Source organism: Pseudarthrobacter sulfonivorans (assembly GCF_031454915.1).
In the GTDB taxonomy this organism is placed as follows: domain Bacteria; phylum Actinomycetota; class Actinomycetes; order Actinomycetales; family Micrococcaceae; genus Arthrobacter; species Arthrobacter sulfonivorans_C.
The window spans coordinates 1-44555 of sequence record NZ_JAVDRS010000016.1; the positions used below are offsets into that span (position 1 = coordinate 1).

48 protein-coding genes and 2 pseudogenes are annotated in these 44555 nt (G+C 61.1%); 28 read left to right on the forward strand and 22 right to left on the reverse strand.

Features of this window, described 5'->3' with window-relative positions; all coding sequences use genetic code 11:
• Positions 1-1050 precede the first annotated feature (1050 nt).
• The 5 genes from J2808_RS21715 to J2808_RS21735 form a co-directional block, all read right to left on the reverse strand.
• Positions 1051-1842 carry an SDR family NAD(P)-dependent oxidoreductase gene (locus J2808_RS21715; RefSeq protein WP_309820854.1) on the reverse strand — a complete coding sequence of 264 codons (792 nt, stop codon included), beginning with the start codon at positions 1840-1842 and terminating at the stop codon, positions 1051-1053.
• A 170-nt stretch (positions 1843-2012) separates the two neighbouring features.
• Positions 2013-2834, reverse strand: coding sequence for a sugar phosphate isomerase/epimerase family protein (locus tag J2808_RS21720; protein ID WP_309820855.1), 822 nt, complete (start codon positions 2832-2834; stop codon positions 2013-2015).
• 182 nt (positions 2835-3016) lie between these two features.
• A complete protein-coding gene (locus J2808_RS21725) occupies positions 3017-4429 on the reverse strand; it encodes an MFS transporter (protein WP_309820857.1) in 1413 nt (470 codons plus the stop codon).
• Positions 4430-4804: 375 nt separating this feature from the next.
• Positions 4805-5350: a P-loop nucleotide/nucleoside kinase family protein gene (locus J2808_RS21730; protein ID WP_309820858.1), complete on the reverse strand. Its 546-nt coding sequence runs from the start codon at positions 5348-5350 to the stop codon at positions 4805-4807.
• Positions 5347-5994 (reverse strand): bifunctional 4-hydroxy-2-oxoglutarate aldolase/2-dehydro-3-deoxy-phosphogluconate aldolase, encoded by a 648-nt coding sequence (locus tag J2808_RS21735; RefSeq protein WP_309820860.1) that lies wholly within the window; start codon positions 5992-5994, stop codon positions 5347-5349. Before J2808_RS21735 ends, J2808_RS21730 begins: the two co-directional genes overlap by 4 nt.
• Positions 5995-6141: 147 nt before the next feature.
• On the opposite strand from J2808_RS21735, the gene J2808_RS21740 reads away from it, so the two are divergent.
• The 9 genes from J2808_RS21740 (at position 6142) to J2808_RS21780 (ending at position 14698) form a co-directional block, all read left to right on the forward strand.
• Positions 6142-7128: a Gfo/Idh/MocA family protein gene (locus tag J2808_RS21740; protein WP_309820862.1), complete on the forward strand. Its 987-nt coding sequence runs from the start codon at positions 6142-6144 to the stop codon at positions 7126-7128.
• Positions 7121-8116: a LacI family DNA-binding transcriptional regulator gene (locus J2808_RS21745; RefSeq protein WP_309820864.1), complete on the forward strand. Its 996-nt coding sequence runs from the start codon at positions 7121-7123 to the stop codon at positions 8114-8116. Before J2808_RS21740 ends, J2808_RS21745 begins: the two co-directional genes overlap by 8 nt.
• Positions 8113-8679, forward strand: a complete 567-nt coding sequence (locus J2808_RS21750; RefSeq protein WP_309820866.1) for a VOC family protein — start codon at positions 8113-8115, stop codon at positions 8677-8679. Before J2808_RS21745 ends, J2808_RS21750 begins: the two co-directional genes overlap by 4 nt.
• Before the next feature lie 3 nt (positions 8680-8682).
• On the forward strand, positions 8683-9582 hold the full coding sequence (locus J2808_RS21755; protein ID WP_309820867.1) for a sugar phosphate isomerase/epimerase family protein: 900 nt from the start codon (positions 8683-8685) through the stop codon (positions 9580-9582).
• A complete protein-coding gene (locus tag J2808_RS21760) occupies positions 9582-10574 on the forward strand; it encodes a Gfo/Idh/MocA family protein (protein ID WP_309820870.1) in 993 nt (330 codons plus the stop codon). The genes J2808_RS21755 and J2808_RS21760 overlap by 1 nt, the downstream gene beginning before the upstream one ends.
• Positions 10575-10809: 235 nt before the next feature.
• Positions 10810-12054, forward strand: a complete 1245-nt coding sequence (locus J2808_RS21765; RefSeq protein ID WP_309820872.1) for an MFS transporter — start codon at positions 10810-10812, stop codon at positions 12052-12054.
• Between the two features lie 98 nt (positions 12055-12152).
• A complete protein-coding gene (locus J2808_RS21770) occupies positions 12153-13139 on the forward strand; it encodes a Gfo/Idh/MocA family protein (protein ID WP_309820874.1) in 987 nt (328 codons plus the stop codon).
• A gap of 34 nt (positions 13140-13173) precedes the next feature.
• Positions 13174-14016: an SDR family NAD(P)-dependent oxidoreductase gene (locus J2808_RS21775; protein WP_309820876.1), complete on the forward strand. Its 843-nt coding sequence runs from the start codon at positions 13174-13176 to the stop codon at positions 14014-14016.
• Between the two features lie 217 nt (positions 14017-14233).
• Positions 14234-14698, forward strand: coding sequence for a VOC family protein (locus J2808_RS21780; RefSeq protein WP_307051466.1), 465 nt, complete (start codon positions 14234-14236; stop codon positions 14696-14698).
• 168 nt (positions 14699-14866) lie between these two features.
• Here the strand turns inward: J2808_RS21780 and J2808_RS21785 are convergent, their stop codons facing one another.
• The 3 genes from J2808_RS21785 to J2808_RS21795 are packed head-to-tail and all read right to left on the reverse strand — an operon-like array spanning position 14867 to position 17808.
• Positions 14867-15727 (reverse strand): carbohydrate ABC transporter permease, encoded by an 861-nt coding sequence (locus J2808_RS21785; RefSeq protein ID WP_309820879.1) that lies wholly within the window; start codon positions 15725-15727, stop codon positions 14867-14869.
• A complete protein-coding gene (locus J2808_RS21790; RefSeq protein WP_307051468.1) occupies positions 15724-16656 on the reverse strand; it encodes a carbohydrate ABC transporter permease in 933 nt (310 codons plus the stop codon). The genes J2808_RS21785 and J2808_RS21790 overlap by 4 nt, the downstream gene beginning before the upstream one ends.
• A 54-nt stretch (positions 16657-16710) precedes the next feature.
• A complete protein-coding gene (locus J2808_RS21795; RefSeq protein ID WP_309820882.1) occupies positions 16711-17808 on the reverse strand; it encodes an ABC transporter substrate-binding protein in 1098 nt (365 codons plus the stop codon).
• A gap of 474 nt (positions 17809-18282) precedes the next feature.
• On the opposite strand from J2808_RS21795, the gene J2808_RS21800 reads away from it, so the two are divergent.
• Together J2808_RS21800 and J2808_RS21805 are read left to right on the forward strand one after the other, a co-directional pair.
• Positions 18283-18558, forward strand: coding sequence for an IS1096 element passenger TnpR family protein (locus tag J2808_RS21800; protein ID WP_397428107.1), 276 nt, complete (start codon positions 18283-18285; stop codon positions 18556-18558).
• A gap of 442 nt (positions 18559-19000) precedes the next feature.
• Positions 19001-19642, forward strand: coding sequence for a plasmid pRiA4b ORF-3 family protein (locus J2808_RS21805; RefSeq protein WP_309820885.1), 642 nt, complete (start codon positions 19001-19003; stop codon positions 19640-19642).
• 219 nt (positions 19643-19861) lie between these two features.
• Here J2808_RS21805 and J2808_RS21810 read toward each other — a convergent pair whose 3' ends face one another.
• A complete protein-coding gene (locus J2808_RS21810; RefSeq protein ID WP_309820887.1) occupies positions 19862-20890 on the reverse strand; it encodes a DUF4192 domain-containing protein in 1029 nt (342 codons plus the stop codon).
• Positions 20891-21670: 780 nt separating this feature from the next.
• Here J2808_RS21810 and J2808_RS21815 point away from each other — a divergent pair.
• The 4 genes and pseudogenes from J2808_RS21815 to J2808_RS21830 all read left to right on the forward strand — a co-directional run bounded on the left by J2808_RS21815 (position 21671) and on the right by J2808_RS21830 (position 25268).
• Positions 21671-22465 carry an SDR family NAD(P)-dependent oxidoreductase gene (locus J2808_RS21815; protein WP_309820889.1) on the forward strand — a complete coding sequence of 265 codons (795 nt, stop codon included), beginning with the start codon at positions 21671-21673 and terminating at the stop codon, positions 22463-22465.
• A gap of 566 nt (positions 22466-23031) precedes the next feature.
• Positions 23032-23175: pseudogene (locus J2808_RS21820) on the forward strand (IS110 family transposase); the annotation flags it as partial.
• A gap of 12 nt (positions 23176-23187) precedes the next feature.
• Positions 23188-23781, forward strand: coding sequence for a hypothetical protein (locus J2808_RS21825; protein ID WP_309820890.1), 594 nt, complete (start codon positions 23188-23190; stop codon positions 23779-23781).
• A gap of 476 nt (positions 23782-24257) precedes the next feature.
• A complete protein-coding gene (locus tag J2808_RS21830) occupies positions 24258-25268 on the forward strand; it encodes an integrase catalytic domain-containing protein (RefSeq protein ID WP_309820892.1) in 1011 nt (336 codons plus the stop codon).
• Positions 25269-25833: 565 nt separating this feature from the next.
• Here the strand turns inward: J2808_RS21830 and J2808_RS21835 are convergent.
• Both J2808_RS21835 and J2808_RS21840 read right to left on the reverse strand, forming a co-directional pair.
• Positions 25834-26007 (reverse strand): hypothetical protein, encoded by a 174-nt coding sequence (locus J2808_RS21835; RefSeq protein ID WP_309820894.1) that lies wholly within the window; start codon positions 26005-26007, stop codon positions 25834-25836.
• 139 nt (positions 26008-26146) lie between these two features.
• Positions 26147-26785 (reverse strand): SOS response-associated peptidase, encoded by a 639-nt coding sequence (locus J2808_RS21840; RefSeq protein WP_309820935.1) that lies wholly within the window; start codon positions 26783-26785, stop codon positions 26147-26149.
• A gap of 121 nt (positions 26786-26906) precedes the next feature.
• Here J2808_RS21840 and J2808_RS21845 point away from each other — a divergent pair, with 121 nt between their 5' ends.
• From J2808_RS21845 to J2808_RS21865, 5 genes and pseudogenes are all read left to right on the forward strand, one after another.
• A complete protein-coding gene (locus J2808_RS21845) occupies positions 26907-27116 on the forward strand; it encodes a transposase (RefSeq protein ID WP_397428106.1) in 210 nt (69 codons plus the stop codon).
• A pseudogene (locus J2808_RS21850) lies at positions 27092-27378 on the forward strand (winged helix-turn-helix domain-containing protein); the annotation flags it as partial. The gene J2808_RS21845 and the pseudogene J2808_RS21850, both read left to right, overlap by 25 nt.
• A 341-nt stretch (positions 27379-27719) precedes the next feature.
• Positions 27720-28814 (forward strand): EAL domain-containing protein, encoded by a 1095-nt coding sequence (locus tag J2808_RS21855; RefSeq protein WP_309820896.1) that lies wholly within the window; start codon positions 27720-27722, stop codon positions 28812-28814.
• Between the two features lie 384 nt (positions 28815-29198).
• The gene (locus tag J2808_RS21860) at positions 29199-29384 is read left to right on the forward strand and encodes a hypothetical protein (protein WP_309820939.1); all 186 of its coding nucleotides are present in this window, start codon (positions 29199-29201) and stop codon (positions 29382-29384) included.
• Positions 29385-29605: 221 nt separating this feature from the next.
• Positions 29606-29860: a hypothetical protein gene (locus J2808_RS21865; RefSeq protein WP_309820898.1), complete on the forward strand. Its 255-nt coding sequence runs from the start codon at positions 29606-29608 to the stop codon at positions 29858-29860.
• A gap of 99 nt (positions 29861-29959) precedes the next feature.
• Here J2808_RS21865 and J2808_RS21870 read toward each other — a convergent pair whose 3' ends face one another.
• The 5 genes from J2808_RS21870 to J2808_RS21890 form a co-directional block, all read right to left on the reverse strand.
• Positions 29960-30328, reverse strand: a complete 369-nt coding sequence (locus J2808_RS21870; RefSeq protein ID WP_309820900.1) for a DUF7793 family protein — start codon at positions 30326-30328, stop codon at positions 29960-29962.
• Between the two features lie 248 nt (positions 30329-30576).
• The gene (locus J2808_RS21875; RefSeq protein WP_309820902.1) at positions 30577-30804 is read right to left on the reverse strand and encodes a DUF2188 domain-containing protein; all 228 of its coding nucleotides are present in this window, start codon (positions 30802-30804) and stop codon (positions 30577-30579) included.
• 400 nt (positions 30805-31204) lie between these two features.
• Entirely contained in the window at positions 31205-31783 is a 579-nt protein-coding gene (locus J2808_RS21880; RefSeq protein WP_309820904.1) for a recombinase family protein, read from the reverse strand.
• Between the two features lie 372 nt (positions 31784-32155).
• On the reverse strand, positions 32156-32662 hold the full coding sequence (locus J2808_RS21885; protein ID WP_309820906.1) for a hypothetical protein: 507 nt from the start codon (positions 32660-32662) through the stop codon (positions 32156-32158).
• A gap of 146 nt (positions 32663-32808) precedes the next feature.
• Positions 32809-33348: a flavodoxin family protein gene (locus J2808_RS21890; protein WP_309820908.1), complete on the reverse strand. Its 540-nt coding sequence runs from the start codon at positions 33346-33348 to the stop codon at positions 32809-32811.
• A gap of 252 nt (positions 33349-33600) precedes the next feature.
• On the opposite strand from J2808_RS21890, the gene J2808_RS21895 reads away from it, so the two are divergent.
• A complete protein-coding gene (locus J2808_RS21895; RefSeq protein WP_309820911.1) occupies positions 33601-34440 on the forward strand; it encodes a hypothetical protein in 840 nt (279 codons plus the stop codon).
• Here J2808_RS21895 and J2808_RS21900 read toward each other — a convergent pair.
• Positions 34402-35121 carry an SRPBCC family protein gene (locus tag J2808_RS21900; RefSeq protein WP_309820913.1) on the reverse strand — a complete coding sequence of 240 codons (720 nt, stop codon included), beginning with the start codon at positions 35119-35121 and terminating at the stop codon, positions 34402-34404. The two genes, J2808_RS21895 and J2808_RS21900, sit on opposite strands and share 39 nt — an antisense overlap.
• A 635-nt stretch (positions 35122-35756) precedes the next feature.
• On the opposite strand from J2808_RS21900, the gene J2808_RS21905 reads away from it, so the two are divergent.
• A complete protein-coding gene (locus J2808_RS21905; RefSeq protein WP_309820914.1) occupies positions 35757-36110 on the forward strand; it encodes a hypothetical protein in 354 nt (117 codons plus the stop codon).
• A gap of 921 nt (positions 36111-37031) precedes the next feature.
• On the opposite strand, the gene J2808_RS21910 is transcribed toward J2808_RS21905, so the two are convergent.
• Positions 37032-37334 (reverse strand): DUF4193 domain-containing protein, encoded by a 303-nt coding sequence (locus tag J2808_RS21910; protein ID WP_309820937.1) that lies wholly within the window; start codon positions 37332-37334, stop codon positions 37032-37034.
• A 295-nt stretch (positions 37335-37629) separates the two neighbouring features.
• Between J2808_RS21910 and J2808_RS21915 the strand changes: the two genes are divergently transcribed.
• Positions 37630-37803, forward strand: a complete 174-nt coding sequence (locus J2808_RS21915) for a hypothetical protein (protein ID WP_309820916.1) — start codon at positions 37630-37632, stop codon at positions 37801-37803.
• A 178-nt stretch (positions 37804-37981) separates the two neighbouring features.
• On the opposite strand, the gene J2808_RS21920 is transcribed toward J2808_RS21915, so the two are convergent.
• Positions 37982-38380, reverse strand: a complete 399-nt coding sequence (locus J2808_RS21920; RefSeq protein WP_309820918.1) for a cysteine hydrolase family protein — start codon at positions 38378-38380, stop codon at positions 37982-37984.
• A 23-nt stretch (positions 38381-38403) separates the two neighbouring features.
• Positions 38404-38634, reverse strand: coding sequence for a hypothetical protein (locus J2808_RS21925; protein WP_309820921.1), 231 nt, complete (start codon positions 38632-38634; stop codon positions 38404-38406).
• Positions 38635-38729: 95 nt separating this feature from the next.
• Between J2808_RS21925 and J2808_RS21930 the strand changes: the two genes are divergently transcribed.
• The 5 genes from J2808_RS21930 (at position 38730) to J2808_RS21950 (ending at position 42776) form a co-directional block, all read left to right on the forward strand.
• Positions 38730-39656 (forward strand): NADP-dependent oxidoreductase, encoded by a 927-nt coding sequence (locus J2808_RS21930; RefSeq protein ID WP_309820923.1) that lies wholly within the window; start codon positions 38730-38732, stop codon positions 39654-39656.
• 88 nt (positions 39657-39744) lie between these two features.
• A complete protein-coding gene (locus J2808_RS21935) occupies positions 39745-40143 on the forward strand; it encodes a nuclear transport factor 2 family protein (protein ID WP_309820925.1) in 399 nt (132 codons plus the stop codon).
• A gap of 480 nt (positions 40144-40623) precedes the next feature.
• A complete protein-coding gene (locus J2808_RS21940; protein ID WP_309820926.1) occupies positions 40624-40899 on the forward strand; it encodes a hypothetical protein in 276 nt (91 codons plus the stop codon).
• Positions 40900-41019: 120 nt separating this feature from the next.
• Positions 41020-41382, forward strand: a complete 363-nt coding sequence (locus J2808_RS21945) for a YciI family protein (RefSeq protein WP_309820928.1) — start codon at positions 41020-41022, stop codon at positions 41380-41382.
• Positions 41383-42020: 638 nt separating this feature from the next.
• Positions 42021-42776: a GAF and ANTAR domain-containing protein gene (locus J2808_RS21950; protein ID WP_309820929.1), complete on the forward strand. Its 756-nt coding sequence runs from the start codon at positions 42021-42023 to the stop codon at positions 42774-42776.
• A 338-nt stretch (positions 42777-43114) separates the two neighbouring features.
• Here the strand turns inward: J2808_RS21950 and J2808_RS21955 are convergent, their stop codons facing one another.
• Entirely contained in the window at positions 43115-43501 is a 387-nt protein-coding gene (locus J2808_RS21955) for a VOC family protein (protein WP_309820931.1), read from the reverse strand.
• 174 nt (positions 43502-43675) lie between these two features.
• On the reverse strand, positions 43676-44107 hold the full coding sequence (locus J2808_RS21960; RefSeq protein ID WP_309820933.1) for a DUF309 domain-containing protein: 432 nt from the start codon (positions 44105-44107) through the stop codon (positions 43676-43678).
• Between the last annotated feature and the right edge of the window lie 448 nt (positions 44108-44555).

Below are 44555 nucleotides of genomic sequence, written 5' to 3' on the forward strand. Positions count from 1 at the left end.
GTGGGCAGATCTCATGGCCACCGGCGGGCAGTTCTACTGGCCGTCAGCGGGCAATTTCGTGGCCGCCTATGGGCAGTTTTTCATGGCCGCTAACATGCCGTGGCGCCGGAGAGGGCAATAGCACAGGATGAAACGCCTGCAAGCCGGTGGCCCAGAGCGAGGTGTGTGGGACTGGAGACCACCTACTCCGCCAGTGTTGTCGCAGCTCAGGCGCATTCAGGCCAGGGTGTGTGCACAAACTTCCGCGGAAGTCTGGACACGTGGACTTCAATGGAGGTCCCGGGATGGACTGCAGCAGTAGTCCTTCCACGGGGTAATCCGGTCCCAGCCTATGCAGCATCGGATTCACCGGACCGGGGGAGCACCATCGTCAAGACCAGCAGGGCAGTCTGCCGGACTGGATCGTGATCATTTTGGAACGCCAAGCACCTAACGAGGCTGTGGCGGGGCAAGTTGCAAGCCGGGAGGGGGACAGCACAGCCGTATGCATAGGAAAGTCGGCGCAAAGAACGGGATTCCACACGGTCCCAGGCAGCCTGGTAGCACTCGATGTTGCTGGAGCATACGTCGGCCTACCGGCAAAGACCGGCCGCTGGCGACTGTCTGTCACGTGGGATCTAAGCCTCTTCGCCAAGGGAGTGTAGAAATACCTTCTGGAGCCTATTCTGACGGTGTTGAGCGAAAGCCTGACGTCAGGTTGGGGCGTACGCGAATCGGACGTGCACCGCTCCCATCTCCGCGACGGCTCTTCTAACGCATGGACCCCCCGGAGCTCAGAGGTGCGTGCGCGGGGCGACGGCCGTGGTGTTCGCGAGAGTGTGCGGCCAGTCGGCCGGTTCGGGCGAGACTGCTGCAGCGTTGAGCCGAGCACGAACGCAGGACGGCCTAGCGGGACCGATCCAGCACGCATCTGTGCCCTGAGTCGCCATGGGGGGGGGCAGGGCACGTGCCTGGGGTTGGCTCGCCTGTAGTGGTTGGTGCTGCGGTGCGGGCTGCCGCTGTTCCCTGGGGATAGCTAGGTCACTTCCCGGGTACCGCTACGGACCGGGGTCAAGATTTGGAGCTGGGTCGACCAGGGATATGGCTAAGAATTGACTTGGTGAAGCCGCCATCGACGCAGATGTCTTGCCCGGTGACGTAGCCCGCCAGGGGGCTTACGAGGAACTCGATCACGTTCGCAATGTCCACGGGCTCTCCAATTCTTGCCAAGGGGATGATGTTTTCCCTTGCCTTTTTGATTTGGGGATCGGCGTACATTTTTTCGGTCATCCGTGTGTGGGTCATTCCTGGGGAGACGACGTTGACGCGAATTCCTTCGGGTGCCCATTCCAGCGCGAGTGTTTGGGCCAGCATCGTCAGCGCAGCTTTGCTGGGGCTGTAGGCACCCGATCCAGCGTGTGGTACCTGACCAGACATGGAAGAGGTGAAGCAGGCGGAACCGCGGCTCTGCCTCAAATGTGGGTGGCTTGCTTTCGCGAGAAGCCACGCGCCGCGGAGGTTGACGGAGAACATGTCGTCCCAGTCCTCCAGGGACACGTCGCAGATGGCGCCAGGGTTTGCGATCCCCGCGTTTGCTACGAGTGCGTCCAACCCGCCAAATTCGGCTACCGCGGCTTCTACCAATTTACCTGGCACCTCTGGGTCACCAAGGTTGCCCGCCAATGCGATAGCGGTACCGCCCATTGACTGGATTGAACGAACGACTTGCTCCTGGTTGCCGTTCGAATCGTGTCCCGCCACTGCGATCATCGGGTGTACGCCACGAGCCAGAGCCGCCTCTGCGATTCTCTGGCAGGTCGCTGCTCCTATGCCGCTACTTCCGCCACTAACCAAAGCTCTCATAGCACATACTCCTTTATCAGTCGTTCACATACGAAAAATTGCTGATGCAAAGATTCATTAGAATCAGAACATGCCAAGTTCATTGGCATTGATGATCGATTCGCAGTGTGAACTATTTACAATTTTTTCTGTAGGCCTTCGGCTACCACGCCGTGATCCCAAGCATCGGGCTAATTTGCCAGTTCCCAGCCCTGATCATTGAGGTCCTGCATTGCCTTCTTGAATTCTTGGACGGGGTTCTCTTCGCGAATGATCTCAAGAACAACGTTCTTGACTCCGCACGTTTCCTTGACGGCCTTGCCCAGTCCGCTCCAGTCGATTACTCCGGTGCCGATCGGATCGTGGCCCCAGGTGTCAGTGCCCGTATCAGAAATGTGTACCAATCCAATGCATTCGTGATGGGAGAGCAGACTTTCTACGGGATCCTCACCTATGTAGGCAGCGTTGGCGACGTCGTACACGATCTTGACTGAGTCGTCGTTGATCGTGCTTACGACCCCTGCCAAGTCCTGGATGGTGGGCGTGAAGCAATAGGGGGTGTTTTCGAAGAGCAGTCGCGTGCCGGCCTGTTTAGCAAGCGGGATGAGATTCTCCAGGCTCTCGTACATCCACCCATAAACGTTTTCAAGTGACGGTGAAATCATGGGACGCCTTGTGCCCGGGGATATGACAACCTCGGAGACCTCCCAGGCTTCAGCCAGGTCAATCACGGACTTGATGTGCTCGACACTCTTACGGCGCATATTTGCGCCGGGACTTGATAGATTGATGTCATATCCGCCAGCATTCAGTGACCTGATTTTCGCACCGTACCCATTGAGCTGTGCATAAATTGCCGAGCGCTCCGGACCGGATAGTTCATCAGGCCAGCAGTGCGGGGAGCTGATCGGAACCTCAAAAGTCTCATACCCATGGTCGACCAATTCAGCAATCGCATCAATTGCCGTGGATGACCATAGGTAAGAAAACGTATTAATGATCATTTGGTTCATGTGGAAATATCCTCTCAGTTCTGTGGCTATGGAGAAAACTTGCTTGGTTCACAAGGCACGGGACTCTCGATCCTGCGTCGGGGATCGCGTCCGCGGTGCCAGACTGCTCGACGAGACCCGGGGCAGAGCCACGCCCCTTCTTGCCCGGTCGAGCCGTCACGGCTTCGTAGGTACAACTGTGCCTACCGGGAACGCGTCGCTTCGTCGGCGGCCTGCGGAGTGCCCAGGAGCAGGCGTTCGCCTTCGAGTACTTCTGGATCGACGGGAGCTACGGTGGCGCGGGCGGCCCGGCTGCCGGTCTCCGGGAGGGTGAAGTAGACGATGAGGCTGAGGGCGACAATGGCGATCATGTAGACCGCAACGAGCATTGGCTGTCCGGCGCCGACGAACGCAGCGGCGATCAGCGGTGCGGTGCCACCGAAGACTGCAATTACGATTTGGTGTGCAAAGCCGATGCCCGATACCCGTACCGAAGCTGGGAACAGTTCGGCCTGGATGGTCGGATATACCGACTGCCAGATACCGAGAACCACCCATCCGGACGCCGATACCAGAACGTACACGCCGAAGCCGGGCTGGTTCAGCAGCAGGAGCATGGGGTAGAAGAGCACGATCATGCCTATGGCGCCGATGATGGGGAAGATTTTGCGTCGGCCGAGGCGGTCGGAAAGGTATCCGCAGGCCGGCACGATGATCACGAGCAAGGCCAGCCCGATGACGCTTCCGGCCAGGGTGGAGGCCAGGTCCCGGCCGGTGGTCAGCTTTGCGTAGGTGGGGAGGAAGGTGGCCCAGGTGTAGTAGGCCACGGCCGGGGCAGAGAGCGCTGCTGCCTGCAGCAGCGCCTTGGGGTGTTCGCGGAGCAGGTCCATCAGGCGGGCTGCGGCGGATTTCTGGTCGACCAGGGACTCTGCTTCAAACTCAGGGGTTTCTTGTGCACGGGCCCTCAGGACGAGACCGACGATGCCGAGGATGCCGCCCACGACGAACGGGATGCGCCAGCCCCAGGCGGCAAGGTCGGCGGGCGAAAAGGATGCTGTCACCATTGCCGCGGAACCGGTAGCTGCGAGGGTCGCGAGGCCGCTCGCCATGTTGGTGAACGAACCGAACAGGCCCCTTCGGTTCGCGGGAGCGTGTTCAACCATGAATGCGATGGCGCTCTGTCCCTCGCTACCGGCGGAGATGCCTTGGATGATCCGCGCAACCAGGAAGAGAACAGGCGCTGCGTAGCCGATGGTCGCAAATGAAGGTGTGAGGCCGATGATGAGCGAGCCGAGCGCCATCCCGGAGATGGACAGCGTCAGGATGAGCCTTCGGCCGAAACGGTCGGCAAGTGGAGAGATGATGATTCCGCTGAGCGGGCGTACAACAAAGCCGACGGCGTAGGTGAGCAGTGCTGCGATTAGGGAGGTGAATGGGTCATCGCTCGGAAATATCTGGGATGAGAACACTGCTGCCAGGAGCCCGTAGATGTACCAGTCGTACCACTCCACGAAGTGGCCGATGGTGCCTGCCACTATGTTGCGGTAACCACGATCGGGCGTCTTGGGACGATCGGACGGGCCCAGGCTGCCGAGGGCGTCTTGTGAGGTCTTCATTGAACTCTCCATAGTTTCACGTTTGTTGTGGAGGGGTATTGAGTAGTGCCCGACACCTCAGTGTGCGGGTCTCGCCCGGCTGTTAAGTCGGTTTGCGGGACAACTGCCTGCCATGACGAACAGCCGACGCATCGCTTAGGGCGCTGAAGATGAAGGAGCTTATCCAGTCTCGCGAGCTCCTAATGAGATCGGTTGCTGAGATCGGTTGCAAGCTACGATACGGAGGAGATGTGATCCTTGTCAACGTCTGATGCGGTCGCGACGCAATTTCAAAGATGGGCCTTGGCTTGGGGCGGCCATGCAGGCTATCGAGCCTCCACTTACACAGGTGCCCGGTGTGCGCGAGTGGAGCCATGCGCCCGACACCGGCTCATTTCAATCGGCTTGACGGGGCGCCTCATTGTTGACGTCTTGGTAATCCACTCCGGACCAGGAGCACTCCAGGCTGCCATGTACGGACCAGTAGTCATCCCAGTGGGCAAGTTTCCATCGATCTCGTTCCAGTCCGCGCTGGGTGAGTCGCATGCGTAGAACGTCTTGAGGTACCCGGACCCGTATTACGGTGATCGCGGGTGACGGCCATTGGAATTCTTCTGCCACACGACTCAGATAGTCTGGGTCTCCGAAATAGGCTCCAAAGGGAGCATCAAGGACCACTGATCGGCCGAGGCGCAGGTTTATCCCCGCCACATCCATGAGAGTCTCGTACTCGAGGGGCAGCAGATTGTCGCGATAGTAGTCGTTGGACTCGCGGTCGGTGGGATCATGGCCGGTAGCGGTCAGTGCGAATTCGACGAAGCGGCCGCTGACCCGGTCCTTGTCTAGGTACGCAGCCCTGTGCTCTTGGGCTGTTTGCTGGGCAATCGTTGTTTTCCCTGAGCCGGCAGGACCGATGACAATGAAGACTTTGGGGGCCTTCATTGGCGGGCCTTTGCTACAGCTGACAGGAACTCCTTGGCGGCCTCGGTGACGCGGGAGAAGTCGCCGTCGGGTTGCCATGCTTTCGTCACGTAGCTGCCGACGCCGACGCCTGCAACGCCCGCCGCGAACCATTCGCCCACGTTCTCTACGGTTACGCCGCCAGCTGGCATGATCGGCAGATGTGCGAGCGGGGCGAGGACTGATTTGGCATAGGGGATGCCGCCGGCTTCGGTGGGGAAGAGCTTGATGATGTCGGCCCCTGCCTCGGCGGAGATAACAAGCTCAGTGGGTGTGTAGGCGCCGCTGATGGTTGGTATCTGGTACCGGTTCGCGGTACGGATCATCGCGGGGTTCAGCTGAGGACTGACCAGGAACTGAGCGCCGGCCCGAATGCATTCATACGCTGAGTGCTCGTCCAGCACTGTTCCGGCACCGATTGCCACGCCGGTGGAGCCGTGTTTGGCGGCGAGCCGACGAATCACGTCGACAGCGCCTGGAATTGAAAGCGTGATCTCGAGTGCCCGGAAACCTCCTGCGATGGCAGCTTCCGCAACACGCTCGGCAACCTCCGCGTTCTCCAACCGCACGATGAGGACGGCCCCTGACTCGTGGATGGTTTGCAGGGTGCGGAGTTTCTTGTACATGCTGGCCTCTCTCTGGCCGGGTTTCTCTTACTTCTTGAGCGACCCGACCCCTTGTTGGTGTTTAGTTCCGTTGACAAACTCTCCCACCATCCATAGTGTTATTGCAACCGATCTCAGCAACCGATCTCATACAAGGAGGTATTGCGGTTGACTTACGTACGCACAATCATTCTTGGTGCTTCCCATTGGCATGTTCCGCTCTGTGCGCCGGCCATTGCCGAAGAGCACGAGGTGATCGGAGTCAGTGACGACGACGTATCCCGCGTGCAGGTGCAGGACCTGGCCGAAGGGTGGGGGGCGCCGGTTGAAGCCGACTGGCGGAAGCTGGTTGATCTCCCCGATGTCGGACTCGCATATGTCTTCGGTCCCCATGAGGGTATGGCCGAAAAGTGTCTCGCCCTGATCGAGTGTGGTATTCCGTTCGTCGTGGAAAAGCCATTGGGCACTTCCCTTGACGAGCTTTCTGCCGTGCGTCAGGCCGCCGAGGCTGCTGGCGTGCCTGTCACTGTCCCTCTGGTCCAGCGCGGCGGACCCACAGATCAGTGGCTTGCCAAGGCAGGGCGGCCCGCTTACCAGCGAACCTCATTTATTGCTGGTCCACCATCCCGGTATCTCGATAATGCCAATCCCTGGATGCTCGATCCGGTCAAGGCGGGCGGGGGGTGTCTGGCGAACCTGGGTCCGCATTTTGTCGATCTGTTCCTCCAGGGTAGCGATGAGTCAGCAGCCCTTGTGGACTCCCGGCTCTCATCGGTTCTTCACAATCAGGCTGTTGAGGATCATGCAAGCCTCATCATCACGACGCCGGAGGGGCGCGAGGCCATTGTGGAGGTTGGCTATGCATTCCCTGGCTCGCCGCTTAAGCGCTACTGCAGCTTCACCTCGGTCGGTGAGGCAGGATTCGCCTCCGTTGATTCGGACGGTACAGCTACGTTCACGGCACTGGATGGCACCACGGAGGTCGACAAGATCAATGTGGATAGCGACCCTCTTTACGATCCGTTCGTGCGGAGCGTCGCCCGGACGCTGGATGATGGATTCCGGGGCCTGCCGACGCTGGCCCAGCTCGAAGACGTTATGCGCCCGATTTGGCGGGCCTATGACGACCAGCACGGAGGAAGAGAACATGCCTGATCTGAGTATCGACGTCGTCGCGAAGGCTGCCGGCGTCCACCGGTCCACCGTTTCCCGGGCATTCTCCCGGCCGGAAGCCGTGAAAAGGGAAACGCGTGAACACATCCTCAAAGTTGCCGAAGGCCTCGGCTACACGATGAGTCCACTCGCCCAGGCTCTTCGGACCAAGACCAGCACATTCATCCCGCTGATCGTTCCTGACATCACCAACCCGTTCTTTGCCGAACTTGCCAAGACGATGACCCAGGCTGCGGATGAGCGCGGTTACCAGCTACTGCTCTGCGTCACCAACGGGGACCCGGCCAAAACCGACGGATACTTCACCGCCATGCAGGCCATGTATGCCCCCTTCGGCATCGTCGCGCCGTCCACAAAGGTCGATACCGAAGCTATGAAACGCTTCGACTTCGGCCACAAGGTCGTGGTGATCGACCGGGTTGAAGGGGACGATGCCGTCCCAACGGTCACCGTCGACAGCCGCCGCGGAATCATGATCGCCCTGGAGCACCTGCACTCTCTGGGGCACACCTCGATCGGCTACGTATCCGGTATCGCCGGAACGCACACCGCCCAGGACCGGATGGACGCCTATCTGGAGCTGTCCGCCGACAGCGGCAGTGCACCTGTCGTGCTGGACAGCGGGTCGGATCTGGATGCGGGCACGCGCGGGGCAGAACATTACCTCGAGATGGACAATCCTCCAACGGCAATCATCGCGGCCAATGACATGGTGGCCTTTGCGGTCATCTCGGCACTCGGCCAACGTGGCGTACGGGTACCGGAGGACGTGTCGGTCATCGGCTTCGACGGTCTCGCTCTCGGCGCCCGGTTCAACCCTCCTCTGACCACGGTTCGCCAGCCGATCGCCGACATGGGACACATCGCCATCGAACTGGCTGAGAAGCAGAACATTGACGGCTCCGTGGACCACATCGTCCTCGAACCTCAGCTTCTGGTCCGCGGCTCCACCTCTGGGCCACGAAAATGACCAGGGGACAGGAGTCGACGCTTCGGCGTCTGCCCGGGCTCCAGCACACAGACCACGTCGGCCTGACAGTTCCAAACCTTGAGGAAGGCATCCGCTTCTTCGTCGAAGTCCTTGGGGCTGAGGAGCTCTACCGCTCCGAACGCGGGCCCGACGAAGAATTCATGCCCACAAACTTCGGAGTCCCGGCAGATGCCAAGCTCACGCTCGCAATGTTGCGCCTGCCACCAAACCTCAACATCGAGCTTTTCGAATGGAGCAGCGCTGAGCGGCGTGATACCCCGCCGCGGCACTGCGACGCCGGCGGCCACCACCTGTGCTTCGTCGTGGACGACGTCGACGAAGCGATCGGAGTGCTGCAGTCAACACCTGGAGTACGCGTGCTCGGTGAGCGCAAAGAAGTCGCCGGCGACAGCCCCCGAGTAGCCGGCAATCGCTGGACATATTTCGTCACCCCTTGGGGATTGCTGATGGAAATCGTGGATCGATCCCGCGTCGCAAGCCCGCCCCGGCTGGTCGGTCCCACGGACTGGGCAGCACCTCCAAACACTTCAGAAAGGACATAAACAATGCGGCTAGCCGGTCACACTCTAGGCACCCCGGACCACACGGTTCCCCAAGCACTTGATCTATTCCGAGCCGCAGGGCTCGATGCCGCCGAAGTCATCTACCAGAATGACTACAAATCAGGATTGCCGCTAGGTGACCGGCGTGCCGCGACGGAGGCTCTGAAAGCGGCCGAAAGCGCGGGGGTACCCATCGTGGGTCTGACGCCTTACACAACAGCCATCAACTCACTGGACGATGCGGAATGGCGCACAGCAGTCGATGAATTCCGTGGCGCCATAGAGACTGCGCACCTGCTCGGCGCTGACCGGGTCCGTGTCTATGCTGGTTCGTGGCACCCCGGGGACAACGACCACGCGGCGCGTTGGGTAAAACTGCGCGAAGCTTTGGAGGCCCTCGCGCCCGAAGCAGACCAGGCCGGGGTTCGCCTTTGCGTGGAAAACCACTTCGGCACCATGACCCAGACCGCGGCGGACACAGCTGCCCTTGTCCGGGAAATTGCCCATCCGGCCGTCCGCGTTCTCTATGACCAGGCGAACCTGACATTCACCCACGACGAAACGTACGAACAGGCCCTCGCTGTTCAAGGTGACCTGATCGGTCACGTTCACGTGAAGGACCTCGTTTTCACCGATCCCAACGCGGCCTTCCGAGCCACGGAAACAGCCCGGGTCAACGCTTCCGAGCGGGCCGTCCGGTCGCGGGTCGTCGGAAGCGGCGTCGTTCCATGGACTCAAATCCTCGCCGGGTTGCTGCAGCATGGCTACGACGACGTGCTGAGCATCGAACTCGAGTACCGCTGGCACCCGCAAGACCTCCCCGCGCCCGAGGACGGATTCCGCGAATCCGCCGCCGTCCTGCGCTCAATGCTTTCCGGTCTCGCTGAAGTGAGGAACGCCTGATGACCACCACCCGTCTGCGCGTCGGAGTTGTCGGCGCGGGAAATATCGCCACCATTGCCCAATTGCCCACCCTCGTCCAACGCGATGATGTCGAGTTGGCCGCGTTGGTGTCCCGGCGTGAGGACCCGGGCAACCTGGTCCGGCGCTGGGGCTTTAACGCCGCCTACAAAACAGTGGAAGACATGCTGGCCTCCCAGGAGCTGGATGCAGTTTTCGTCCTCACGCCACGCTCCGAGCACGCCCACGCAGTCCAACTGTGCCTGGACCGCGACGTCGACGTGTTTTGCGAAAAGCCCCTGGCTCCGGCAACCGAGGAGGCAGGACGTCTGGCGGACCTCGCCGATGAGAGGGGCCGCATCCTGATGGTGGACTTCAACCGCCGCTACGCACCTGTCTACAGGGCAGGACGCGAGGCGTTCGGTGAGAAGGGCGCTACGTTCTGCGTCGCCCAAAAGAACCGCCCCGGATCGGAATACCGCGCGACATTCGAGAACGCCATTCACATGGTCGATCTCCTCCGCTGGTACTGCGGCGGCGAACCCGTGGACGTGGCCGCGCATGCAGCCGGCGATGACCCGTGGGAAGAAGACGGCGTCGCAGCCATTATCCGCTTCAGTACCGGCAACACCGGAGTGCTGATGGCAGCCCGTACGGCAGGAGCATGGAACGAAAAACTGGACGCCTACGGCGACGGAAAGACCGTCGAAGTCAGGGCACCCGAAACAGTATCGACTACTGTCAACCGAGTCACCACATCGCGGGAACTTAGCGCCGAGGCCTATGGCTGGGCCACTGCGACAGAAACTCTGGGCTTTGCGGCCGCCGTTCATCATTTCCTGGACCGGGTTGCGGACAGGGCGCAGCCACTTACCTCAGGCCGGGAAGCTGTCCATACCCAACGCTTGCTTGACCGGATTCTCGCTGCCTCCGGTTTGCCAACAGAAGAGCAAGCCGGCCGGGAATGGGCCAGCCACGCAGTAAACGAAAGCTAACAACCAAACGAGCTCGCCCATTCTCCACTGCGCTGCCAGTCCTTGATGCGGGCACCGTGGAACCTGGCTTGAACAAACCTGCTGAAAATACGGAGGTGAAAATATAGCATTCTTTCGCCTGCGTCAGGGCAGCCCACACATCGGGGGAGCGGGGCGACAACCGCTAAGCGGCCGGCTCGCGGCGCTTACCGGCATCCTGCTGGTCGCATTCAGCGCCAGAGAAGCCGTTTCGGCGGTGTCCCCGCTCCTTGGTCCAATAAGCGAGGACCTTCCCCTCGACGCGGTGACGACAGGGATCCTTGGGATGCTGCCGACCGCCGGCTTCGCAGTGATGGGCTTCCTGGCTCCGCCGCTCCTCCGGCGTATCCAGCTGGAACACCTGCTACTGGTCTCGATCCTGCTGACAACACTGGGTCAGGTCGGCCGCGCACTGGGATGGAACATCCCGGCGTTTTTGGTGTTCACCTGGGTCGCCATGCTCGGGATCGGGCTGGTCAATGTCGTGATTCCGCCGTTGCTGGTGAAGTACTTTCCCGACAAAATCGGGATGCTCGCAGCGCTCCACGTAACTCTCCTGGGCGTCAGCACGGCTGTGGCCGCCCAAGCTGCCATACCCTTGGCACATCTTTATGGCTGGCGGTTCTCCATCGGCATCTGGGCGGCCTTCAGCGCGGTCGCTGCGATACCGTGGCTGATTGTTCTCACGGGCAAGCGGGCTGTGACCCGATCCAGGACATCACCAGCCAGCGATGGGCCGTCTGCCCCTACGAGTGCGATCAAACCCTGGAGATCATCGATTGGCTGGGGTGTAGCACTAGTCTTCGCAGGGTGCTCAAGCAATACTTTCGCTGCGCTCACGTGGCTTCCCGCTGTTCTTATCGACAGAGGAATGAGTCAGGAAACCGCTGGATCCATGCTGGCGCTCTATTCAATCCTCGCCCTGCCAGTCGCCTTGGTTGTGCCTCTGGTAGTGGTGAGAACGCCTCGTCCGCTACCCGTCGCAATCGTCTTTGTCGTCGCCTTCGCCATCGGCTACGGGGGCATAATCTTTGCTCCACCAGCCTCTGCAGTGGTTTGGGTCGCCATTGCCGGACTTGGCCAGGGCGTGTACTCCTTCGCGTTCACGTTGATCAATAAGCGAACACGAACGCAATCCGGCTCAGGGATCCTCTCCGGGTTCGCCCAAGGAGTCGGCTACGCCCTGGCAAGCGTTGGCCCGTTCCTTTTTGGTCTGTTGCATCATCCGGGGGACGGCTGGCTGCCCTCGTTCGGCATGCTCGGAGCCTGGCTCCTGGTGCTGTGGGCAGGAGCCATGATGGTCAACAAGCCACGCTTTCTCGAGGATGCCTTCCACGTGGTACGGCCAGGCACTAAAGAAACTGCTGCAGAGCCCGACTGCAGCAGATCACAAGGCCGAAATATTTTTCGCCGAAAGCGGGGAACGCCGGGCCCCGAATACACGAACCGAATAGACCCCTGACAGACCCTTCCTGCAACCGACCTTTATTGCAAGCGATCTCGAAGGAGAGATGTGATGATCAACTGGTTCCTTCCTTGCCGGATCTTTGGCGGCGCTACATGATGACCGCGGCGGGACATGCTCGCGTCGCTGTCGTAGGAGCGGGCGGCTGGGCCGGATCAAGGCACGCACGGGCATTTGCCGCGGCAGGTGCCAAGGTCACCGTCCTTGTGGAGAAGGACGGGCGCGGGGTCGCCCTCGCGCAGGAGCTCGGGGCACAGTTGATGCCCACTACGGCGGAACTCCACCCCGAACATTTGGACCTTGTGGTCGTAGCATTACCCACCACGGTGCAACCGGTCATATGCGCAGATCTGCTGAACCGGGGATTCCGGGTGCTGACTGAAAAGCCGGTGGCCGCAGATGCCGAAGGTGCTGCCGTCCTGGCTGCCGCTTCCGGGGTGAACGAGAGACTCATGGTCGGGTATACGCTCCACCAGCATCCCGCCGCCGCACAGGTCACTCAATGGATCAGGGACAAGAACGTGATCGCCGTTTCTGTCCGTTCGGTCGCCCATAAACAGAACGTCAATTCATGGCGCGCTGATCCCAAGGAGGGCGGCGTCGCTGTCGTGAATGGCATTCACGCCATCGAATTAGTCTCATCATGGTTTGACGGCGACCCGAAAGTACTTGCCACCAGCGCCAGCAGCAGCCTGTATGGGTCGCCGGTACCGGAGCACGTCGTGTCCGCCCTCGAGTTTCCTGAGGGCGTCGTATTCACCTTGCAGAGCTACTGGTCTCCCTGGCAGGAACCTCAAGGTCTCAATCAGGGCGACTGGAGCCTCACCATCGATGTCCTGGCCAGTGAAGGCCGGATGCTCTGGACCAACGACTCCCTTCACGTGTGGGAGCGGCACGGCGGCCATTACGAAAGGACCTTCGAGCCCTCCGACCTCTTCCTGCGGCAAGCAGACACGGCGCTGAAGTTCTGCGCCGGTGAAACCCCTCCAGTCACGTTCGCCCAGGCACTTCGCGCCACGCAAATCGCCGATGCAGTCCTGGCAGCGGCAACATCCAGCGCTGAAACCACGGTCGCGCCGTAGCATCACCAAAACCTGAACAACAGTCCACCGTCCATTGAACAACCTTAACGAAGGAATTAAACATGAAACCCGCAACCCACGTTTCGACCGCAGGAGAACCGCACGGCGGCCAGAGCGGAGAGAACCGATGAGCCTCAAAGACCAGGTGGTTCTGGTAACCGGATCAAGCGGAGGAATAGGCGATGCTGCCGTCAGCGCATTCACAGCTGCCGGCGCCACCGTCATCGGCGCTGATCGTTCCGCTAAAGCCGACCAAACCTTGGACGCGTTCTACCCCCTGGACATCACCTCGGAACAACAGTGCGCAACGACTGTGCAGGACATCGCGGCCCAGTATGGCCGCATCGATGTCCTCGTCCATGCAGCAGGAGTGCTCGGTACAACCCCCGACATCATGGAGACAACCACAGAAGAATTCGATTCCATTCTGAGGATCAATGCCTCTGCAACGTTCTCGATGGTACGAGAGACTGCAAAATCAATGCTCGGGTCCGGCACGGCCGGCTCAATCGTGGTCTTATCCTCTGTTGCGGCCAAGGAAGCACGCCTCAACTACCTGCCCTACAACGCGAGCAAACTCGCAGTCCTACACATCATGTGGTCATTCGCAGAACTGCTTGGACCTCAAGGCATCTCCGTCAATGCCATCGCCCCGGGTCCAGTGAACACACCTATGTGGGCACAGTTTGCCAAAGATTCAGGCCCGGATGCGGTTGCCAACCGCGCGAAGAGGGCAGCGCAACTGCCGATGCGCCGGTTTGCCGAACCCGACGAAGTCGCCCGCGCCATCCTTTTCCTGACAGATCCCGACAACCGCTACATCACCGGAGTGTCTCTGGATGTGGCCGGCGGAGCACACCTGGGAATAGGAACGTGAACCCCCTGTGCCGTGCCTCGCAATCGTAGAGGCCCCGTGCCACACCTTTTTGGAGAGTGGCACCGCGCATGCCCATATGCCAGACAAACCAGCACGGACCCCTCAAGGCTGCGTCTGAGCAACCCCGGCGGAGTTTAGGTCCAAAACTACGAGGAGAAGACCTTATGTCCGTTCTTTTGGTCCAGTTCAAGCCTTCGGGAATGTTTAGGCGGGAGAAATGAAAACTGCAATTCGACATCATCACACTGCCCTGCACGTTACGGACATGGAGCGCAGCGCGCGGTTCTACGTGGAAGGGCTTGGCCTTACCCGCGTACAAGCGTGGACGTCGGGCCCCTACGTCGGCGAACTTTACGGCCGTCCCAACGTCAAGGTTAAAGCCCTAATGCTCTCAACGGGTGACGGGACCTTCAACCTGGAGCTGGTCCAGGTTGAGGATCCGCCACCGGCCGTAAATCCATCAGAGGCGCAGCCGGGGACTGCACATCTTGCCTTCACCAATATTGACCTGCGCAAGGTTTACGCCAGAATGACAGCGCTCGGCTACAGGGCTTTGTCCGAACCGGTCGCACCCACGTCGGGCCCGGTTTCAGGAGGCCTGCTGATCTACCTGCTCGATCCAGACGGAAACCGTGTGGAGCTAATTCAGCCACCCGGCTGGCAGCCAGGCGACCGCTCTTGAGCTTTCCGCGTCCGGAAGAGATGACAAGTGACGCGGGCTGAGTGGCCTGTCAGGGTTTAGAGATTGCAGATGCGGTGAGCTGGTCTAAACAGGCACGCCACATGACCGCTTGGAAGCGGTCATGTGGCGTGCTTTCTAGTTGGGCTCGGGGTAGAACTCTTGCTTCGGTTATCCCTTGACACCGCCGGACGTCATCCCGGCAACAAACCAGCGCTGGAACGCAAGGAAGATTGAGAGAACGGGGATGAAGGCAACGACGATGAATGCAGCGAAGAGTCCCCAGAAGCTACCGAAGCCAGTGGTTATATAACGCACGATGCCGTTCTGGACGGTCTTCATATCTTCCGTGGTGGCCAGTACGGTTCCTACAAGGAAGTCGTTCCAAACGAATACGAAGATGAAAATTGCTACAGCAGCGATACCGGGGCGGATGAGCGGCAGAATGATGCGCCACAGGATCTGCACCCGCGAGCAGCCATCGATGGCGGCCGCTTCCTCAATCTCAACAGGAATGTTCTCGATGAAGTTGCGCAGAAAAAGGATGGTCTGTCCACAAATAATGGCCGTGTAGACAACAATCAGCAGCGGGTAGGTGTTGATCAAGGCCGTTCTGACGAACATGGAGTACAGGGCGATGAAGACCACGATCGCGGGAACCATCGAAAGCACCAGGATCCCTGTCATCAGAGTTTCCATGCGCCGGCTTCGGTACCTGGTGGCAACATATGCCGCAGGAATGGAAATCGCCAACGCGAGGACGATAGAGCCCACAGCGTAAATCAGGGAGTTTATGAAGAACCGGCTGTTCGTTGAGGTCAGCAGGCCAAGATAGCCCTCGAATGAAAGCGGGTCCGGGATCCACCGTGGCGGGAACTCAAGGGTATCCGAGGCGGTTTTCAGCGAGGTGGAGAAGATCCATGCGACAGGCGGTAGAACGACTGCGGCTGAGAGGATGACATATGCCCAGGCCGGAACCGCCCGAAGGACTGAGCCGAGCCGGCCTTGGCGACGCGAGGTGGTGGTGCTCACAGGCTTTCCTTCCGTCGGAAGCGAATCGCGACAAGGGTGAGGACAATGTTTACGGCAAAAAGGAGGATAGCCGTCGCTGATGCCCCGGAAAGATCGAACTTGTCGAACATCTGGTTATATACCCGCATTGACAGCGTCTCGGTCGATCCGATGGGACCGCCTCGTGTGGTCACCAGGATGATGGTGACCATCTGTACATAGAGCATGAGTAGAACGATCACCACGGAGACGATCGTGTTGCGCAGGTGAGGCAATGTGACATTGAGAAATGCGTGCCGAATGCCACCGCCGTCCACTTTGAGGCTTTCATACAATTCCACTGGAATGGTCTGAAGGGCGCCGAGAAAGAGAAGCATGGCCTGCGGGTAGGACCACCACGCCGTCATCAGAGTCACGGCAACGAGCGCACTGTTCGGAGACGAGAAGACATCAGTAGGCCCGAACCCAAGGGCCTGGGTGATAGCTGAGGCCGGCCCGTAATTGGGGTTGAGAAACCAAAGCCAGATTGTTCCTGCTGTGGCCTGGGACAAAAGCCACGGCAACAAAAAGAGGCTCCGGATGGAGCGCTTGAACCGATGCAGGTTGTTCAGCACAATCGCAGACAAGAGTCCCGCGGGCAAGGCGATGACCAGCGCCCCGATCGAAAACACAAGCGTTGTCCAGATGCGGGCGGGCAGCTCCGAGTCCGCGAACAGCTCCGCAAAAGAGTTCAGACCAGAAAATTTGCCAATCTGGTAATACGAAGTCTCGTGGAGCGCTGTCCAGGCCGTGTAGATGAGCGGTCCAACGAAGACAAAGAGAAACACGGCAGTGACGGGGACGACGTACAACCAGACCATGCGGTCTTTACGAGCCCGGCGGAAAGCCTGGACTCCTGTCGGCGGAGTCGCCGTCTGAGATGAAGTGCGGGTGCGACTGTTTGTTGACATTATCTCTCCCTTCCGGAGGGAACCTGATGTTCAGGCTCCCCCGGACGTTGGGGACTATTTCTTGTTGGCCGCATCCTGGGCGGAACGGATAAATTCGCTGCCCGACAGATTGTTGAGGGTTAGTCGCTGCCCGGCCTGGGAGAGCCCGGTGGCCAGCGAGGTCCAGTTATCGGCGTATGTGCGGGGTTCGCTGTTGCTCTTGACGTAGGCGGCGATGTCGTTCACCGTCTTCGCTTCGGGCGTGGAGAAGAATGGCTGCTCATACGTGGCCGCACGCGTGGGCACCTCACCGCCGGTGGCCATCTTCGCGCCGGCTTCGGGACCGGTCATGTACTCGATGAACTTCCAGGCCGCCTCTGTATTCTTGCTTCCTGAGCCTATTCCCAGAGTCCACCCAATGGTGGTGCCGGTGGTGTCCCCAGTAGATGCCTTTGGCAAGGAGGTCCACTTGACGTCCGGATTCTGCGAGGCGAACGAGACGATTCGTTCGGTGCCCAAGACCGACATTGCGACAGTGCCGCTGGCCATGCCGTCCGCTACGGTGCCGTACGTGTCGGAAACGACATTGCTACCCAGTGCCTTCGCATCCCGGAGCTCGGCGAGGAAGTTGCCAAACTCCTCGGCCTTTTCGGTGGCGAAATCCGCCTGTCCGTCCTCAGTCCATATGTCCTGATCAACTTGCGACATGAAGCAATTGAAGAAAGTGCTGATGATGGCTGAGTTGTCAGTGTCCGAGAACCCGGTTCCGAACCCGGTGAATCCAGCTGCCGCAGCTTTCTGCGCAACGTCAACGACTTCCTCGTAAGTAGTTGGAGCGGTCGCACCGATCTGAGACAGAATTTTTTCGTTGTAGTACAGCGCACAGGTGCGGTATTCATAGGGCACCGCGACCTGCTTGCCGTCAGGACCCGCAAAAGTGTCGGTAGGACGGAGCCAGTCGGTGACCCCCGACGCAGCATCAGGCAACGGCGAGTAAACGCCGGCAGAGGCCATCTGGGGGACGAGAGGGGTGAACATCTTAAACACATCCGGCGCCTGCCCGGCCGCTGCTGACTGCGGCAGCCTATTCAACATGTCGCCCAGCGAAACCACCGAGAGGTTGATCTTGATGTCAGGGTTTGCCGCCTCGAAGTTGGCGATGTTTTCCTTCAACGCCTTTGATCGCGGATTGTCCTGGCTGGGATCAAGGAAGTCCCAATAACTGAGCGTCACCGGCCCCTCGGGGTCCGATGTTGAGGGGGAGCAGCCACTGAGGGCAAGGCTGGCTACGACGGCTGAGACGAGTGCCAGGCCCCATCGCTTTTTGATCATGAGTTTCTCCTGTGGACTGGATTGCTAATGCGGGAGCATGCCGTATTCAAAACGACGCCTGCTGAACGTGGCGCTACCGAAAGTCCAGAAGTGAGCGACTTGATCATCGAGTCTCTCCTTTGAGATCGGTTGCATTCGCTAGAGCAGTGAGATCGGTTGCTGAGATCGGTTGCAATAAACATAGGGCTACACAAAGGGTCTGTCAAGGATTCCTTTTGCTCGAATCTTGCAGGTCCCGATGTGTGCTCCGATGCGGTCGGGCTCTGCATCAGTTTCTTGATTCGTTAGCGCATTGGCTGCGGCACCTTCCCTGAAATTTGGCGCGGGCTCGAGGTGCGAAACACCATGACTTTGAATCAGTTTCGGCAGGTCCTGCAGGTAGTTTGTGGCTGCGAGGACATACACCTGCACAGGTTTGCCTTGGAGGATCCCTTCGCGCCCCTGAGGCCGGTCGACGGCGAACTTCCGGAAGTCGTGCAAGTGGATTTCCCGGCAGGAGTGAAGAACGGCGGACAAGCCCGGGAACTGGATCATCTGCTCACGCTTGGTATAGGCAAGGCGCTTTATGAATACGACTTCAACGACAGCTGACTTCACCGGCTGGAGCTGGTTTCCAACCGGCCCGCTGACGGAGACAGCCCGCCGCCCAGTTGATTGACGGCGCCAGGCGGGGCCCGCTGGAAAACTCCGGAGGATTGCCCGGATACGAGGAGATGCTGGAAGTCCTGGAACGACTCGGATCATCCCGGCCGCGCCGAACGTGCCGCATGGCTGGCCGACATAACCAACTCCGATGCGCCGTTTGACCCCGTCTTCCTGGACATCGCCGCCGTGAACCGGTCCTGGCGGAACGGTCCTGACTTACGGAATCCGGGAGGAAACGCCACGGGGCGATGGATCAGCCCCTTTTGAAGCCGCTCCCCGACCATTTTGAAACGCCGATAACGGATCTTCCGTCAAGCCATCGTCCGTGGCGGGGGAGTGGTCGCGCCGTCTTCCGAGTAGGGCGGCCGGGGCTGAAAGAATGGGCTTCATGGAAAAGGTTGCAACCGGGGGCGCAGACGGAGCGGACTCTACCCTGGTGGTCCGCGTGGAGCTCGTCGACAGCGAGCCTGCGATTTGGCGTCAGTTTGAGCTCCGGGGCTCCATGGCCCTTAGTCAGGTGCACCAGGTCCTGCAGGCAGCCTTTGGCTGGGACGACGCGCACCTGCACAGGTTCACGGCAGATGATCCCTTCGCGCCGCTGCGGCCGGTTGCCGGCGAGATTCCGGAGTTCGTGCAGTGGCTTCCGGGCCAAGAGTGTGAAGAACCGGGGGAAAGGCCCGAGGAAGACTGCACCCTGGATCAGCTGTTCGCGGTGGGTTCGGGCGCAGTCTTCTATGAATACGACTTTGGCGACAGCTGGCTACACCGGCTCGAGCTGATGTCCCGCCGGCCAGCAAACGCAGGCACTGCGCCGGCCCGACTGATCGATGGCGCCCGGCGCGGCCCGCTGGAAGACTCCGGAGGATTTCCCGGATATGAGGAGATCATGGACGCCTTGGCCGATCCGTCTCATCCGGACTACGCCGAGCACTCCGCCTGGGTGGCCGAAATAACCGGATCGGATGAGCCTTTTGACCCTGCTTTTCTCGACATCCCCGCCGTGAACTTGGCGCTGGCTGACCGGCTCTGAGTCCCGGAGTTTTGGGAGAAAATTCCCCAGATATGGCGGCAGGAACAGCCCCTCTTGCGGGCACTCCCCCAGCAATTCTCATGTGCCGATAATGGAGATTCCGTCAACCTGTCACGTCTGGAATGGCCCTTGCTTGCTCGCCAAGGCTGCCCAACTAGGTGTCTGTGACGGAGGTGCCTTTTACGGATTCGATCTCGAGTAAGTCGCTTTTCCTAGTGGCTACTCGAAGAGGAGTGTCTTGTAGGCGGTGTTTTTGTTCATGTTCCAGCCGGCGACGATGCCTGAGCCGATCATTTGGTCGCTGAGGCGGGCGAGGCGGTAGGCGGGGTCGGTGTCGAGGGCGAGTTGGAGGAATTGGTGTGCTTTGGTGCCTTTGCCTTCCCACCAGTTGATGTAGCCGATGGCGGTGAGGACGGGTGCTGAATGCTCCGCGCTGGTGCGGGTGTAGGCGTGGAGGAGAAGTTGTTGTGCCCACTCGATGCGTGACCACATCGGCGCCTCTTCGGTTTGGGCGAACAGGACCTGTTGCATGGGTTCGTCGAGCCCCGGTATGTCTGCGAGGAGCCGGTCACGGATCTCCGGGAACTGCAGGTTTGCGACGAGGGTGTGGCAGTCGTCATCGCTGGGGAGGTTCTTGGAGTTGAGCATGTCTGCCCAGAGTCTCCGGCCCTGCTGGAGCGAGGCGTCGGCGGGCTGGGTCCTGATGGTGTCCATGTGGTGTTCGACGGCGGTGGCTTTCGCTGTTTCCTGGCTGGTTGTTGGGAGGGCGATGTGGTTTGTGGGTTCGATGAAGCTGCCGCGGTAGATGAATTCGGCGTTGATTGCACTGGTCTGGGTGGAACTGACGGGCAGGGCGAGGCTGGTGCCGGGTTCGTCGTCGTAGGGTGAGAAGGTTTCGGGGCCGACAAAGAGTCCGTCCCTGATGGTGATGCCGTGTTCTGCGAGGACCCCGGTGAGCGCGGCGATGGTGCCGGCATACGGTTTGGCCTGTCCGTGTTGAGCGGTTTCGTTGGTGTAAACGGCGAAGAGGATGGATGTGGCGGTCGTGTCGCTGGTCAGGTAGTGGGCAACGGTGCGTGCGTAGGGGAGATCCTGACCGGGTTGGCGGGGAAGGTCAATGCGCAGCGTCGCGCCGATGCCGTTGTTGTTCAGGGTGATGCAGACCAGGCTTTCCGTCGGCCAGAAGCCCAGGGTGTGTCCGATGAAGCTGAGCACATCTGATGGTGTTTTGATCGTGAGCTTTTCCATGATCCCTTCGGTTCCCTTCACCCTTGCGTTGCTGTTTTCTGCGGTTGTTGGTTGTGGGTGCCGTTCTGGTAGGGGACCACCCGCTGGGCTGAGGGGCCGGAGTGCAACTTGGGGGACCGGCGCCGGGGGCGAAAACTTCATGTACAGCGCGCTCAACTCTGCTCTGGAGAAGTTTTCGATCCCGGTGCCGGCGCGGTAGCGCCCTGGTTGCGCGGAGGATCCGCCCAGCGATCATGGGGCATATCAGAATGACAAGCAGCGATAATGCTTTTGCCTGTTCATTGAAGTCAAGGAATCTAGCGGCATGACTTCCTGACGGATTCCAGAGGTAGAAAACTCCTACGTTCTAACCGCAGGGGCCCTCTGACGGCCCCAAAAGCCGTTCTGATGATGGTCAACGCGCGGGCTTAGACCTCCGGTCAATGAATTCGTTCTTCTCGGATTCCTACTCGGGCCTAAGGTTGCCGTTTACTTTCAGTCGTTGCAGGCTGTGAGCGTAGACCTAATTGGAAGAACCCGTCCCTAGCTGGAAGAAGCGACACGCTCACTTGGAAGTCTTCCAACTGGGTGCAAGACCTGGTGCTCACGGCCACCGAACCGTCCGGTTCCGCCCTCGACAACTGATGGATTGCTGTGCGGCTACGACAGCAAGTCAACCGGTACCGGCACGGGACAGCAAGTGGATCTGGTTGGTCGTCCGAGTCTTTTGAATACTTCTCAGTGGAGGGACGTCACACTGACGGTCCCGGACTACATCCCGAATCTTTCCGAGAGGCGAGCATGACACTTGCATATTCCCCTGAAACGATGAACATCCCGCCACTCGGGCCTTATAAGGATCCCCAGAAAGTGGTTGTGATCGGCGGCGCGACCGGTATGGGCGCCGCAACGGTCAAGAAGCTTCTGGAGAGCGGACGCCGTGTTGCGGCGATTGACGTGAACAAGGCTGTCCTCGACTCAGCCGCAGAGTTCAGCACGCTTGGTGATGTCACTGACGCTGCCGACATCCAGCGCGCCATCAACGAAGCTGCCGAAGCCCTCGGTGGCATCGAAGCCATCGTGTGCTGCGTTGGCATCAACGGTATCGGCACGATCGAGGATACCGAGCCGGAAGAGTGGAACCGTCAGTTTGCGGTCAATGCCTTCGGTCCTTACGCCTGTGCTCGCGCTGCGCTCCCGCACCTGCGGCAGGCCGGCGGCGGCGCCATCGTGGTCCTCACCTCGCAGGTGGGCATAGTGGCCCAGAAGCAGAACGCGGCCTATTGTGCTGCCAAGGCTGCAGCTATCCACTTGGTGCGCTGCATGGCTGTTGATTTCGCTCCTGAAAACATCCGCGTTAACAGCGTTGCCCCCGGGATTACCGGCCCAACCGGCATGTTCGACAGCTGGCTTTCGCTCTTCCCCTACGAGGAATCGCGGGCCGCTGAAGCTCAGCACCAGATCGATACCAACCTGCAGAAGCGCATCGTCCACCCCGACGAGATCGCAGCCGCAGCGGTCTTTGCTGTCTCCAACGCAGCTCCTGGCCTTATCGGTCAGAACTTCGTCGTCGACGGAGGCTACAGCCTGATTTGATGCGCTGGGCATCGCTTCACGGGGCGGATTGGTATGGGCAGTGCTAATTCGCCCCGCCGAAGCGCGCGAAAGGCGTCGATAATGTGATTGGGGCCGTTGTAGGGTATCGAAAACCCAGGGTGCCGGGTAATGCGAGAAGCTAAAGGCCGGACCTTGCGTCACGGCTCAGAAGGGATGGCCACGCGAGCACCCGCGATGGCTCGACCGCTATGAGAAAAGCGACCCGATTACAGTGCCAAGGACACGACGGAGCCGCCACCCGCGTGGGCCCGTAATCAGCAAAAAGCGGAGGAAGAATGCGTGAACTCTGGCGGGCATCGATGCGGGAAAGGCATCACCACTGCGTGCTCGTTAACCCCGAAGGAAAACCGACTGCTGTCCCGCAGGGTAGCCAACGACGAAGCCGCGCTCACGGGGCTTCTCACCGCAGTATTGGCCCTTGCTGCTGGTCTTGGAGTCCTCGGGGTCACCAATTTGAACCGCAGCGGCGTGGCGCTCCTGATCGGCCTGCCAGCGGCCTGACCCGACTCTGATCCACATTCCACGAAGATCCGTCACACGCGTCCCACACTTATCGCGGTGACGGCAAAACAGACGCCAAGGACTCGGCAATGATCGCAGCTCAAGCCCTGGTGCGGCGCGACCGCCAACCAATCGCCAGCGGAGAACACATCAGCACCGACGTGCGACTGCTCACCCGCGCAGCGTGAGAGGGTTTCCGTATGGGAATTGTTGACCGCCCGGACGCCATGTCGCTGGCACACCAAGGATTAGTGGGTGCCGCCTGGCGGACCCTAGACGCCGCCCGAAGCATGCACCTACTGTCCTGTGCCGTAGCTGCCACGGAAGCGCTGCATTGGATTTGCGCTTTGGACGAGCAACTTCAGCAGGAAAGCTCCGGCTATAGGAACCGTCGTGACCGTGACGCAGACGGTATCGTGCTGCTGGGCCTGCGGCATGTTCGGGACCGCGCCATGCATCAGGTCGTTATTTGCACAGCGCAGGACGCGAGGTCGTTTTTCAATCCCGCCCCCGGCGGACTAGTTCATATCGCGTCGTCCTATCCGATCTGGACCCCTGCCGAAATGCTCCCGCGAGCCGAGGAACGACACCGGAACGAGGAGCGCGAAAAGGCATACGCGAATCACGTTTCCGAACGAAAGGCTTGGAAGCCCATTTTCAAGGCACTCGACTTCCTGACACGAGAACTGAAAGACAAGGTCACGCTGGTTTCAATCGAGCAGCCGAGCTGGTTCCAGGAGTTATCTGACGAAGAACGCCTGGCGATCCACCAAACCCCTATGCTCAGCATGTAGGCCGCAAGCAACCACACCAATGGTCTGGATCCCTGAGCGGATCCGGGCGAAGCGGGAACGGCGTCGTAACATCTTGGTTGGAGCCAGCCGTCGTGTCCGCCTTTAAACTGCCCTAAGCAGTTTGCGGCAGTCGCCCCCGGACGCAGCCATGATGCCGAGTTAAGGGTGCCGGCCCCGGCCACTCCTGATTGCGGGTGAACGCAGTATGGCCAGGCGTTGTTTCCCTCAAATGCCCCTTGGCTCTCTTCCCTTTAGCAGGCATAGGCGCGGCCCGCGGGCTGGATGGGGAGTGGCAGGCGCTGGTGTGCACCTACGGGGTCTTCAGTGGCCTGGTACAGGCCCATGATTTAATGATGCACAGCGGTCAGGGAAGCGGCTGACTGCTCCTGGACGAGGTCGTAGACCTGACCGGCTGGCACCGGGACCATGCCCGGGCGGTGCTGCGGCATGCCCTTGATCCTCCTAGGCCCAAGGGGGTGAGGCCGGGCCGGGCACCGGTTTACGGGCCGGACCTGCAGCCCGCCCTGGTGCTCTGCTGGGCGGTCCTGCGCGCCCCAGCCGGCAAGCTGCTGGCAGCGGTGATGCCCGAACTCGTCCCGATGCTGCGCAATGAGAAGGCCCTGGACATCACCGACGCCCAGGTAGAACAACTGGAGCGAATGAGCGCCGCGACGATCGATAGGCGCCTCGCCGGGGAACGGGCCAAGCTGCTGCCGCGTGGACGGTCCCACACCAAACCCGGATCGCTGCTCAAGTCCCAGATTCCGATCCGCACCTGGGCGCAGTGGGATGACGCCGTGCCCGGCTTTGTCGAGATCGACCTGGTCGGTCACGAGGGGTCGAACAGTTCCGGGCAGTTCTGCTTCACGCTCACGGTCACGGACATCGCAACCGGATGGACGGTGAACAGGTCGGTGCCCAACAAGGCACAAAAGCATGTCTTCGCCGCCCTGCAGCAGGTCATCTCCGTCTTCCCGTTCCCGGTAGTCGGCATTGATTCGGACAACGGAGGAGAGTTCATCAATAACGAGCTTTTCGACTTCTGCCAGGAACACCGGATCACCTTCACCCGCTCACGCCCGTATAACAAGAACGACGGGGCCCACGTCGAACAGAAAAACTGGTCCAGGGTCCGCGAACTGGTCGGCTACCTGCGCTACCTCCTTCCGCAACGAAAGCTCGTCTCCAAGACCCGCCACGGAGCCAAGGTGACAAAGACCCATGATGCGCCGGCCACTCCGTACCACCGCACCGCCGCCGACTCTCGTACTGACCGAAAGGCGGCCAACCGCATGAACACCGAATACCGGAAAGTGAAGCCGGCGGCACTGTCCCGGCAGATCCTATCCCTCACCGGCCGGCTCGAAACCCTCGCCACCGCCAAACAGCCTGCACCGGCCAAACCACCCGTGAACGAGGACTGGAACCGCCGACCCAACCGGAGGTTTTCCAATGACGCAACGTATGCCCCTTCCCGGAGGTATTGACATGAGGCAACAGGGTCCCGGGGAATGTATCGATGAGGACGCTTTCAAGCACGATCCAACCATGAAAGGAAGGGCGCGGCCCGAACGCGGGTTGTACCTTCCTGCCTGTCGGACATATAGGGCAGACAGGAATGAAAGGGACGAAAACTGCTGATGTGTTCGAGCTCAAGGAGCTGGAGTCTCTGATGTATGGGTCCACCCGCTGGAAAGAGGATCGATGCAGCTTCGAGATTGTCCGGACGCACTAAGGCAGGGCTAGCGGCCGCGAAGCCTAGGGGACGACTCGGCGGGCGTCCGCCGGGATGACGGCGGCGAAACTTGAGACAGCCCCAAGGACCTTCGTCGTCAGCAAAGAAGCTGGAGGAGATCGCGGAGAGCCTCAGCGTGACCATGTCCGCTCTGGCTCTGGGCCCGCGAACGGGCAAGCAGGGCGGAAGCGTCAGGCCGTCGTTCAGGATGTTGCGTAAGTCAGTTCCGTAGGGGTCAATGGGACGCCGAAGGCAGCAGCCTCCACCAAGGCGCGGTACTAGGTCACAGACCCATGATGTATCGGCCGGAACGAGCCCTAGCTGCCTGTTTCTTCGGGATCCCTGCGTGCCCGTTTCTCCTCCGGGGTGGCATCTTCGGCATCGGGCACCAGGTCCGGGTCGACAACGGGGGAGAAGGCATCAGCGGGAACTTCGTTCCCCTGCGGGCGGTCCTCGGGGTCAGGGGAGCCGTTGTTTGGAATCTCACTCATTTGCACACCGTAGGCCCGCAGGTCCATCCTGTCCATGGATCTGAGCGTACGACGTTCTGCCACGGCACCTGCCAGGCAGCTTCGACGAGGATGAACATCGGAGCCAACGCCGAAGCGGTGGTCGTCTCGACGAGATGGTTCAGGATGCCGGTTCGACGAGTTCCGGGCCGTTGTTTCGGACGCTGTTTACCCGGTCGCTGACGATCCGCGGGGTCAGAACCGGCTCCGGGATTCCGTCCAGCAGCTGCTGAACGCTGTCCTTGTCGGTCGTTCCGGGGTTCAGCCAGTCCGCGTACATGTCAGGGGGGACGATAACGGCGGCCCGATCGTGGACGTGGCCGAGGGTGTCGTGGGCCGTTGTGGTGAGGACTGTGCAGCTGAGGAGCCAGCGGCCAGGATCATCTTCGGGCAGCGACGGGTCAGGCCAGAACTCGTAGAGGCCGGCGAACGCGAGCAGGTCGTCCTTCTCGGAGTAGAGGTAGTTCGGGATCTTTTTCCCGTCCTCGGTCTTCTGCCATTCGTAGTAGCCCTCCGCGGGGATCAGGGCGCGGCGTTTCACGGCTGCTTTGCGGAACGAGGGCTTCTCCAGGATGGATTCGCTCCGGGCATTGATCAGCCTGGAGCCGATTGTGAGGTCTTTGGCCCAGGACGGGACCAGGCCCCAACGGGCGATGAGCAGGCGCCGGTCAACGACGCCCTCGTCCATCCTCTCGGCGATGATCGGAACGTCCTGTGTCGGAGCCACGTTCCAGCTCGGGGGAGGTGGGCTCCCTTCGATTTCCTTGGCATCGAAAGCGGAGAGAAGATCCCCTGTCCGCCTTGGACATCACATATCTGCCGCACATGGGCCCATTCTGCCCCATGGGCCGGGAAGACCCTGCGGATTCGGTGGCTGGCTGATGTGTTCAAAGCGCCCCTGCGTCAACGAAGTCCCCGCAATCGAGGACCGGGCCGGGGCTTCGTTGCCCGGCTTCGGACCAGTCCTCGCCGCCGAGTTCCTCGGCGCCTCCGGCGAGGACCTCGCTGTCTTCCAGTCCGCCGACCGGTTCGCGGGCGTTGTCGGACTGGCCCGGGCTCCCTGCCTGTGGGCGGGACGCCTCTGGAGCTGACGCGAAGCGAGTTCGACCTCCTCCACGAGGTGCTGCACGGTGCCGGGGCCGTCCTCTCCCGTGCTGAACTCGTCCGGGCGTGCGAGGTGAGCAGTACGGCGATGGCGCCTCCATCAGTGATGCGGATGAACATGCTGTGGAAGTCCACATGGGCAATCTCCGGCGCGAACTCCGTGACGATCCCGACTCGCCGCGCTGGCTTCAGACCGTGCGCGGGGTCGGGTACCGGCTGGCTGCTGAGAGACCGCCCCACGAGCGTTGATCCCGCACTGGGACAGCTCCAGGGAAGCCGTGGCATACGGCTCGCCTCACTCGGTTGCGGACCTGGTTCGACGGCGCACCTGAGACATCCGTCCCCCGTGGGGGTTCCATTCCTGAATAGGGTCTTTGACGTTTAGATTCTTCCGCGGAACGGAAAATCGCCGGCGTGAAAGGGCGCCCCGCGGCCCTTCACATGAATTTGTTAAGGAAGGAAGGTGAGCACATCCCCGGGGAGCTGTACTGTTCATTCAAGCCGATGTTGTGACGCTGCCATGCCGGAGCGAAGCAGGAACGGCCCGGCGCTGGGCTCAGCCGGTGTCGACACCTACAAAGGAATAGCCGATGTCCGGGGATGAGTCCTCTCTTCCAGCATTTACCGGCGCAGACGAGATACCGGGGCCGGGGGGTCCTGGGTTACCGCCACAGGCGGCGAACGCTACTCTGCGCGGGCAAGTGCTGGAGCTGATCAACGACGTTCTGACCGACCCTGATCCGGACGGGGAATGGGCGAGGTCCCAGCTGCGGAAGCAGCTGGCAGCCTACCCTGACGAACCAGAACGCGCTCTTCTTGAGCATTTGATGGGAACAAGGGGTTTGGCCAGCCCGCAGGATTCGCTGCATGCTCCTGTTGCGCCCGCCCTCGGCGAGCCCGTTCCCACTCCTTCGCCACAGCCTGTGACCCCTGACCCCGGTGCCAGAAGGAGGATCCGGTCAATACTTGGTGACAGGATGCTGCTGACGGCGTTCCAGCCGATACGCGAACTACCGGACGAACGAATCACGGGGTTTGAGGCGCTGACGCGTTTCGTTCACAGCGACGGTGCCAGCGCGGACACATGGTTCCGGGAAGCCGAGGCAGTAGGTCTGGGACCCGAACTGGAGATTGCGGCGCTTCGATGCGCCCTGGTTGCGGCGAGGGAAATTCCCTCTCACTTCTTTCTCGCCTTTAACCTCAGTCCTGCAACTTTCACGAACGCGCGCGTTCAAGACCTCCTGCAGCACTCTGGCCTCGCCATCGACAAGATCGTTGTTGAGCTAAAGGGCCCGGCATCTGATGGGCAGTGGAACGCTCTCCTATGGGCACTGAAACCGCTGCGCCGACAAGGCTTACGGGTCGCGGTCGACGGTTCCGGTGCGGGCTTCACCCCCGCGAAACGGATCCTCAGTCTGCGGCCCGACATCATCAAACTTGACCGCACGTTCATCGAGGCCATTTTCGACCGGGCTGATCCGGATGAGCCTGCCGTGATAGTACTGGCCCGAGAAGTCGGGGCAGTCCTGGCCGCCGAAGGAATTGAAACGGAGACTGAGCTAGCGGCCGTGATCGAAGCCGGGATGACAGCAGGCCAGGGGTATCTGCTCGGCCGACCCTCCGTGCACCCGCTTGAATGGTCTTCCTGGGTCCTACAGACGGAGACAGCCTCAACGGAGCTATAGAGGAACTTGGCGGTACCAGAACCGGAGGCCAGACACTGTCAGGATGTCAAGGCACCGACGGTTCGCGCCAGAGCTCGTCGGGCTCCTTTGACCGAGGTCCGGACGTCCGTTCAGACGGCCGTGGTGAGCCGGGTAGGGCGGGCCGAGTGATGGATTGTTTGAGCCTTGTATTGGGACTGCCGGCGGAGGTTCGGGTCTTGTAACTTGGTGGCGATGTGGGTTCGGCAGCTGCATCGGCGGGAGGTGCTGCGTACTTCGGAACCGGCTGCACGCATCGGGACGCCGCAGTGGATGTACCGCCCACCGAACTGCAGTACGTCAGCTGCTGCGGAGGGTCCGGGCCGGTTCAGGACCGCGGCCACCTGGCTAACTGAAGCCTCTTCAGTGTGCACCCCCGCCGTCGTCGAGGCCGGACGCGATTCCATCCCGGTGATGATCATCGACAGCCCCGAGGAAGCCGAACGCATCGTGACGCAGGTGGTTTCCCACCACCCTGACATCGAGCCTACCGTCGAGCACACACCGCGTCTCTGCATAGCGGAAATGGCGGTTAGGGCCTACGGCCGATGACGCGAAAGCAGCCAGTAGTAGTAGCACAAGGAGGGTGGCTGGTGGCGCGCGGAGAGGCTGCTGCCAAGGAGTCGTGCCAATCAAGCTGGCCCTTCGCTGTTTAACCGCTCACGGGGAAGCGGACCTACACTCACGCACCCCAGAAATCATGCGGCGGAAACTTTCCTGCAACCTCGGGCGTGCAGTCTGTAAGCACGGGACGATTCAGAAAGGACCCGATCATGAACGCAGCTGAAAAGACCATTGTCAGTTCCTGCCGCGACTTGGCGGCCGGGGACGACATCGACGCCCGATACAAGGGCGCCCTCGTACACCGGGGACGGGTCACAGAGATAGCGCCCGAGCACGGGCTGTTCTGGATCATGGACGACCTCACAGGCAGGCGCCGGCTGTTGGACATGGCTGAACTGGAGATTCTCCGCGTCCAGCGCCCGATGATCCCTAACGAAGCTGACACGAACCCTACCGCCGCGTGAACCGTCACGCCTGGAGCCATTTCCCCAAAGGCCAGCCAGGCTGGATTCTGGTAGTGCGATCCTCGGCCGCGGGGTGGACAGGATAGCGGCGATCGGGTTCTAGCCAGGTTCTGTGAGCCACGCCGTGGCCTGGGTTGTTGAGGTAAAGAACCGGGTCGGGCAAGCAGGTCTGTGTCGTGCGCTGTAGAAGGCGGCGATGACTTCGTCAACAGGCGAGTCCCCGACGAGAGCTGTCCGGGTCAACGGCCACTCGTTGGCGAAGACATCACCTGCCTGCCGGGTGGGGCTTGAGCCGCTGACTTCCATCAGGACCGGGAGCACCTGCCCGGCACTCAGTTCGTTGATTTTTGTGATGGCGGCCCTGGCGGCGCTTTCATCGATCCGGCCCACTGGGCTCCAGCGAAGCCGCAGAAAGTTTCCGCACAGCTCCACCGTGCCGACTGGGGCCCCCATGCTCTGGTCTGTCATGTCACTGAACTCCTGAAAGAACCCCGTTGAACCGCGGTTGTGGTCCCGGACGAAGCCGGCCCCTGCCGAAGAAACCCGCCGAGGGGGGACGTCGGGCTTCTACGGAAGACCTTAAACAGGAAGGTCCGAAACATCGACTGGATTTACCCGCCAGTCAAACACGCAGGAAGCGCACGGAATGCAGGAAGGATCAAGGAAATGTTGCCAACCGCACCTGGAGTCCATGCGCTGAGGCCCGAAAGCTTGATTTAGCCCTGGATGTTCCGCGGGTCGTTGCCGTGGCTGTTCTTTTCACCGATCTGGCCGTCCTGGTTTTTGATGATGTGCTCCACACCATCAGCCTTCGCCGCGTCCCGGCCAGCGGCGACTGCTTCATCCTTTGTGCTGTAGCCGGCACCGAAGGCCCGGCCGGTACCTTCGCGCTTGTTTTTCCACGCGCCGTCCTCGTAGTACGTCTCGATATCACCCTGGGCCATTGAAATCTCCCTCTCTGATTGAACTGCGTCAATGTAGGAATCGTGCAGACAGCAGAAAACCCCGCAGCACGAATCAAGTTATGCGGGGTCTTCCTAGCGCCGGCTCCGCATGATGGGGGACATGCGGAGAAGCAGACACCAATGTAATAGAAAGCAAGCTTACTTTCCAAATGCATGGCCATGGACGACCGGCATTCGATCCGGGCGGGTGAGGCGATCAAGGTGCCGGGTGGCAGTTTCAGAAGTCGTCTGCACTGCCTTCCGCGGAATTGCGGGGGCTTGTGCAGACGAGTGTTGACACGGAAATGTCAGAAGTCCTGTGCACGGAACCGCATTCCGCTCATTAGTCCTCTGCACCAAACATCACTTTTCAGAAGTCGCCCGCACCAACCTGCAGGAACTACCGCTTTGAAGCCACAGCAGTGCCTGCGGCCGGGACCCACCGGTAGAGCGTCGGCACGGAGACGCCGAGGCTGTTGGCCACTTCCCGGGGCGGGGTTCCCTGGTTGAGGAGTTTGCGGGCTGAGCGGATCTTGGCTTCCGTCATGATGCGTTTGCGGCCGCCTACTCGTCCCTGTTCCCGCGCGGCCCGGAGTCCGGCCTGGGTGCGTTCGACCATGAGCTCCCGTTCCATCTGGGCCAGGGATGCCATCACGTTGAAGAAGAAGCGCCCGGAGACCGTAGTGGTATCGATTGCATCGGTGACTGACGAACCTACGCCGCGGTTATTCAGGCCGCCGGCGAAGTCCAGGAGATCTATCACGCTCCGACCCAAGCGGTCCAGCTTCCACACCACCAGAGTGTCACCGTCACGCAGGGTGTCCAGCGCTTGGTCGAGTCCGGGGCGCTGGGACGTGGTGCCGCTGATCATGTCTTCGTAGATTTTGTCGCATCCGGCCTTCTTCAGGGCGCTGATCTGCAGGTCCAGGTTCTGGTCCCGCGGGGAGACCCGGGCGTAGCCGATGCGGTGTGTGGTCATGGAGTGTTCTCTTCTCAAAACTCAATCCGGGGCGTGGCTTCGACTGTGCCGTTTCGAGAACTATTTGTGAGAACGACGGGCCCTGAGCCCGGCTTTTTCGTCTGCACGGCGGTTTTCCACAGAAAGAAGCCCCTTCGCAGCTGCTCGCCACGAACACCACGATTCTCAAATCAACCTGTTCTTGAAATCCTTCGTTTCCGAGAGAGGTGAGGATTTCAGCTGTTTATAATGCCACCCACCGTACGGACGAGAGCTCGGGAACCAACCCTGCTCGGGTGTTCAACGTTTGTTACAAGCGCTCACACTCCCTGGGTATGTAGGTTCGGATCGGCGCATAGCCCAGATTGTCCCACTCTTCGCTGACGTTCTCTTCTATGTGTGATCGAGTTGGTCGTCTCTTTGCTCGGCTCTGGCCTTGATCCCTTGGAGCATCTCCCTCATCATCGGGAAGTCCCCGAACTCGAGCAGGGTCACCGTGAGGATCACGGAGGGGCTGGGGCGGTAGCGCTGCTTCAGGCGCGTCACGAGTCGGGTCCGTCCAAGGGGGAGCCTGGTCAGTTGCCAGGCCCATGATGAGTCGGGCTTGGACCAGACGAGGGACTCGGGCCGGTGGGCCGCTGCCACCCTAAACGAGGTTGAGGGGGTGGCCCGGCCGGTCATCGGCGCGGTCACGTCTCCAATCCGCGGGTGCGGCCATTCGGGCGGAATCTTCTCCGCGCTCGGTTCCCCAAGAGAATCGAGCAGGTCATATGTGTAGAAGCCCGCCCTGCGGAACCCGACCTGCACCAGCCAGGGCCAAATCAGTTCGGGATCTGCTTCTATGGTGATCGCTCGCGTTGCGGTGAAGTGGGACACGGGTACGAGTTCGTCCCCAGGCATAGGGCCGGCGACCTCTTCGGCGGTAGCGCCCCAGCGCACGCGGCGACAAAGAGCGGGATGGCCTTGGTTACATCGGCAACCTGGCGTAGCCTCAAGGGAAATTTGCCTGCCCGGCTACTGCGCTGCGTGGTCATGTGCCTGTTCCGTCAGTTGCGTTGCTGCTCATCCTTCAGGCTTGAGGCCAGCGTCTGGCCCCATTTCCGTGCCCGGTCCAGCTCTCCGGGGAGGAGGTCGCTGTCTCCGCTGACCAAAAAACTCTCAGGATCGGCGACAAGTTCGAAACCGTGCTGTTTGAGTTTTTTCCCGATGCCTTTGGAAGCGTGCCCCGTCAATAGTTCTGGCATGTCGACCCGAGTATCGAAAGCTGCTGCCCTGCCCGAGGAGGGGTCCAGTGAGTCTAACCACTCACGCACGCCAGGGCCTTCGACCGACGGGTCAAGGATCAGTTCCTTCGCCCCGCTGCGGGCGTCTTTCACTGCTGCCTGACGCGTTTGTGAGCGAGTCATGCCGTGGGCATGGGTGGGTCCCCCGATAACCAGCAGATCAAGGCCCTTTAGGTCCATCCGTTCCGCCTCGCCTGTGGAGAAGACCTCCGTCGCCGCCATCGGCCCAAGCCCCTCTGCAATTGCCTCTGCAACCCTATGCGTGTTGCCATACATCGATTCGTAAACCACCGCTGCTTTCAATGTCCCGCCTCCGAGCTGCAATTTTGTCCGCGCGTCCACCTTTGAAAACAGACACCGGTCGGGTCCGCGACACCACCGTCCCTTATGCAAGGCGTACATGTAATCGTCTGCGGGTGCAAGGGTCTCCACACTCCCTCTCGATGAGGTCTTGTGACTATCGCTGCCGGCACTGATGCTTAGAGGGCTGGTCGACCACCCGGTCAAAGGCCTGAAGGGAACTTCAGTGCCCTCCCTCCTGCCGAAAGGTCAACCTTGCTCACCCATATAAACTTCCACCGGATTCTTTGGGCGATCACTGGAGTACTCACACTGGCTGCAGCGGCTATAGGGCTGGGGAACCCGCGGATTTACGACCACATTGTCAGTGAAGAGCTCATCCCCGGGGCGTATTCGCAGGACCTGCTCTCCGCCGCCGCCGCGCTCGGGCTCCTGTATCTGGCCCTCACATCACATGCCGACCGACAGAAGCACCAGATCGTTGCCCTGGGGCTTCTGGGCTATCTGTTCTACGCATACGGGATCTACGTGATCGAGCGCGCCTACAACGGTCTGTACCTCGTCTATATGGCGATCTTCACCCTGGCTTTCTGGAGCTTGGTCTATGCCGGCGCCTACCTTCGTCGTGACCTGCCCCAACCCGCCCTCATCAAGACGTTTCGCAGGGTATCCGCCTCCGGTGCCATCCTCCAGCCCCTCATCTTTTACCCGCTCTGGATCGGGATGCTTCTGCCCTTGATGCGAACCGGGGAGCAGATCGATTCCCTCTACTCGATCTTCGTCCTGGACCTGTGCTTCGTCATGCCCGCCTTCCTGATCCTGTCCGTTCTGACGTATAGAAATCACGGAACCGGGCTGCTCCTGCTGCCGGCCGCCTACGTCCTCGGCTTCACCCTCATTTTCTCCCTGGCCGTGGGTGAACTGGTTAAGCCCATGTTCAACGCCACACTGGTCCCAGCTGCGTTCTGGCCGGCACTTGCGCTGTCCCTGCTGTTCCTTGTCCTCGGCATCCTGCACCTGAGCAAGCTGCAAGTTGGAGCCGTAACAGGGAGCCGCTTAGAAGGTGCGTTGGGCCCGGTCCCGGATGCCCAGTAGCATCTTGCGTTCCATGAGGAGCTGTATCGGCTCGAGCAGGACTCGCAGGGCCAGCCCCAGAGCCGTTGACGTATAGCCGAAGCGGGTCCTGGACACGAGCCGGGTGGTGCGTTCGTCCACGGCCCGCAGTATGAACGTCCAGCTCAGGTCCAGCCTCTTGTCCGGTGCCGGCGCGCCGGGTGGGCTGATGGCCCCCGTGAAGTAGTTCATTGTTCCGCCCAGACCCAGCACGGCCTCCGGCTCAAGCAGCCGGACCGGGACACCGCCGTCGGGATGCAACGGGATAATGTCGCCGACTTTCAGCTGCTGGAATTCGGGCAGGATCCGATCAGAGCTGTGGATGCCTAGTCCGATGGCGTTTTCGAAGGCGTCGTAGGAGTACAGCCCGCCGCGGCCGGCACCCATTTGCACCAGCCAGGGCCACACTCGGGAGACCGGTGTCTTAATGGTGACGGCACGGGTGAACTGCAGTCGGGCATCCGCTACGAGGCCGTCACCGGGTAGCGGGGCGGCCGCCTCTGTGGGCGTGGCTCCCCAGCGCATCAGCCGGGGGCGTACGCCGAGAATATACACGGCCACACCCAACGACGTTGCAACGACCGCTGCGGCCAGGGGTCTCCTGCGCGATACGTCCGCGGGAGTCCTTCGCTCCGGCATCCCGTTTTCGTACAACGTGCTCATGGAGCCACCTCGTCCGTATGTTCCGATGAACGCTACACACGTGGGGCTCCTGTGTATACGTCAGGTAGAGGAACCTTTCCTTGGTTCCTCCCTTAGCTCATGACTTGTTGGTCGACCCACCGTTCTAGCGGTGGCACGAGCAGCAGCGCGCCCACGAGACCGACCATTAGTACGTGCACGAACGCATTCCATGCGGTCGTTCCGATTGTCTCGCCGGCGCCTACTTGACCCGCCGCCGGGTCGGGAGCCGCAACTTCTACGAGCTACATCCGAACCAGCCGATCCGACGGGAAGGTCTGGACGAGGTCGCGGTCGGTGAAATTCTGGACGTCCTCAGGCGGGAGTGAGAAAAGGCAACCCAACACCCGCCCTCCACGGTCACGCTGAACGGCACGTCCTGAGTCCCGTTGTAGTGGAGTCGTCGCAAACGATGTGCAGCTGCGCAACATCGGAGTTATCGGCTATGCCCTCGTCTTTCCCGTCACGGCAGCCCTGTTGGCCATCCTTTCCACGTCCAGTTGCCAAACCCTAACCCTTGGCATCAAGGGACCATTCAATTCCCCTGCCCTGAGAGCCGTGCTCTTTCGGCCGACTTGGGACTCGTATTTCCGGGATCCGAGCACGATCATGGGGGTATGGACGACCGCGGCAAGCGACTTAGGGCTGTGAAGGCGTTCCACACGTTTGCGTGGTTCACCATCGAGGCCTGCATGCTTTACGTCCTGTACTCCGGCATCCGGGGACAGTCCGACCGGAGGGCCGGGACCGCGGCAGCGGTTGTGACCCTGGAGACATTAGTCTTTGCCGGTAACGGATTTCACTGCCCACTTACCGCGGTGGCACGAAACCTCGGAGATAGCACGGGCTCCGTCACCGACATCTACCTTCCACAATGGATCGCGCGAAATCTCCCGGCCATTCACGTCCCGCTAATCATTGTTGCGGTGGTCCTTCACTCGCGGAACCTCTCGGCCCGAAGAAAGCGCTAACGAGTAAGTGGCCCGTCGCCCTTCCTGCAAACCTATATAGGACGACGCGGCTATAGGGCGACGCGGCGGGCCTTAGGCAGGTCTCAACAAAGGATCCCCCAACGGGCGGGCTGTGCAGACGGCTTTGGACATTCTGTGCAGCCGACTTCGGAAACTGACACTGCTGGCCCGGGACAGGACAACGGATCACCTGTCGGAACTCGTTGTCGGAATCAATATTGGTCAGAACGGGGGAGAAGGCGTTATTGACCGTTGGTGGGGGAGCGCGGGATGGCGCGGCTTCGGTGTTGGGACGCGTTCCGGGCGGGACTGACATTGTGGTTCCGGAGGGGATAGCGCCGGGACCGGCGACGGGCTGGGGGATGAGCCACTGGTCGGTGGGAGGTTGCCAGGGGCTTTGTCGCCGCCAGCCTGCCTTAACTCTACGGCGTGACGTGGGATTTGAGGCAGGTGCCCAGGATCCGTTGGATGTTCGGTTGTTCATGAGCGACCAGCCCCTTGATCAGAATGTGCAATGGCTCCGGTCCCTTGAATCCTGTAGGACGGACTTTCCTTAGAAGGTAACTATTTGGCTCAGGTGCTTCTTCCGCGGAGGGGCTCGTGAGACGATCCGGACATGAGTCAAGATGCGAACGGTTATGGCGGCGCGGGTTTTCCCGGGACCGGTGTGAATGACCACGCGTGGGAGCGGGAGCACCGTCATCCCACCCGGGGTCAGTTGCGTGCGATTGGGTATCGCCGCAGGGATGCGGAAACGAAGCTGGAGCAGCACCAGCTTGAAGCCCGGCAGCGGGCTGGGGGAGAGCACCTGGATCCGGCCGGCTAAATCCGGTCATCCCGGGGCCGGGATGTTCAGCGTGCAGCTGTGCCGGTGTGGTGGAGGCTAAGGGCCGCGGAATAACCCGGGCACATTGCTGTGCCCTAACCTTCGCGGTCGAGGCAGTACTTGTTGCCGTCTTGCTCCCTGGCCAGTTGGCTGGGGTGGTGGACTAGGAAACAGGACGTGCCGGTGAACTCGTCTGCCTGGATCGGGACTACCTGGATGAGGAGTTCTCCGTGGGACAGGTCGGCTCCGGGGAGGGTGAAGTCGTCGGCGAGTTCTGCTTCGTCAACGTCAATGGCAGGCTGCGTCGGGCTCTTCTCCGTCTTCAGACCTTCCAGGGACGCTGTGAGCTCGTCCTCCGGAGCATGCCTTGGTTCGTCGTAGTCAATTGCCGTCGTGATTGTTCTCCTTGGTCTGTCTGTGCGTCCACGCTGGATCACTGCCAACCCGGCAGCACCCGAATGTGTTTCCCCCATTGTGGGTGCGGAGCGCATCCGGTTCCGACGCTTCCCGGAGGTATTTGCCCTGTTCTGCTCTACCAGTACGGGGTCTCGTTTATGGTGTCTATGAGGCGTTAGGGGCCGAGTTGCCCAACCGGCCTCCGGATGTTCAAGTGGAGGCCCTTATGAAGTACACCTTGGCTGATGCGCCAAGCCCGGTGAGTACGCGATGAACCACGCACAGCTGTCCAGATTCATGAGTGACCCTAGGGGACCCGAGGAAGTCATTCCCGGCCTTTCCGGTGAAGAACTCGCAGCCCTGTTGGACGCCCTATACCGGAATCTTGATACCCCAACTCCGCACCTCAGCGCGGAGTTCTGGTACGACCTGTGCGTCGAAGAAAGCACCCGCAGGACTGCCGGCCAGTAGGATCCGCGCACCCGGCGGTGGGAGCACCTGGTGCCCGCCACCGGGTGCGGCAATTAGACGGAGATGACGCTGGTGACTGGTCTGCTCCCGGAGCGGGCCTGTTCAGGCCGTGCCTACCGCAATTCCGGCTTTCAGATGTCTTAGCGGCGACGGGCGCTATGGATCTCGATGACTTCCGTCAGTGGGAGAACCCGCTGACCGTATTCGCGGGCGAGGATGTCCTGGACGGTGGCAGCGGCTTCCTGGTCCTCGGATGCGGTGGCGTCGGCGGCGTGGATGACCCGGATGGTGTGTCCGAAGGCATCGGCCGCGCTTTGGGCGATGCAGTTGTGAGTCGAGACGCGGCGAGCACGACCGTGTCGGCGTTCCAGTTCCGCAGGCGCAGCAGCAGGTCGGTTGCGAGAAAGGCGCTGTCCCTGGTTTTCAGGAGATGGGGCAGTCCTGCCGGCCTTAGGCCGGGGACGAATTCTGCCTGTTCCGTGCCGCGGAAGATGAAGCCCTGGTCATCCTTGAGCATGTTCAGCGTCGAGGTCGACTTATCCTCTTCATGCTCCGTCTTCACCAGGAGTACGTTCACGCCGTTCTGCTTTGCCGCGGCGATCAGGGTGTTGCAGGCTTGGACCGTTTCCTCATGCCGGCGTCCCAGGAAGGGGCGGCGCGGTCCCAGTCATAGTCGAGGATCTCAAGAAGCATGGACAGGCTGATGCTGCCGTTGACGCGGACGTCCAGGAGGTAGGCGTGCTCCTTGACTGGGTCCGCGCAGCCGTAGCGGGTGTAGCCGTGGTTATCGATGAGGTGTGCGCCGGCGGTATCTTTTCCGGCGTGGGCCACGCCGTGAATCCCAGTAGCTGGTCCTTGCCCCGCCCAGTGGCCGTTGGGATCATGAGGAAGGCAATCATGCCGCGAACTCAGACGGGGAGAATGCAGTGAAAGCTGTTCAATTTACCGAGTATGGAGAGCCTGAGGTCCTCAAGGTCGTCGAAGTGGAGGCACCGCACGCCGGGCCGGGCCAGATCCGCGTGGCCGTTCGTGCGGCAGGCGTAAATGCCTTCGACTGGAAGATTCGACGCGGGGCACTGGCAGCCGTCATGCCAATCAGCTTTCCGGCCGGGGTGGGGCTGGACGCTTCGGGGGTCGTGGACGAGGTGGGCGACGGTGTGAAGGGGGTCGCTGTCGGTGACGAGGTCTTCGGCAGCGTCCCCATCGGCACCTCCTCCACCGGTGCGGCGGCCCAGTACGCGGTGCTGGCCGAGTGGGCGAAGAAGCCGGAGAGTCTCTCCTTTGAAGAGGCCGCCGGATACCCGATGTCGACCGAAGCGGCGCGCCGGGCGTTGAACGTGTTGCCCCTGGAGTCCGGTCAGACTCTGCTGGTCAACGGGGCCGCTGGCGGCGTGGGCCTGGCCGCCGTCCAATTCGCCCTCGCCAGCGAAGCGACCGTCATCGGCACGGCCAGTGAAGGGCATCACGAGTATCTGCGCTCCCTCGGTGCGATCCCGACAACGTACGGCCCTGGCCTGGTCGACCGTGTGTGGGAGCTTGCCTCGCGTGGCGTCGATGTCGCGTTGGACGCGGTGGGCTCCGGGGTTCTGCCGGAGCTTATCGAGCTCACAGGCAGCGCCGGGAAGGTCATCACGGTCGCCGACAACCGGGCCGCCGAGTATGGCGTGCGGCTAACCGGCGGAATAGGCCCGGACCGCGCGGCGGAGGCGCGCGCCGAGGCGGCGGATTTATTCGAGCAGGGAAAGTTTCGGCTGCCGGTCGCAGAAACCTTTTCCTTGGACAACATCTCGGCCGCTCACGCGAAAAGCGAACAGGGCCACGTGCTCGGCAAATTCATCGTGACTGTGTACTAACGCCGAGTTCATAGACCTGGGAATTTTGCCGGGGACCTGGGCGACCTCGTCAGATGCGCGCACTGCCGCCCCGGAGCATACTGGGGGCATGACCGAACGCGATGATTTCCTGGCCTGGGTGAAGTCAGCCCTGCACGAGGCGGAGCTGGCCCTGCACAATGGCGACTCGGCACCGCGCCGGGCGCTCTGGTCCCGCGCTGAACCAGTGAGCATTCTCGGGGCCTGGCGCAACGCCCACGGGCAGCACGAACTGGACGAACTCTTCATTGGCCTTGAAAGGCAGTTCTCCGACTGCACTTCCTACGCCTTTGAAGTCCTGGCTTTCGACGTCGTCGGCGCCATGGCTTACACCGCCGGCCTGGAACACACTTCGGCCTCCGTCGACGGGGAGCCTCGTACTTACACCTTGCGGGCCACCCAGGTGTACCGCCGCGAAGACGGCGGCTGGAAGGTAGCCCACCGGCACGCCGACACAGTGACAGGGTGACGTCTGCGAGCAGCTGCCGTACGCGGCGGGGAGACGCCAGATTCAGAGACAATAACCCCCAGTCATCCGTCTGGAAGGTGGCGATGCGATCCGCATCGTTACCGACGACCGCCTTCGCCCAAGCCTGGCGACGGCAAGCAACTCCTCGACGATTCCCGGGCGAGCCGGCGAAGAAGTGCCCGGGTGCTCGTCGGAGGAGCTGGTTGCCATATTGCAGTGTCGCAGGCAAGGGCGACTCGGGGAAGCTGCGGCCCGCTCAGGTTCAGCAAGCGCGACCTCGGTCTTTCGCGCCGACCGGACGGACTGCTGTGGACCACGGTCTCTTAAGTACGGGTTCGATTCGAACGTCAGCGTCGTTCAACTGTGGGGGGCCAGGCTGGCGGGGAGGGGGCGGTAATCATCATTTACATCCGGAACCGGCGGGCCTAGATTTGAGCCGTCCAGTGAACTACAGCGACTCAAGGAACGTTAGGACCGGCCATGAATCCCACCCCCAAGCAACCGATCACGGACGATAGCATCAAGGTACGCCAGCTCAGCCATTATCAGTTCAGTTGGATCGCTGGTGACGCCGGCAAACCGGGAACGTGGACCCTGCAGTTGGTCCTCGATCAGGGCGCGTGGGAAGAAGTCCTCACCATCGACGCCGACGACGCAGACAACCTCCAGGACCTGCTTTCCACCGCGGAGACAGTGTTCTACGACGTCAGCCGGCGAACCCTCATGTTCGGTACAACGGCGGCGGGGCACCACTGAAGGACGCGTAGGCGGCTGCGTTCTACCGGGGTCGTGGGGTCCGCTCACAAAGAGGCTGTCTTCCTGCAGCGAGCGTGCGACAGCGACTGCATCCCATCCCGGCAATGGAGGTATCAGGATATGAAGCACTTTCTGCTAAGCATTCAACAACCCGATGGTGGTGAGGCGCCGCCGGAGATTCTGGAACCCATCATGCGGAAGGTGGACGCCTTCAACAGCGAACTCAAGGCGGGGGCGTGGGTCTTCGCCGGAGGCTTGGACCAACCTGTCGCGGCAGTGGTGATCCGCGTTAGCGGCGGCGAGGTGATCACTTCGGCTGGCCCTTACCTTCAGGGTGAGGAGCACCTCGGCGGGCTCTCCATCATTCTGGCCCCCGATCTGGATTCCGCCCTGGAGTGGGGGAGGAAGCTGGCTGGTGCGACGATGCTCCCGGTGGAGGTCCGGGAATTCCAGGGCGATCCAAGTGATCACCAAGCCGCTTGAACCGACGTGTCCGAATGGGTCCGGTCATCGCTGCGGGAGCCTTGGCGTGGACCTGCCCAGAGGGCTCCGAGCAATCCAGCGACAGCAGGGTGATATCTATGCGGCGCAGGGATCGCTGTCGGCGTATGGCTGGTGGTGTCTGCCCGCCACCTTCCATAGCGGGGGCAGTGGTTGGACGTAGCAGTGACTGCGTTGGTGGTGGGGCGCGGCGGCTCGGGCAGTTCCGGACCGGCATCAATGCCCGTTCCCACGCCGCACACCTGCCGTGGCGGTAATCTGACCGTCATGGCGACCCGAAACTCCCCATGCCCACCTGCTCTCATCTAAGGCTAAGTTACCTTTTGTTGAGAATAAGGCATGTGAGACACATTGATGGGACGAGGCAGGGGCTCGGAAGACGCCGGTAGTGCCGCTTCGACCAGCTGAGGACAGGCCGGCGCTCAGGTCTTGACAAAGGATTGTTTACTAAGACAGCATCTTGCTTCCATCGCGGTAAGGGCCCATGACCCTGTACCGTCGCAATGCCGACTGCTGGCTATTGCAGGAGAGGCGGAGCATACTCAAAGAACAGCCGCACGCGCTGCTTCGCCGTCCTCCGGTGCCCCCCGTCAAGGGTTGTTGTCAGGGCCCAATGAGGAATGAGCCCAGTCATCGCCACCGAACCACAGCTGCTGCCCCCAGACCTCGTCGTCGACCACTTGCAGGATCTTGTCCTGAAAACCCGGGATGTAGGGGAGATGCTCGATGAACTCGCCGAGTTCTCCTCTGCCACCTTGGCCGACCCGGCCGTCGCCTTCTGCAGCATCACGCTGATTCAAAGAAAGAAACCAGTGACTGTCGCCAGCAGCGAAAAGCGGGCGAGCAGGCTGGATGAAACCCAATACAGTGCCGGCGATGGACCCTGTCTGTCCGCGATCCGCCAGCAGGTCGTTGTGCATGTGCCTGACCTGACTCACGAGCACCGCTGGCCCGCCTACACCTCCGCCGCGCTGGAGGACGGGGTGGGATCCAGCCTGTCGGTACCGCTGATCCTTGACGGGGAAGCGGAAGCGGGCCTGAACCTGTACTCCACCCGGTCCCATGGGTTCAGTGGTGAGGACATCCGCATGGTCGAAACGTATTCATATCATGCGTCAAAAGCGCTTCGGCTGGCGGTGCGGATCAGTCAGTTGGCCGACGCGAAAACCAACCTCATGGCAGCCTTGGAAGCCCGGACGACCATCGACTTGGCCACCGGCGCAATCATGGCACAAAACCGTTGCAGCCAGGAGAGAGCGTTCAAGATCCTGAGAATCGTTTCCAGCACCCGCAATGTCAAGCTCCGGGACATCGCCGCATCAGTGGTCGCTTCGCTTTCCGAAGACCCGAGCGTCCGGACCCATTTCGACGCGTAAGACAATTCAAGCGGCCTGAAGGGGACGGCGCGGGGTCTCGGGAGACTCCGGGAATCTTTGGCTCCGACCGCTGAGCCTGGCCGCCCTCCGGTCTTGAAAAAGGATCCTTTGCGGAGATGCCTCCCCGTCTCGCCTGTTTCACAAGTTGGTTCCACACGCATCAGGCGGGAACCGGTTTTGGAACAACTTATGAGACAGGCATATTACGCACTCCTTCTGCGTCGAATCGTTCCGGGGAGTGGCAGTCCTTGGATGGGTTCAGCTCAAGGAAGTGGGACAGTGCCTAGGCGGGGGTGCCCCCGGGGCGCGCCAACCACATCAAATCCGGCAACTGGGAATCATGCAGCACCCGATCCATACGGACGCGTGATCGCTTCGAGGAAATGTCCGTCAGGATCCGCGAAGTAGACGCCGCGTCCGCCGTCGTTGTGGTTGATTTGCTGTGGGCGGGACCGTCCCGGGTCTGCCCAGTAGAGGATGCCCTCGGCCTGGATCCTTGCGAAGATTCCGTCGAAGTCCTCCTCGCTGACCAGAAAGGCGTAGTGCTGCGGGGAGATGGGCCGGTTCGCCGTGGCGAAATCGAGGGCTACCCCATGGTCAAGGGGTACGGTCATGAAAGACCACATTGGTTGGGGTTCCGGCAGTCCGAGTACGTTGGCCAGGAACTTCGCCGAACGGCGCTTGTCTGTTGCGTAGACGATGGTGTGGTTGAAAGTGATCGTCATGGTGGCCTCCTTGGGAGTGGTTGTCTGACACCATCTGACGTCCAGCACCCTTAGATTTCAAGAGCGCGTGAACCGTTCTCAGAACCTTCCCCTTAAGGACAAGTTATTGGTCAAGCAAACTCTCAGCAGTCCCCCGGAGATAGTGCCTTCGCCGTGAGGATGCTGGCCGCGAGCTCAGCGGCCGATGCCCATCCGATCACGCGCGCAACTCACAACGGCGGACAAATCGAGCCCATAGGTCGGCCCTTCGCCTGAAGCGTACTCCTCGAGTCGGGCCGCACCGCGCTTGAAGAGCCGGAGCGCGCCGACGCTGTTCCCCCGGGCGGCGTGGGTGAGCCCGACGCAGATCTGGGCGAGACCTTGCCAAAGGTTGCGTTCTTGGGACGGCCCAGCTTTCCATCGGGCCTCAAGTACCTCATGTGCGGCGAAGGGCCGGCCCGCTTCAACCAGGCTCCTGGCCGAGACCAACGTCTCCACCGGCGGCAGCGGCTCCTCGGAGACCGGCTCTACGCCGGCGCTTCCGTACGGCAGCGGCCTTCCAAGAGCGTCACGTGGCCGGGCCTGCCGCGGGCGTCTTGAAGCATCCCGATCCCGGTCGCCGATCATTGCAGTTTCCGCTCTGAGCGTCCGTGGACCTTAGCAACCTTCATCCGCACAATGCTATAGCTCGGCTCTTCGAAACGAGCCATGCACTTCGCCCGGGCCCGCATGCTTTGAATTCTTGGTGTGCGTTCAAGGATCGGCCAACGGGTATCGAGGGTGACATTTAGCGCTGCGAAAACGCCGCCATTTATCGCTGCAATTCACAACGGTCGGAACGCGGGAAGGAGAGTTTTGACGTTGTTTGATCATGCGGCACCCTGACTATTGAAAGGCGGCCGTATGATCCGGAACGTGATTGGCTATGCCCGAGGCAGCACCCGGGGGCAATCCCTGGATGCACAGGTCGGTGCGCTAGTTGTACCCGGCCATTAGGTTAGTGACACTCGCGTGATCGGGGTGCCTTTGATGGCGGCGTGGATGCGTTCAGTGTTGTAGTAGTTCAGCCACGGGT

Excerpts from the sequence above, each read along its gene's own strand:
- J2808_RS21715 (WP_309820854.1), bottom strand. The coding sequence starts at position 1,842 with ATGAGAGCTTTGGTTAGTGGCGGAAGTAGCGGCATAGGAGCAGCGACC.
- J2808_RS21720 (WP_309820855.1), bottom strand. The coding sequence starts at position 2,834 with ATGAACCAAATGATCATTAATACGTTTTCTTACCTATGGTCATCCACG.
- J2808_RS21725 (WP_309820857.1), bottom strand. The coding sequence starts at position 4,429 with ATGAAGACCTCACAAGACGCCCTCGGCAGCCTGGGCCCGTCCGATCGT.
- J2808_RS21730 (WP_309820858.1), bottom strand. The coding sequence starts at position 5,350 with ATGAAGGCCCCCAAAGTCTTCATTGTCATCGGTCCTGCCGGCTCAGGG.
- J2808_RS21735 (WP_309820860.1), bottom strand. The coding sequence starts at position 5,994 with ATGTACAAGAAACTCCGCACCCTGCAAACCATCCACGAGTCAGGGGCC.
- J2808_RS21745 (WP_309820864.1), top strand. The coding sequence starts at position 7,121 with ATGCCTGATCTGAGTATCGACGTCGTCGCGAAGGCTGCCGGCGTCCAC.
- J2808_RS21750 (WP_309820866.1), top strand. The coding sequence starts at position 8,113 with ATGACCAGGGGACAGGAGTCGACGCTTCGGCGTCTGCCCGGGCTCCAG.
- J2808_RS21755 (WP_309820867.1), top strand. The coding sequence starts at position 8,683 with ATGCGGCTAGCCGGTCACACTCTAGGCACCCCGGACCACACGGTTCCC.
- J2808_RS21760 (WP_309820870.1), top strand. The coding sequence starts at position 9,582 with ATGACCACCACCCGTCTGCGCGTCGGAGTTGTCGGCGCGGGAAATATC.
- J2808_RS21770 (WP_309820874.1), top strand. The coding sequence starts at position 12,153 with ATGATGACCGCGGCGGGACATGCTCGCGTCGCTGTCGTAGGAGCGGGC.
- J2808_RS21780 (WP_307051466.1), top strand. The coding sequence starts at position 14,234 with ATGAAAACTGCAATTCGACATCATCACACTGCCCTGCACGTTACGGAC.
- J2808_RS21790 (WP_307051468.1), bottom strand. The coding sequence starts at position 16,656 with ATGTCAACAAACAGTCGCACCCGCACTTCATCTCAGACGGCGACTCCG.
- J2808_RS21805 (WP_309820885.1), top strand. The coding sequence starts at position 19,001 with ATGGAAAAGGTTGCAACCGGGGGCGCAGACGGAGCGGACTCTACCCTG.
- J2808_RS21810 (WP_309820887.1), bottom strand. The coding sequence starts at position 20,890 with ATGGAAAAGCTCACGATCAAAACACCATCAGATGTGCTCAGCTTCATC.
- J2808_RS21815 (WP_309820889.1), top strand. The coding sequence starts at position 21,671 with ATGACACTTGCATATTCCCCTGAAACGATGAACATCCCGCCACTCGGG.
- J2808_RS21825 (WP_309820890.1), top strand. The coding sequence starts at position 23,188 with ATGGGAATTGTTGACCGCCCGGACGCCATGTCGCTGGCACACCAAGGA.
- J2808_RS21835 (WP_309820894.1), bottom strand. The coding sequence starts at position 26,007 with ATGAGTGAGATTCCAAACAACGGCTCCCCTGACCCCGAGGACCGCCCG.
- J2808_RS21845 (WP_397428106.1), top strand. The coding sequence starts at position 26,907 with ATGTGTTCAAAGCGCCCCTGCGTCAACGAAGTCCCCGCAATCGAGGAC.
- J2808_RS21855 (WP_309820896.1), top strand. The coding sequence starts at position 27,720 with ATGTCCGGGGATGAGTCCTCTCTTCCAGCATTTACCGGCGCAGACGAG.
- J2808_RS21865 (WP_309820898.1), top strand. The coding sequence starts at position 29,606 with ATGAACGCAGCTGAAAAGACCATTGTCAGTTCCTGCCGCGACTTGGCG.
- J2808_RS21870 (WP_309820900.1), bottom strand. The coding sequence starts at position 30,328 with ATGACAGACCAGAGCATGGGGGCCCCAGTCGGCACGGTGGAGCTGTGC.
- J2808_RS21875 (WP_309820902.1), bottom strand. The coding sequence starts at position 30,804 with ATGGCCCAGGGTGATATCGAGACGTACTACGAGGACGGCGCGTGGAAA.
- J2808_RS21880 (WP_309820904.1), bottom strand. The coding sequence starts at position 31,783 with ATGACCACACACCGCATCGGCTACGCCCGGGTCTCCCCGCGGGACCAG.
- J2808_RS21885 (WP_309820906.1), bottom strand. The coding sequence starts at position 32,662 with ATGCCTGGGGACGAACTCGTACCCGTGTCCCACTTCACCGCAACGCGA.
- J2808_RS21900 (WP_309820913.1), bottom strand. The coding sequence starts at position 35,121 with ATGAGCACGTTGTACGAAAACGGGATGCCGGAGCGAAGGACTCCCGCG.
- J2808_RS21905 (WP_309820914.1), top strand. The coding sequence starts at position 35,757 with ATGGACGACCGCGGCAAGCGACTTAGGGCTGTGAAGGCGTTCCACACG.
- J2808_RS21915 (WP_309820916.1), top strand. The coding sequence starts at position 37,630 with ATGAGTGACCCTAGGGGACCCGAGGAAGTCATTCCCGGCCTTTCCGGT.
- J2808_RS21935 (WP_309820925.1), top strand. The coding sequence starts at position 39,745 with ATGACCGAACGCGATGATTTCCTGGCCTGGGTGAAGTCAGCCCTGCAC.
- J2808_RS21940 (WP_309820926.1), top strand. The coding sequence starts at position 40,624 with ATGAATCCCACCCCCAAGCAACCGATCACGGACGATAGCATCAAGGTA.
- J2808_RS21945 (WP_309820928.1), top strand. The coding sequence starts at position 41,020 with ATGAAGCACTTTCTGCTAAGCATTCAACAACCCGATGGTGGTGAGGCG.
- J2808_RS21950 (WP_309820929.1), top strand. The coding sequence starts at position 42,021 with ATGAGCCCAGTCATCGCCACCGAACCACAGCTGCTGCCCCCAGACCTC.
- J2808_RS21955 (WP_309820931.1), bottom strand. The coding sequence starts at position 43,501 with ATGACGATCACTTTCAACCACACCATCGTCTACGCAACAGACAAGCGC.
- J2808_RS21960 (WP_309820933.1), bottom strand. The coding sequence starts at position 44,107 with ATGATCGGCGACCGGGATCGGGATGCTTCAAGACGCCCGCGGCAGGCC.